The sequence below is a fragment of the Ruegeria sp. ABM4_193 genome (assembly GCF_056158705.1).
In genome coordinates, this window is the sequence record NZ_JBSWTT010000001.1 from 3,454,830 (window position 1) to 3,510,876 (window position 56,047).

Annotated in this window: 56 protein-coding genes and 1 pseudogene (2 of these 57 only partly in view); 21 read left to right on the plus strand and 36 right to left on the minus strand. The window is 56.5% G+C overall.

Translation table 11 applies throughout. The features are described from left to right. The 3 genes in view from ACXADZ_RS17305 to hslO are tightly spaced (each overlapping or abutting the next) and all read right to left on the minus strand, a layout consistent with a single transcriptional unit that may run on beyond the window. Window positions 1-876, minus strand: partial view of a CCA tRNA nucleotidyltransferase gene (locus ACXADZ_RS17305; RefSeq protein WP_475198239.1) — the 5' portion only. The gene continues 279 nt to the left of window position 1, outside the view; the window shows 876 of its 1,155 coding nt (coding positions 1-876); it begins with the start codon at window positions 874-876; its stop codon lies beyond the left edge, outside the window. After that, window positions 873-1,469 (minus strand): CoA pyrophosphatase, encoded by a 597-nt coding sequence (locus ACXADZ_RS17310; RefSeq protein ID WP_475198240.1) that lies wholly within the window; start codon window positions 1,467-1,469, stop codon window positions 873-875. Before ACXADZ_RS17310 ends, ACXADZ_RS17305 begins: the two co-directional genes overlap by 4 nt. Continuing rightward, on the minus strand, window positions 1,462-2,448 hold the full coding sequence (gene hslO, locus ACXADZ_RS17315) for an Hsp33 family molecular chaperone HslO (RefSeq protein WP_475198242.1): 987 nt from the start codon (window positions 2,446-2,448) through the stop codon (window positions 1,462-1,464). The genes ACXADZ_RS17310 and hslO overlap by 8 nt, the downstream gene beginning before the upstream one ends. 76 nt (window positions 2,449-2,524) lie before the next feature. Between hslO and ACXADZ_RS17320 the strand changes: the two genes are divergently transcribed. Then, window positions 2,525-2,971 (plus strand): NUDIX hydrolase, encoded by a 447-nt coding sequence (locus ACXADZ_RS17320; protein WP_475198243.1) that lies wholly within the window; start codon window positions 2,525-2,527, stop codon window positions 2,969-2,971. Here the strand turns inward: ACXADZ_RS17320 and ACXADZ_RS17325 are convergent. Next, window positions 2,968-4,242 carry a PP2C family protein-serine/threonine phosphatase gene (locus tag ACXADZ_RS17325; RefSeq protein ID WP_171092842.1) on the minus strand — a complete coding sequence of 425 codons (1,275 nt, stop codon included), beginning with the start codon at window positions 4,240-4,242 and terminating at the stop codon, window positions 2,968-2,970. The genes ACXADZ_RS17320 and ACXADZ_RS17325 overlap by 4 nt on opposite strands. A 163-nt stretch (window positions 4,243-4,405) precedes the next feature. Here ACXADZ_RS17325 and ACXADZ_RS17330 point away from each other — a divergent pair, with 163 nt between their 5' ends. Continuing rightward, window positions 4,406-4,735, plus strand: a complete 330-nt coding sequence (locus tag ACXADZ_RS17330; protein WP_171648187.1) for an Hpt domain-containing protein — start codon at window positions 4,406-4,408, stop codon at window positions 4,733-4,735. On the opposite strand, the gene ilvA is transcribed toward ACXADZ_RS17330, so the two are convergent. Next, window positions 4,732-5,958, minus strand: a complete 1,227-nt coding sequence (gene ilvA, locus ACXADZ_RS17335; RefSeq protein ID WP_475198246.1) for a threonine ammonia-lyase IlvA — start codon at window positions 5,956-5,958, stop codon at window positions 4,732-4,734. The two genes, ACXADZ_RS17330 and ilvA, sit on opposite strands and share 4 nt — an antisense overlap. Before the next feature lie 58 nt (window positions 5,959-6,016). Further along, complete coding sequence (locus ACXADZ_RS17340; RefSeq protein WP_475198247.1) at window positions 6,017-6,784, minus strand: hypothetical protein; 768 nt, start codon at window positions 6,782-6,784, stop codon at window positions 6,017-6,019. Between the two features lie 141 nt (window positions 6,785-6,925). Between ACXADZ_RS17340 and ACXADZ_RS17345 the strand changes: the two genes are divergently transcribed. The 3 genes from ACXADZ_RS17345 to ACXADZ_RS17355 all read left to right on the plus strand — a co-directional run bounded on the left by ACXADZ_RS17345 (window position 6,926) and on the right by ACXADZ_RS17355 (window position 8,950). Then, the gene (locus ACXADZ_RS17345; protein WP_475198249.1) at window positions 6,926-8,152 is read left to right on the plus strand and encodes an argininosuccinate synthase; all 1,227 of its coding nucleotides are present in this window, start codon (window positions 6,926-6,928) and stop codon (window positions 8,150-8,152) included. Window positions 8,153-8,184: 32 nt separating this feature from the next. After that, the gene (locus tag ACXADZ_RS17350; protein ID WP_171093348.1) at window positions 8,185-8,589 is read left to right on the plus strand and encodes a DUF1810 domain-containing protein; all 405 of its coding nucleotides are present in this window, start codon (window positions 8,185-8,187) and stop codon (window positions 8,587-8,589) included. 79 nt (window positions 8,590-8,668) lie between these two features. Next, the gene (locus ACXADZ_RS17355) at window positions 8,669-8,950 is read left to right on the plus strand and encodes an SCP2 sterol-binding domain-containing protein (protein ID WP_475198251.1); all 282 of its coding nucleotides are present in this window, start codon (window positions 8,669-8,671) and stop codon (window positions 8,948-8,950) included. Between the two features lie 2 nt (window positions 8,951-8,952). Here the strand turns inward: ACXADZ_RS17355 and ACXADZ_RS17360 are convergent, their stop codons facing one another. The 8 genes from ACXADZ_RS17360 to ACXADZ_RS17395 all read right to left on the minus strand — a co-directional run bounded on the left by ACXADZ_RS17360 (window position 8,953) and on the right by ACXADZ_RS17395 (window position 17,594). Then, window positions 8,953-9,879, minus strand: coding sequence for a 3-hydroxyacyl-CoA dehydrogenase NAD-binding domain-containing protein (locus ACXADZ_RS17360; protein ID WP_475198255.1), 927 nt, complete (start codon window positions 9,877-9,879; stop codon window positions 8,953-8,955). Beyond that, window positions 9,879-10,619, minus strand: coding sequence for an SDR family NAD(P)-dependent oxidoreductase (locus ACXADZ_RS17365; protein WP_475198258.1), 741 nt, complete (start codon window positions 10,617-10,619; stop codon window positions 9,879-9,881). Before ACXADZ_RS17365 ends, ACXADZ_RS17360 begins: the two co-directional genes overlap by 1 nt. Then, window positions 10,619-12,037, minus strand: coding sequence for a gamma-aminobutyraldehyde dehydrogenase (locus ACXADZ_RS17370; protein WP_475198262.1), 1,419 nt, complete (start codon window positions 12,035-12,037; stop codon window positions 10,619-10,621). The genes ACXADZ_RS17365 and ACXADZ_RS17370 overlap by 1 nt, the downstream gene beginning before the upstream one ends. An 11-nt stretch (window positions 12,038-12,048) precedes the next feature. Next, the gene (gene kce / locus ACXADZ_RS17375; RefSeq protein ID WP_475198265.1) at window positions 12,049-12,978 is read right to left on the minus strand and encodes a 3,5-dioxohexanoate:acetyl-CoA acetone transferase; all 930 of its coding nucleotides are present in this window, start codon (window positions 12,976-12,978) and stop codon (window positions 12,049-12,051) included. Next, entirely contained in the window at window positions 12,975-13,769 is a 795-nt protein-coding gene (locus ACXADZ_RS17380; protein ID WP_475198268.1) for an SDR family NAD(P)-dependent oxidoreductase, read from the minus strand. The genes kce and ACXADZ_RS17380 overlap by 4 nt, the downstream gene beginning before the upstream one ends. Further along, on the minus strand, window positions 13,766-15,301 hold the full coding sequence (betC, locus tag ACXADZ_RS17385) for a choline-sulfatase (RefSeq protein WP_475198271.1): 1,536 nt from the start codon (window positions 15,299-15,301) through the stop codon (window positions 13,766-13,768). The genes ACXADZ_RS17380 and betC overlap by 4 nt, the downstream gene beginning before the upstream one ends. Beyond that, window positions 15,298-16,437, minus strand: coding sequence for an aromatic ring-hydroxylating oxygenase subunit alpha (locus ACXADZ_RS17390; RefSeq protein ID WP_475198274.1), 1,140 nt, complete (start codon window positions 16,435-16,437; stop codon window positions 15,298-15,300). Before ACXADZ_RS17390 ends, betC begins: the two co-directional genes overlap by 4 nt. 140 nt (window positions 16,438-16,577) lie before the next feature. Continuing rightward, window positions 16,578-17,594 carry a GlxA family transcriptional regulator gene (locus tag ACXADZ_RS17395; RefSeq protein ID WP_475198278.1) on the minus strand — a complete coding sequence of 339 codons (1,017 nt, stop codon included), beginning with the start codon at window positions 17,592-17,594 and terminating at the stop codon, window positions 16,578-16,580. 181 nt (window positions 17,595-17,775) lie between these two features. On the opposite strand from ACXADZ_RS17395, the gene msrA reads away from it, so the two are divergent. Continuing rightward, window positions 17,776-18,447, plus strand: a complete 672-nt coding sequence (gene msrA, locus ACXADZ_RS17400; protein WP_475198282.1) for a peptide-methionine (S)-S-oxide reductase MsrA — start codon at window positions 17,776-17,778, stop codon at window positions 18,445-18,447. Here msrA and ACXADZ_RS17405 read toward each other — a convergent pair. Then, a complete protein-coding gene (locus ACXADZ_RS17405; protein ID WP_171092814.1) occupies window positions 18,444-19,316 on the minus strand; it encodes a ribokinase in 873 nt (290 codons plus the stop codon). The two genes, msrA and ACXADZ_RS17405, sit on opposite strands and share 4 nt — an antisense overlap. Before the next feature lie 3 nt (window positions 19,317-19,319). Next, window positions 19,320-21,575: an NADP-dependent malic enzyme gene (locus ACXADZ_RS17410; protein WP_171092812.1), complete on the minus strand. Its 2,256-nt coding sequence runs from the start codon at window positions 21,573-21,575 to the stop codon at window positions 19,320-19,322. A gap of 162 nt (window positions 21,576-21,737) precedes the next feature. Between ACXADZ_RS17410 and mutS the strand changes: the two genes are divergently transcribed. Then, a complete protein-coding gene (gene mutS / locus ACXADZ_RS17415; protein ID WP_475198604.1) occupies window positions 21,738-24,353 on the plus strand; it encodes a DNA mismatch repair protein MutS in 2,616 nt (871 codons plus the stop codon). Between the two features lie 58 nt (window positions 24,354-24,411). Here the strand turns inward: mutS and ACXADZ_RS17420 are convergent, their stop codons facing one another. After that, window positions 24,412-24,975 carry a nucleotide exchange factor GrpE gene (locus tag ACXADZ_RS17420; RefSeq protein ID WP_171092810.1) on the minus strand — a complete coding sequence of 188 codons (564 nt, stop codon included), beginning with the start codon at window positions 24,973-24,975 and terminating at the stop codon, window positions 24,412-24,414. Window positions 24,976-24,985: 10 nt separating this feature from the next. Next, on the minus strand, window positions 24,986-26,050 hold the full coding sequence (hrcA, locus tag ACXADZ_RS17425) for a heat-inducible transcriptional repressor HrcA (RefSeq protein ID WP_475198287.1): 1,065 nt from the start codon (window positions 26,048-26,050) through the stop codon (window positions 24,986-24,988). 112 nt (window positions 26,051-26,162) lie between these two features. Here hrcA and rph point away from each other — a divergent pair, with 112 nt between their 5' ends. From rph to ACXADZ_RS17445, 4 genes are read left to right on the plus strand one after another with little or no spacing between them, the layout of a single operon-like run. Further along, entirely contained in the window at window positions 26,163-26,876 is a 714-nt protein-coding gene (rph, locus tag ACXADZ_RS17430) for a ribonuclease PH (RefSeq protein ID WP_475198289.1), read from the plus strand. Beyond that, window positions 26,873-27,487, plus strand: coding sequence for an RdgB/HAM1 family non-canonical purine NTP pyrophosphatase (rdgB, locus tag ACXADZ_RS17435; protein WP_475198292.1), 615 nt, complete (start codon window positions 26,873-26,875; stop codon window positions 27,485-27,487). The genes rph and rdgB overlap by 4 nt, the downstream gene beginning before the upstream one ends. Then, a complete protein-coding gene (hemW, locus tag ACXADZ_RS17440; RefSeq protein ID WP_475198293.1) occupies window positions 27,477-28,631 on the plus strand; it encodes a radical SAM family heme chaperone HemW in 1,155 nt (384 codons plus the stop codon). Before rdgB ends, hemW begins: the two co-directional genes overlap by 11 nt. Window positions 28,632-28,633: 2 nt before the next feature. Continuing rightward, window positions 28,634-28,987, plus strand: a complete 354-nt coding sequence (locus ACXADZ_RS17445; RefSeq protein ID WP_475198295.1) for a YbaN family protein — start codon at window positions 28,634-28,636, stop codon at window positions 28,985-28,987. Here ACXADZ_RS17445 and ACXADZ_RS17450 read toward each other — a convergent pair. From ACXADZ_RS17450 to ACXADZ_RS17480, 7 genes are all read right to left on the minus strand, one after another. Beyond that, complete coding sequence (locus ACXADZ_RS17450; protein WP_475198297.1) at window positions 28,977-29,873, minus strand: ParB/RepB/Spo0J family partition protein; 897 nt, start codon at window positions 29,871-29,873, stop codon at window positions 28,977-28,979. The genes ACXADZ_RS17445 and ACXADZ_RS17450 overlap by 11 nt on opposite strands. Before the next feature lie 20 nt (window positions 29,874-29,893). After that, window positions 29,894-30,697, minus strand: coding sequence for a ParA family protein (locus ACXADZ_RS17455; RefSeq protein ID WP_171092798.1), 804 nt, complete (start codon window positions 30,695-30,697; stop codon window positions 29,894-29,896). Then, window positions 30,690-31,310: a 16S rRNA (guanine(527)-N(7))-methyltransferase RsmG gene (rsmG, locus tag ACXADZ_RS17460; RefSeq protein ID WP_475198301.1), complete on the minus strand. Its 621-nt coding sequence runs from the start codon at window positions 31,308-31,310 to the stop codon at window positions 30,690-30,692. The genes ACXADZ_RS17455 and rsmG overlap by 8 nt, the downstream gene beginning before the upstream one ends. Beyond that, on the minus strand, window positions 31,307-33,175 hold the full coding sequence (mnmG, locus tag ACXADZ_RS17465; RefSeq protein ID WP_475198304.1) for a tRNA uridine-5-carboxymethylaminomethyl(34) synthesis enzyme MnmG: 1,869 nt from the start codon (window positions 33,173-33,175) through the stop codon (window positions 31,307-31,309). Before mnmG ends, rsmG begins: the two co-directional genes overlap by 4 nt. Before the next feature lie 12 nt (window positions 33,176-33,187). Continuing rightward, the gene (gene mnmE, locus ACXADZ_RS17470; protein ID WP_475198305.1) at window positions 33,188-34,474 is read right to left on the minus strand and encodes a tRNA uridine-5-carboxymethylaminomethyl(34) synthesis GTPase MnmE; all 1,287 of its coding nucleotides are present in this window, start codon (window positions 34,472-34,474) and stop codon (window positions 33,188-33,190) included. 31 nt (window positions 34,475-34,505) lie between these two features. Then, window positions 34,506-35,777, minus strand: a complete 1,272-nt coding sequence (gene rho, locus ACXADZ_RS17475; RefSeq protein WP_171092791.1) for a transcription termination factor Rho — start codon at window positions 35,775-35,777, stop codon at window positions 34,506-34,508. A gap of 121 nt (window positions 35,778-35,898) precedes the next feature. After that, window positions 35,899-36,348 carry a CopD family protein gene (locus ACXADZ_RS17480; protein ID WP_475198307.1) on the minus strand — a complete coding sequence of 150 codons (450 nt, stop codon included), beginning with the start codon at window positions 36,346-36,348 and terminating at the stop codon, window positions 35,899-35,901. A gap of 407 nt (window positions 36,349-36,755) precedes the next feature. Between ACXADZ_RS17480 and ACXADZ_RS17485 the strand changes: the two genes are divergently transcribed. The 4 genes from ACXADZ_RS17485 to dnaQ are packed head-to-tail and all read left to right on the plus strand — an operon-like array spanning window position 36,756 to window position 39,490. Continuing rightward, window positions 36,756-37,355, plus strand: a complete 600-nt coding sequence (locus ACXADZ_RS17485; protein ID WP_475198309.1) for a Maf family protein — start codon at window positions 36,756-36,758, stop codon at window positions 37,353-37,355. Continuing rightward, window positions 37,352-38,185, plus strand: coding sequence for a shikimate dehydrogenase (locus tag ACXADZ_RS17490; RefSeq protein ID WP_171092785.1), 834 nt, complete (start codon window positions 37,352-37,354; stop codon window positions 38,183-38,185). The genes ACXADZ_RS17485 and ACXADZ_RS17490 overlap by 4 nt, the downstream gene beginning before the upstream one ends. Further along, window positions 38,182-38,775 carry a dephospho-CoA kinase gene (coaE, locus tag ACXADZ_RS17495; protein WP_475198312.1) on the plus strand — a complete coding sequence of 198 codons (594 nt, stop codon included), beginning with the start codon at window positions 38,182-38,184 and terminating at the stop codon, window positions 38,773-38,775. Before ACXADZ_RS17490 ends, coaE begins: the two co-directional genes overlap by 4 nt. Beyond that, on the plus strand, window positions 38,768-39,490 hold the full coding sequence (dnaQ, locus tag ACXADZ_RS17500; protein WP_475198314.1) for a DNA polymerase III subunit epsilon: 723 nt from the start codon (window positions 38,768-38,770) through the stop codon (window positions 39,488-39,490). The genes coaE and dnaQ overlap by 8 nt, the downstream gene beginning before the upstream one ends. Window positions 39,491-39,514: 24 nt before the next feature. Here the strand turns inward: dnaQ and secB are convergent, their stop codons facing one another. Together secB and ACXADZ_RS17510 are read right to left on the minus strand one after the other, a co-directional pair. After that, a complete protein-coding gene (secB, locus tag ACXADZ_RS17505) occupies window positions 39,515-40,015 on the minus strand; it encodes a protein-export chaperone SecB (protein WP_171092779.1) in 501 nt (166 codons plus the stop codon). A gap of 54 nt (window positions 40,016-40,069) precedes the next feature. Further along, a complete protein-coding gene (locus ACXADZ_RS17510; protein WP_171092777.1) occupies window positions 40,070-40,570 on the minus strand; it encodes an FxsA family protein in 501 nt (166 codons plus the stop codon). A gap of 108 nt (window positions 40,571-40,678) precedes the next feature. Here ACXADZ_RS17510 and ACXADZ_RS17515 point away from each other — a divergent pair, with 108 nt between their 5' ends. The 3 genes from ACXADZ_RS17515 to ACXADZ_RS17525 are packed head-to-tail and all read left to right on the plus strand — an operon-like array spanning window position 40,679 to window position 42,959. Then, complete coding sequence (locus ACXADZ_RS17515) at window positions 40,679-41,338, plus strand: Tim44/TimA family putative adaptor protein (protein ID WP_171092775.1); 660 nt, start codon at window positions 40,679-40,681, stop codon at window positions 41,336-41,338. Next, window positions 41,335-42,372: a murein transglycosylase A gene (gene mltA / locus ACXADZ_RS17520; protein ID WP_475198317.1), complete on the plus strand. Its 1,038-nt coding sequence runs from the start codon at window positions 41,335-41,337 to the stop codon at window positions 42,370-42,372. Before ACXADZ_RS17515 ends, mltA begins: the two co-directional genes overlap by 4 nt. After that, a complete protein-coding gene (locus ACXADZ_RS17525; protein WP_171092771.1) occupies window positions 42,372-42,959 on the plus strand; it encodes a Smr/MutS family protein in 588 nt (195 codons plus the stop codon). The genes mltA and ACXADZ_RS17525 overlap by 1 nt, the downstream gene beginning before the upstream one ends. Here ACXADZ_RS17525 and ACXADZ_RS17530 read toward each other — a convergent pair. The 3 genes from ACXADZ_RS17530 to hslU form a co-directional block, all read right to left on the minus strand. Then, on the minus strand, window positions 42,956-44,176 hold the full coding sequence (locus ACXADZ_RS17530; RefSeq protein ID WP_475198319.1) for an MFS transporter: 1,221 nt from the start codon (window positions 44,174-44,176) through the stop codon (window positions 42,956-42,958). The genes ACXADZ_RS17525 and ACXADZ_RS17530 overlap by 4 nt on opposite strands. Further along, window positions 44,173-45,273: an alpha/beta hydrolase gene (locus tag ACXADZ_RS17535; RefSeq protein WP_475198320.1), complete on the minus strand. Its 1,101-nt coding sequence runs from the start codon at window positions 45,271-45,273 to the stop codon at window positions 44,173-44,175. Before ACXADZ_RS17535 ends, ACXADZ_RS17530 begins: the two co-directional genes overlap by 4 nt. Before the next feature lie 98 nt (window positions 45,274-45,371). Continuing rightward, window positions 45,372-46,679 (minus strand): ATP-dependent protease ATPase subunit HslU, encoded by a 1,308-nt coding sequence (gene hslU, locus ACXADZ_RS17540; protein WP_475198322.1) that lies wholly within the window; start codon window positions 46,677-46,679, stop codon window positions 45,372-45,374. Between the two features lie 198 nt (window positions 46,680-46,877). Between hslU and ACXADZ_RS17545 the strand changes: the two genes are divergently transcribed. Both ACXADZ_RS17545 and ACXADZ_RS17550 read left to right on the plus strand, forming a co-directional pair. Beyond that, on the plus strand, window positions 46,878-47,279 hold the full coding sequence (locus ACXADZ_RS17545; protein ID WP_171092762.1) for a DM13 domain-containing protein: 402 nt from the start codon (window positions 46,878-46,880) through the stop codon (window positions 47,277-47,279). Window positions 47,280-47,489: 210 nt separating this feature from the next. Further along, entirely contained in the window at window positions 47,490-48,731 is a 1,242-nt protein-coding gene (locus ACXADZ_RS17550) for an MFS transporter (protein ID WP_475198323.1), read from the plus strand. Here ACXADZ_RS17550 and hslV read toward each other — a convergent pair. Further along, entirely contained in the window at window positions 48,723-49,280 is a 558-nt protein-coding gene (hslV, locus tag ACXADZ_RS17555; protein ID WP_475198324.1) for an ATP-dependent protease subunit HslV, read from the minus strand. The two genes, ACXADZ_RS17550 and hslV, sit on opposite strands and share 9 nt — an antisense overlap. A gap of 197 nt (window positions 49,281-49,477) precedes the next feature. Here hslV and ACXADZ_RS17560 point away from each other — a divergent pair, with 197 nt between their 5' ends. Further along, window positions 49,478-49,672, plus strand: coding sequence for a DUF1127 domain-containing protein (locus ACXADZ_RS17560; RefSeq protein WP_475198325.1), 195 nt, complete (start codon window positions 49,478-49,480; stop codon window positions 49,670-49,672). Window positions 49,673-49,733: 61 nt separating this feature from the next. On the opposite strand, the gene ACXADZ_RS17565 is transcribed toward ACXADZ_RS17560, so the two are convergent. The 5 genes and pseudogenes from ACXADZ_RS17565 to addB form a co-directional block, all read right to left on the minus strand. Beyond that, window positions 49,734-50,096, minus strand: coding sequence for a Lin0512 family protein (locus ACXADZ_RS17565; RefSeq protein ID WP_475198327.1), 363 nt, complete (start codon window positions 50,094-50,096; stop codon window positions 49,734-49,736). Then, window positions 50,093-50,443: a Lin0512 family protein gene (locus ACXADZ_RS17570; protein WP_475198329.1), complete on the minus strand. Its 351-nt coding sequence runs from the start codon at window positions 50,441-50,443 to the stop codon at window positions 50,093-50,095. Before ACXADZ_RS17570 ends, ACXADZ_RS17565 begins: the two co-directional genes overlap by 4 nt. A gap of 74 nt (window positions 50,444-50,517) precedes the next feature. Continuing rightward, a pseudogene (gene trxA, locus ACXADZ_RS17575) lies at window positions 50,518-50,856 on the minus strand (thioredoxin); the annotation flags it as partial. A 42-nt stretch (window positions 50,857-50,898) separates the two neighbouring features. Next, window positions 50,899-54,255, minus strand: a complete 3,357-nt coding sequence (gene addA / locus ACXADZ_RS17580; RefSeq protein WP_475198332.1) for a double-strand break repair helicase AddA — start codon at window positions 54,253-54,255, stop codon at window positions 50,899-50,901. Then, window positions 54,252-56,047, minus strand: partial view of a double-strand break repair protein AddB gene (gene addB, locus ACXADZ_RS17585; protein WP_475198334.1) — the 3' portion only. 1,129 nt of this gene lie beyond the right edge of the window; the window shows 1,796 of its 2,925 coding nt (coding positions 1,130-2,925); its start codon lies beyond the right edge, outside the window; its stop codon occupies window positions 54,252-54,254. The genes addA and addB overlap by 4 nt, the downstream gene beginning before the upstream one ends.

Sequence of the window (56,047 nt, forward strand, 5' to 3'; positions counted from 1 at the left end):
CTCCTCTCGCATCCGGGTCAGACGTTGCAGCTGCGAACGGCTCAACCGCAATGTCGCTGCGTCTTCGGGCATGGCAATGGCTGCCAGCCGTCGCACCGGATCGGGATCAGCACCTGCGGCTTGTTCGAGGGCGACAAGAGGCGAAAGGGATCGGTCATTTGCACCCGGCAACAACTGTGCCAAGACACCCGTGCTGCGCATTGTTGCAATGGCAGGGGCAGGATCGGGCGCTGCCAGTAGTTTCAGCAGTTCCGCCCCGACCCGTTCGCGCGACAGTGATTTCAACCCATCAAGATTGGCACCAATTGCGGCCAGAGCGTCGGGATCAAATCCAGCGTCCGCGTCACCATACCAGGCATGAAAGCGGAAGTAGCGAAGCGAGCGCAAATAATCTTCGCGGATACGATTCTCTGCCGTTCCAATGAACCGAACCCGACGTGCCTGTAGGTCGGGTAATCCACCAAGCGGGTCTAACACTGCGCCATCGGGCCGTGCGTAGATCGCGTTCATGGTGAAATCGCGCCGGGCCGCGTCTTCCTCGACGTGATCAGAGAACGCAACAACAGCGCGCCGCCCGTCGGTTTCCACGTCACGTCGGAAAGTAGTGATCTCGTGAGGGATACCGGCACTGACGACCGTGATCGTTCCGTGATCGATACCCGTTGGAATAGCCTTGAGCCCCGCCGCCTGCGCCATCTCAACAACCTGCTGGGGTCGCGCGTCGGTGGCAATATCGATATCCGAGACAGGTGCGCCCAAAAGCGCGTTGCGCACACAGCCACCCACAAAAAGTGCCTGCGCACCAGATGCAGTCAGGGCGGCGCACACCAGTTGGGTCGCTGGTTCACTGACCCAAGGCTCGTTTATCTGCATCATTCATTCACCCGTGCTGCAAGCCCGCGCAATATGCGGGCCGTCGCGCCCCAAATATAATAAGGGCCGTACGGAACTGCGTAGTATCTGCGTTTCTGACCGCGCCAGCGACGCGACTCAATCAGATAATTCTCGGGATTTAGAAGATGGGCAAGAGGGGTCGAGAAAACCTCGTCCACCTCGCCGGGCTCGGGCACAGGCTTGAATGTGTCTCGCACGATTGCGACCACAGGGGTGACGTTGAAAGAGGTGACCGTTTCATGCATGGGCAGAAACCCCAAAACCTCGGGCTGGTCAACGGGCAGCCCAATCTCTTCCTGCGCCTCGCGCAGGGCTGCCGCGGTTACGTCGGCGTCACTTTCATCCTGCTTACCGCCCGGAAATGCGATCTGACCGGGGTGATGCTTCAGGGCTGAGGACCGTTTGGTCAAAAGCACCCGAGGCGTTTCATAAGCCAGAGAGATTACCACCAGAACACCGGCAGGGCGCAGCCGCCGCCCGGGTGGCAAAACAGTGTCAGGGTTCAGGTCAAAGTCGCTGGACCCGTGACCGGGGCGGCGCAAGGCCGCCCGGATCTTTTCAACCGGATCATGCACCTTTGCTGTCTTCAGCTTCAAAGCCCACAGTTGCCGGATCCAGCACGTAATGCGCACCACAGAACTGGCAATCAGCGGTGACCAGACCTTCAGGCGTTGTCATCTTTTCGATGTCCTTCGCCGAATAGATCGACAAGCTTTGACGCACCCGGTCCTCGGAACAGGTGCACCCGAATTGTACCGATTGCGCGTCATAGACACGCGGCTGTTCCTCATGGAACAGGCGAACCAAAAGGTCGGTCGGCGCAACCGAAGGGCCGATCATTTCCAGATCCTCGACAGTATCCAGCAGGATATTGACGCGGCCCCAGTTCTCACCCTCTTCGCCGTCTACCAGATCGCTGGCGGTCAGGATCTCACCCGTACCTTCACCCGATGCAGCAAAGGGCGACGTTTTGGGCATGTGCTGCAACATGATGCCGCCGGCGCGCCAATGCTCGCCCACGCCGGGCTCGGTCGATTTACCAAAGCTCAGCGAAAACCGCGTCGGCAACTGCTCAGACTGGGCGAAATACGCCTCGGCACATGCGCTCAGCGATCCACCCGCCAGCGGCGTGATGCCCTGATACGGCTGCGTGCCTTCGCCCTGGTCGATCATGATGGCAAAATACCCCTCGCCCACCTGATCAAAAGGTGCCGCGTCGGTCAGCCGGTCTCGGTCAAAGCTGGCATATGCGCGGATTTGGGCGGCTTGGCCTTCTTCCTGCGGCGCGTAATAGTCGGTCGCGATCATGCGCACCGCCCCTTTGGACTGCACCTGCAACGACAGCTTCCAGCGCAACGCAACGGTCTGGCCGATCAACGCGGTCAGCAAAGCCATTTCAGCCACCAGCGCTTCGACTTGCGGCGGATAGTCGTGCTGCTTCAGGATGCCATCCAGCACGCCATCCAAACGGGCCACGCGGCCGCGCATGTCGGATGCATCAAGTTGAAAGGGCAGGACGGTATCGTCCCACGCGATTTTTGTTCCAAGAGACATGGGGTTTCCTTACACGCCACAGGTTGGCATACCGGCACCATATAGGTCGTACAGATTGGGTTTTAAGGGGCCATACATGATCAGACGGTTTGGCGAAACCCCTCAGGCAGGGCAGAAATACACGCAACGACCCGGCGTGTACGTGCTTTTGCCTCGTGGACGATCATTGCTGGTGACATGGTATGACGACGGTCTCAACCCAGAGCTGCAACTGCCGGGCGGAGGAATTGATCCGGGCGAATCGCCAATCACGGCCCTGCATCGCGAGGTTTACGAAGAAACCGGTTGGCTGGTTGCCAACCCACGTCGCGTTGGCGCCTTTCGCCGCTACGCGTATATGCCCGAATACGATCTGTGGGCGGAAAAGGTCTGCATGATCTATCGCGCGCGTCCCGTCCGCCGCATCGGACCACCAGCCGAGGCGTTTCACGAAGCACGATGGATAGATGCGTCAGATGCGGTGGTAAAGCTTGGCAATGACGGTGACCGACATTTTGCCAAGTTGCATCTTTGGTCGCTTTAAGGGCCGTTATATTCGAAGAACACGGCCGAAACGTCATCGCCGATTCCTTCTTTGGGCGACATGACCTGGGTCAGTCGCCAAAACATGTCATCCAGAAACTCGGACCCGCCATTTTCTGAAACACAGTTTTGCGCCATTTCTTGCAAACCGCCTTCATCCAACAGGCCGCCATCTGCCAGAGGGCATTCGGTAAACCCGTCAGAATACAACAACAGCTTGTCCCCGGGTTGCAGTTTCGTTTCGATCTGATGGAAGCCCGCATCCTCGATCAAGCCTATGGGCAAACCACCATCGCCCAGAAATTCACTGCTGCCATCTTTGCGTAACAAAAGGGGGTGCGGATGCCCGGCCTGCACCATCTTCATAAGCCCGTTGCGCAGGTCAACAATGGCATAGACCATCGTAAAATATTCTTCGATCCCCGTATCTGCCATCAGGCGGGAGTTGAGCGTTTTGGCGACATCCTCGGGCGGCAAGAGCGCGTAGAACTTGTTGAACCGCTGTTCCATCGCAACATTCTGGTCAAAGTGCTTGCTGGACAGATAGCCACCCAATCGGGCCGTCATCATGGCCGAAGTGATGCCGTGGCCGGACACATCAATGCTGTAGAACCCCAACCGATTCACACCGGGCGAGAACATGCCAACAAGATCGCCGCCAATATGGCCGCATGGCTTTAGCAAAAGGCTGACGCGCGAGTTGCCAAAATCTCGCGATAGCTCGGGCATCAGAGATTCCTGAATCTTACGCGCCTGCATCAGATCCTTGTCGATCGCGTCATGCGCCAGTTTCAGCTCTTCCAACGCGGATTCGATCAGGCGGTTTTTCTGCGAAAGCTCGCGCTGCATGTCCAGAATTCGCGCCCCGGCGGAAATGCGCGCCCGGAGTTCGTCGGCTTCCAGAGGTTTGATCAGAAAATCATCCGCCCCGGCATCCAGACCGCGTGCCACCTCTTGCTTTTCGCTTTTGGACGTCAGCAGGATGAAATAGCTGTATTGATCCGTTTCCAGAGCGCGAAATGCGCAGCAGAACTCCAGCCCGCTCATCCCCGGCATAACCCAGTCGCTGAGCACAAGGTCGGGCGGGTCTGTCCGACACAGCTCCAACGCGGCCTCGCCGGTATCAGCCTCGACTACGTCAAAGCCCCATTTTCTGAGCGAAGCCACAAGGATGCGCCGCTGCAAACGGCTGTCATCCACAACCAGCACCTTGCGGATCGCGCCGAAGTCCAGATCTGATCTGGTGTCCTCAAGACTCGCCCCTGGCACCATTTACCCTCTGCTCTCATGAGATTGACCGGTCAGGGCGACCCTAGCCTTCGCGGGTTTAACATCCGGTGAAGACATGACTCACGTTCAGACATTGCCGTTAACTGGGCTTTTACCAGCCGTGGCTTACCCAGAACCTTACAGATTGGTCGACGGGTAGCGCATCATGATCCACTGGGACAGAGTCAGGCAATTGCGGGACGAAGTTGGCCCGAATGAATTTGACGAGGTGGTCGAGATTTTTCTGGAAGAGGTGCAAGAGGTCATTGCGCGCCTGCATCACGACACCAACCGGATCGAATTGGAACAAAACCTGCATTTTCTGAAGGGAAGTGCGCTCAGCCTTGGCTTCGATCAGTTCTCGAAACTCTGCCAGGACGGCGAACGGCAGGCTGCCGCAGGACAGGGAGCGGAGGTTGATTTGCCAGCTTTGTTAGCCGTTTTTGAAAGCTCGAAACTCAAATTCGTATCAGAGCTGTGCGAAAACCTGAGTTAGATTACAAACTGCGCCAGTGTCTCATCTTCGGTGATGTCGGTATAGGTGAACCCGGCCTCGTCCAGATGCGCAAACAGGCGCATGAAGTTTTCAGGCTTACGGGTTTCAATCCCGATCAGGACCGAGCCGAAATTGCGCGCTGATTTTTTCATATACTCAAAGCGAGCGATGTCATCTTCGGGGCCAAGAATGCCCAGAAACTCTTTCAACGCACCCGGACGCTGTGGCAAGCGCAGGATGAAGTACTTTTTTACCCCGGAATAGCGCTGCGCGCGTTCTTTGACCTCGGGCAAACGTTCGAAATCGAAATTCCCGCCGGACGTCACACAGACAACCGTCTTGCCGCGCACAAAGCTTTGGACGTCACCCACCGCCTCAATCGCCAAAGCTCCAGCCGGTTCAAGCACGATGCCTTCAACATTCAACATTTCAATCATGGTGGCGCAGATACGGTCTTCGGACATGACAAGCACATCCGACAGATGCCGTGACTTGAGCAGTTCGAACGGCTTCTCACCAATTCGTCCGACCGCCGCGCCATCGACGAAGGTATCCACATGATCCAGCGCAACGGGATGCCCTGCCGCCAAGGCAGCACGCAGACACGCGCCTCCAGCGGGCTCGACAAACAAGCAATGACTGCGATCCCCGAACCACGTCGCCACGCCGGAGGACATTCCGCCACCACCAACCGGCAAAACGACATGATCCGGTACACCGCCCATTTGCTCTTCGATCTCAACCGCCAATGAGGCCTGACCTTCGATTACATCCGGGTCGTCAAACGGTGACAGGAAATGCCCGCCCTGCTGTGTGCACCAAGCTTGGGCAGCAGCCAGCGTGTCATCAAAATAATCGCCGGTCAGGTGAATCTCGATATTGTCGCCGCCAAAGATTCGGGTCTTTTGGATTTTCTGCTGTGGCGTCGTGACCGGCATGAAGATCACGCCTTTGACCCCCAGATGCTTGCACATGAACGCCACGCCCTGCGCGTGATTACCCGCACTGGCACAAACGAACAGATCCTGGCCCTGCTGCTTGCGCATCGCATTGAACGCGCCCCGGATCTTGTACGACCGCACCGGGCTGAGGTCTTCGCGTTTGAGCCAGATGTCCGCACCATAACGGTCGGACAAATGGGCGTTCCGCTGCAACGGCGTTGCTGGAAACACAGAGCGCATCGCCTGTTCGGCGGCGCGGGCGCGGGTCATGAAATCAGTCATGACCGTTTCACTGCCGCATCACCGCGTTAAGGGCAAGGAATACATATGTGTACGCGGGTCAGGAGAGTTCGCGTTTTTCGATGAACACGCCGTACATGGTTGTAAAAATGCTGACATTGATCATCGGAAGGATAAGCGTGCCGAAAAACACGGTCAGCAATATCCCCAGAACCGGAATGAAGGCCAGCAATGTAAAAACAAGCTGAACAGCAAACTGAAACAGAAAGGCTACGATGAGCAGGACTAGAATCGCACCGGCAGTTCCTGCTGTGTTTTTCCAAGCTTCGCCAAGTGTTATGGGGCTGCCAATAGCTGCTGCGGGCAAAATAATGGAAAGCCGATACAAGCAAACGGCCAGAAACAGCAGATATGCCACAAGCAATAGAATTCCGAGAACAGACGAACTTTGAACGAAAGTGCCGAGAACCACGCCACCCGGAAGCCACGCGATTGCCATCAATAGTACAAGCAATATAGCGCGCCCGAAATATGCGAGAATTCGGTCAGAACGGAATGTTGGCAATATACCGTTGGGATACTCTTCCAGCAGAATGAACCTGTGCCACGACACCGCAATCCAGAACATGGTTACAAAGATCACCGCAATCAGCCCAAAAACCAAAAGCAGGATAGAGCCAGGCGACGTGCCGGGCGGCAATTCTCCCGTTTCTGCTTCAAACGCTTCCAGCGGAACGCCTGACACCATGAACAATGCGACAATCAACGCGGTGGCAATCAACGCAGGACCAAATGTGATCTGTAGCACCTGCTTGAGATTTCCAAAAACCATCCGCACCGAATGCACAAAAATCTGCCATCCCCACATCCGAATACTGCCCCTTCAACCAAACATTGTTTTAATTGCGTATGTTTCACCTTAATTCCCGCTCTGCGTCAATCCACACAGCTTGCCCCCGCGTTCAAAACCCGCTAGGGGCCAATCGTTCTACGCATAAAGGGAAGTCAGATGTCCGCGCCCAAGAAAGTTGTTCTGGCCTATTCCGGTGGCCTTGATACCTCGATCATTCTGAAATGGCTGCAGACCGAGTATGGGTGTGAGGTCGTGACCTTCACCGCCGATCTGGGTCAGGGAGAAGAGCTAGAGCCCGCACGCCAGAAGGCCGAGCTGCTGGGGATCAAGCCCGAGAACATCTATATCGAGGACATCCGCGAAGAATTTGTACACGACTTCGTGTTCCCAATGTTCCGCGCCAACGCGCAGTATGAAGGGCTGTATCTGCTGGGTACGTCCATCGCGCGCCCGCTGATCTCGAAACGTCTGGTTGAGATCGCCGAAGCCACCGGCGCCGATGCCGTGGCCCACGGCGCGACCGGCAAGGGCAACGATCAAGTGCGGTTCGAACTGGCAGCATACGCGCTGAACCCCGAAATCAAGGTCATTGCCCCCTGGCGTGAATGGGACTTGACCAGCCGCACCAAGCTGCTGGAGTTCGCCGAACAAAACCAGATCCCGATTGCCAAGGACAAGCGCGGCGAGGCGCCCTTCTCGGTCGATGCGAACCTGCTGCACACCTCGTCCGAGGGTAAGGTTCTGGAAGACCCTGCCGATATGGCACCCGACTATGTCTATCAGCGCACCGTCCACCCCGAGGATGCGCCAAACGAGCCCGAGTTCATCGAGATCGGCTTTGAAAAAGGCGACGCGGTCAGCATCAATGGCGAGGCAATGAGCCCGGCCACCATCCTGACAAAGCTGAACGAATATGGCGGCAAGCACGGCATTGGCCGTCTGGATCTGGTCGAAGGCCGCTTCGTGGGCATGAAGTCGCGCGGCATCTATGAAACACCGGGCGGCACCATCCTGCTGGAAGCGCATCGCGGGATCGAATCCATCACCATGGACCGCGGCGCGATGCACCTGAAAGACCAGCTGATGCCGCAATATGCCGAGCTGATCTATAACGGCTTCTGGTATTCGCCCGAGCGTGAGATGCTGCAAGCCGCCATCGACAAATCGCAAGAGCACGTCACCGGCACCGTTCGTGTGAAACTGTACAAAGGTCTGGCCTCGACCGTGGGCCGCTGGTCGGATCACTCGCTGTACTCTGAGGCGCACGTGACCTTTGAGGAAGACGCTGGCGCATACGATCAGACAGACGCAGCCGGTTTCATCCAGCTGAACGCCCTGCGCCTGAAACTGTTGGCCGCACGCGACAAGCGTTTGTCCAAGTGATCGACGACGAAGATACCGACGACGAACTCGATATGTTCATCGAGGCGCAGGACACGGTTTGGGCCGATGTCCTGCGTGAATTGAAACAGGGGCAGAAAACCAGCCACTGGATGTGGTTTGTGTTTCCGCAACTGGCCGAGCTGGGCCAATCCCATATGGCGCAGCTTTACGGCATCGAAGATCTGGACGAGGCAACGAGCTATCTGGCCCACCCCGAACTGCGCCGTCGGCTGACAGAAGCGGCGTCGCTGATGCTATTGCACAAAGGGCGAGATGCGGCTGACGTCCTGGGTGGGGTTGATGCAAAGAAGTTGCGATCTTCGATGACGCTGTTTTCTTCTGTCGCGGATGCTCCGGTCGAATTTCAGGCCGTTCTCGACGCCTTTTACGATGGTCAAGCCTGTGATCGGACAACCCAGATACTTGGTGCGTCATAAAGCCAAGCTCCCGTTGGGTCAGCCTTGCCTGCGCGCCGTCTGACCCTTTACGCATTCGGAAACTGCGAAAGGAACCCGGATGCTTCAAGACATCGCTGATGGAATTCAAAAGGGCTTAGACGGCAAAACCTTTGATGGCTCGTTGAAATTCGACTGTGGCGCAGACGGGGTGATTGTTCTGGCCGACAATCAGGCCACGACGCAGGATCAGGACACGGATTGCACCATCCGTATCTCACAAGACAACCTGACCAAGCTGCTGACCGGGAAACTAAACCCGATGACGGGTGTCGCTATGGGCAAGCTCAAGATCTCGGGCAATATGGGCGTCGCGATGAAACTGGGTCAACTGTTGGGCTAAGTTCAGCGCAAATCTGCAATAGATTTCTGCATCGCCAGGATCAAAGCGTCCCGTTGCCCGGATAGCTCGGCTTGGGTTTTCCCTGCGGCCTCATCTTTCACACCATCAGCAAGTTGCTGAGCGACTTCATCTGTTAAATAGACCTGACCCAGATCGTCCCACCAGCCGTTGAACGTATCGGTAAAGTGGTCGCAGAACGCCTTCAACCCACCTTCCCCCGCGCCGAGATTGAACAACATGGTCGGCCCCATCGCCGCCCACCTGACACCCGGTCCTGCCCAGACGGCTTTGTCCACATCTTCGACCGACGCAACACCCGACACCACAAGATGAATGGCTTCACGCCACAACGCGGCTTGCAGCCGGTTCGCAACATGGCCGGGCACCTCTTTATTGACCCGGATCGTGGTCTTGCCCACGCTTTCAAAAAACGCCTGCGCCGCGTCAACGACGCCATCGGCGGTTTTTTCATTCCCCATCACCTCAACCAGCGGTATCAGGTGCGGTGGATTGAAGGGATGCCCTAACACAAAATGCGACGGGTCAGACCAGCCGGGCTGCATTTGCCCCAGAGTTAGACCCGATGCAGAGCTGGCGACGATCGCGCCCGTGGACAAAGCTGGCTCAATCTCGGCAAAGGTTGCATGTTTGATCTGCAAACGCTCAGGCACGTTTTCCTGAACAAATCCCGCATCAGCCACTGCGGCAGCAGCGCTGGAATGAAACGTGATGGCGTCCGGGTTTCCGTTGCCCGTCAGACCTAAGGCATCCAGTGTCGGCCATGCATTTTCTACATACTGGCGTACTTTCTTTTCGACGTCCGGGTCAGGATCAAAAAGGGCAACAGAACGCCCGGATGCAAGAAAAAGCGCCGCCCAACTGGCACCAATGACGCCTCCGCCCAAGCAGGCCGTGTGTTGTATTTCCATCAGAACAATCCCGGGTTCAAAGGTGAAGCTGCCGTCATGCCGCCATCCACGGTGAAAAGCTGACCTGTCGCAAAGCTTGCCTCATCTGACGCCAGCCAGACCGCCATACTCGCGATATCCTCGGGCTTGCCAAAGCGGCGCGCCGCATGGCGGGCGATTGCATCCCTTCGCGCGGCGTCGGGGTCGTTAGCCAGCTCGAACCCGGCGTCCAGCATTCCTGTTTCAATCCATCCGGGGCAAATTGCGTTGCAGCGGATCTTTGGCCCGTGATCGACCGCAATAGAACGGGTCAAGCCATGCACAAATGCCTTGGACGCGTTGTAAAGCGCCATGGACGGATCGGCGATATTCCCCGAAATAGAACCTATATTAATGATCGCAGCGCCCTCATCCATCCGAGGTATGTAAGCCCGGCACATATTGAAGACGCCCTTGCAATTGGTGCCTATCACAGCGTCCCAATCCGCATCCGAGCTGTCTGGAACAGTCTTTTCAACCTGCACACCAGCATTATTCACCAGAATGTCGGTGCCATCTGTGGCTTCGGCCAACGCTTCGACGGCGTCCGTGTCCGTGACATCCAGCGGATACCAGATGATGTCGTCAGCCAGCCCATCGGGCCGCGCCCCGCGCCCGCATGTCGTCACTGTTGCGCCTTCACGGCAAAAGGCTTCGACTATTCCGCGACCAATGCCTTGCCGCCCACCTGTCACAAGCGCTCTTTTCCCAGCCAACCGCATCAGTGTGCCACCATCACATGGCGCACAGACGTGTACGCATCCAGCGCATAAACCGACATGTCACAACCCGTGCCAGACCCTTTCATCGCAGCCCAGGGCATTTCCGCCGCTGGCATTCCGTGCGTATTCACCCAGGTCATGCCGTACCGCAGCTGCGCCGTCATTTTCATCGCGGTCGAGATATCCTTGGTCCAGACAGACGACGCCAACCCGTACCGCCCCGCGTTTGCAATCCGAAGGGCTTCGTCCGCCTCGGTAAATCGCGACAGAGTCACGACCGGGCCGAACACCTCGCTACACGCGATCTCAGCGTTATTATCCACATTTGCGACGACGGTCGGCTGATAGAAGAACCCTTCCCCTTCACCAACCTTGCCGCCTACGGCGATTTCAGCGCTGCTGCGGGCGCGATCGACAAATCCGGCGACCCGGTCGCGTTGGGCTGTTGATACGATAGGCCCCATTTCTGTGCCTTCGGCCTTTGGCGCACCGATCCTGATCTGACCAACCTGATCAGCGACGGCAGCAACCACTTTGTCGTATACATCATCCTGCACCATCACCCGACAGGGCTGAGCGCAATCCTGACCTGCGTTGAAGAACGAACCGTATCGGATCGTCTCGGCCACGGCGTCGATATCAGCGTCATTGAACACGATAACCGGCGCCTTGCCCCCAAGTTCCAGATGCACATGGCGGATCTGGTTGGATGCCGCCCGCATCGCGGCCATTCCGGTCGCAGGTGAGCCGGTGATTGAAATGCCCTCAATCCGTGGGTCATTGATCAGGCTGTCACCAACCGACATGCCCCGACCATGGACCACGTTCAACACACCTTTGGGCAATACATCTGCCAGCAACTCTGCCAGCCGTAGCGTGGCCAGCGGCGTGATTTCGGACGGTTTCATAACAATGGTGCAACCTGCCGCCAGGGGCGCAGCGATCTTCCATGCCGCCATCATAAGCGGATAGTTCCATGGCGCGATGGAAGCCACTGGGCCAATCGGATCCTTGCGGATCATTGACGTGTGGCCCGCTGCGTATTCTCCGGCCACCGACCCGCTCATCGTGCGTGAGGCACCGGCCATGAAGCGGAAAGTGTCGATGGTCAGAGGCATCTCTTCATCGCGGGCCATCGGCCATGGCTTGCCAACATCAAGCGTCTCTAACTCGGCCAATTCATCGATGTTTTCTTCCATTACATCCGCAATCGCGTGCAGATATCCCGACCGTTCGGAAGGCGAAACAAGCCGATAGGCGTCAAAGGCTTCATGGGCAGCACGCGTTGCAGCTTCGATCTGCTCAGGCGTCGCTTCGGGCACATGGGCCACGGTTTCACCGGTAGATGGATCCAGAACGGGCAGAGCATCGCCCTGACCTTCTACCATCTCTCCGTTAATCAGCATCTTTGTCTGCATGTCGTCCCCCGTCAAAAAGCTGTCTGGTCGTTGCCCTTCAGACCCAGCCGTTGGCGGGCCTCGTCCGGCGTTGCGACCGTCAGGCCAAGATTTTCGATGATTGAGCGAATCTTGCGGACCTGATCAGCGTTGGACTTCGCCTTTTCGCCGGGCCCGATGTAAAGGCTGTCTTCCAGCCCAACCCGTACATTGCCACCAAGGATCGCAGCCTGTGTCGTGAAGGCCATCTGGTGGCGACCTGCGGCCAGCACCGACCATTCATAGCCGTTTCCAAACAACTTTTCGGCAATTGTGTGCATGTGCATCAGGTTGTCGGGATCAGCCCCCACGCCACCCAGAATGCCAAACACCATCTGGATGAAAAACGGCGGTTTCACCCAGCCTTGATCTACCACCCAAGCCAGGTTGTAGAGGTGCCCCAGATCGTAGCATTCAAACTCGAACTTCGTGCCGTGACCTTCACCCAGTTCCTTCATCGCATATTCGATATCGGCAAACGTGTTGCGGAAAATGAAGTCGCGAGTCATGTCCAGAAACTCGGGTTCCCAGTCATGTTTCCAGCCTGAATATTTCTGCATCATCGGGAAGATGCCGAAGTTCATCGAGCCCATGTTCATGCTGGCCATTTCGGGGCTGGCCCGTAGTGCCGCACGCAGGCGTTCTTCGCGGGTCATGCCCAACCCGCCACCGGTTGAGACATTCATCACAGCACCGGTTGCTTGCTTGATGCGGGGCAGGAACTGCATGAAAAGGTCAGGGTCCTGATCTGGTCGACCGTTTTCCGGATTGCGGGCATGAAGATGGATGATCGAAGCCCCGGCCTCGACGGCACCGATGCTGGCCTCGGTGATTTCGTTTGGCGTGATGGGCAAGTGCTCCGACATGGTCGGTGTATGAATCCCACCGGTTGGAGCACATGTAATGATAACCGGTTTGCTCATAGCTTCATCTGCTGGACTTGCGCGCTCAGCCCTCCGTCCAGAACCCAAAGTTGACCGCTTGCATAGCGCGCCTCGTCAGAAGCCAGCCAATTCACCAGATTGGCGATGTCGTCGGGCGTGCCATATGTGCGCATCGGGTGCACTTCGCGCACGGCCTGCTGCAACTGGTCGATGGTCTTGCCGCCGCCACCCGAGCCATCGCCGGTGAAAAAGCTCTGCAACATGGGTGTGTCGACATAGCCGGGGCATATGGCATTCACGCGAATACCCTCCGGCCCGTGATCACACGCCATCGCACGCGTCAAGGCATGAACCGCACCTTTGGTCGCGCAATAGGCGGCAAGGCCAGGGTCCGCAATGTACCCATCGTAACTCCCGAAATTGATGATCGAGGCTGACGTTCCCGACGCGGCCCCTTTGCGCAACAGCGGCAATGCATGTTTTGAGGTCAAAAACGTACCCGTGACATTCACAGCGAAGGACAGGTTCCATTCCTCTAGCGTTGTCTGTTCAATCGTCTTTTCAATCTCGATGCCAGCGGCGTTAACCAAAACATCCAATTGGCCAGCTTCCGCACCAACCTGTTCCATCGCGGCAATCGCATCAGCTTCTTGCGTGACGTCCAGTTTCACAAAGATGCTGCCGTCGTCATCATGGGCTGACAAGGATCCTTCGGGCGTCAGATCAGCCGCATAAACCCGTGCGCCCTCGCGCAGAAAACGTGCCACGATCGCGCGCCCGATCCCGCCGCGCCCACCGGTTACAAGCGCTGTTTTGCCGTCCAGCATCATTCTTTGGTCTCCTTCAATGGCGGATAGCGATAGCGAGTCGCTGCAACCATCCAATCCATGTGATTGCGCACATATTCCTGCGTTGCATCTCGTGGCGGGGTGTAATCCCAGGCCTCTCCGGCACCCGCCTCCATCGCGGCGTGCAAGGTGCGCCGGGACTTTTGCGTTGCAATGACATCCGCACGCAGGCTTTCGCTGTTCCAACGTCGCGCCACGTCTTCAGCAAACTGTGCGGACTGTTCAGCGTAAGCCGGGTCATCGGCCACATTCACCTTTTCCAACGGATCCCTGAACAGGTCATAAAGCTGAGGTGGGTCCGGGTCGCAGTGAATATACTTCAACGGCCCGCGCCGGATCATGAACACCGGATAAGGCGTCATCTCGGCGCAATACTCGCCGACGGCTTCATCCACAGGGTCAGATTCTCCGCGCGCAAGAGGCATCAAGGATCGGCCATCAATCGGTTCCCCGAAGATCGCGTCAGAACCGCCGGCGATATCCACGAATGTCGGCAGAAGATCGAGCAGGGAACAGGCGTTGGCAGCACAGCCTTTGGCAACACCGGGACCCGCCATGATCAGCGGCACACGAGCCGAGTGTTCAAAGAAATTCATCTTGTACCACAACCCACGCTCACCCAGCATATCGCCGTGGTCTGCGGTGATGATGACGATGGTATTGTCTAACGCACCGATGTCTTCCAAGGCTTTGACCATCGCGCCGACCTTGCTGTCAAAGTAACTGACATTGGCCAGATAAGCGCGACGCGCGCGGCGGATTTCTTCCTCGGTCAGAGGGACATAGCTTGCCTCGATCCCATCCATCACACGGCGTGAGAACGGGTCTTGTTCCTCGGGCGTTAGTGTAAATTCCGGCATCGGGACGTCTGCGTCGGAATACAGGTTCCACCACTCGGGCTTGGCGACATAGGGGTCATGCGGATGGATAAAGCTGGCCACCATACAGAACGGAGCATTGTCCCCAGCCGCCCGATCGCGGCCCCTGTCGATCAACCAGCGGCGCGCGGCAAATTCGACCTCGTCATCATAGTCTGTCTGGAAGGTGGCGACCGCCTCACCGCTTTCCTTTACGGTTTGCATGTTGTGATACCACTTATCGATCCGCTCGTCCGGGGCTTCCCAGTCCGGGGTCCAGGCAAAATCGGCGGGGTAGATGTCGGTGGTCACACGGTCCTGAAACCCGTGTTTCTGGTCCGGCCCAACAAAATGCATCTTGCCCGACAGGCAGGTGCGGTAGCCCAGCGCCTTGAGGTAATGCGCAAAGGTCGGGACCGAGGCGCGAAACTCGCTGGCGTTGTCAAAAGCAGCGATCCGGCTGATCAGCTGCCCGGACATGAACGCAAATCGGGACGGCGCGCAGAGGGGTGAGTTGCAATAGGCTGCGTCAAATCGCATCCCGCGCGCGGCAAGCGCGTCGATGTTTGGGGTCCTGACCGTTGGATGGCCGTACGCGCCGCAAAAATGCGGCGCCAGTTGATCGGCCATAATCACAACGATGTTCGGCCGTGTCACGGTGCGGCCTTTGCATATGCATCCAGTACAAGCCCGTGGAAATGATGCACCGCATGTTCTGATTTGCCCGAACCATTAGGATCATGCACGATCCGACCTTGCGTAAAGGCCGGGGTGCTCATCCCGCGTTGTACGCTTTCGACAATGTCGATGTCTTCGCGTTGCAGAACCTCATCAAGATACCGGATTGCTTCCAGCTCGGCCTCATCAGGCTCCGGGGTTTCAAGGAAGAAATCATAGGTTTCGAGCGTTCGGTCAGGACCCATCGGGATGATATTCAGCACGATCATCGAAGACCGCCCCGGGTAGCGCATCAGACATGTCGTGGGCCACAACCACCAAACTGCATGGGTTCGTACTGTGGCATTGGACACGTCATAAGCGGTGTTAGCACCCTTACCCGCCTCGGCCATATGGCTGGAGTAGATGCCGTATGTGGTCACCTTGTAGGTGTCCATATCGACCAGATCACAGAAATCCTTATGCGCTGTCGGGCAGTGATAGCATTCAAGGAAGTTGTCGACGACGTTCTTCCAGTTCGACTTGATGTCATAGGTCAGGCGGTGACCAAATGTCAGCTGCTCGATATCGGGTGCCCAATGGCAGATTTCGGTTTCCAGATTCCCGGAAACTTCGCGCAAAGGTGCTGCGTTAGGGTCTACGTTGACGTATATAAACCCCGCAAACTCTTCGACCTGTACTTGGTCCAGGCAGATATCCGATGTTTTAAAATTAGCCAGGTTCTCGGTCTCGGGCGCGCGCACCAATTGGCCGTCCAGTTTGTAAACCCATGCGTGATACGGGCACATGATGCGTGTGGTTTCGCCCTCGCCCGATAGCAAATGATGGGCGCGGTGTTTGCAGACATTATAGAACGCACGCAATGTGCCCTCGCGGTCGCGCACGACAGCAATCGGACGTCCGGCGATTTCGACGGTTGTGTATGACCCCGGAGCGCGCAGCTTTTCAACGTGGCACACCCATTGCCATGTCTTGGCTAGCACTTCGTTTTGATCGACCTGATACCAGGACGGATCGACATAGGCTTCGGCCTTCAGGGAACTGGTATTGAAGGGATCGGTGCTAAAACCATCGGAAATCCGCTCGAACTGGGTTTTGGACGGCAGCTGACTCATGGGTGGCTCCACAGCTCAGGGGCAGGCTTTGCCCCAAGGATTGACGTGTGGTGCGTATGATCTTCTGAGTCTTTGTCGGCTACTTAACTTTTTCCGCCTGATTATTTTCTATTTTAGCCAAATTGATGATCGTGATGCCGCTAGTCTTTAGGTTTGCGATGCATCGGCCAGGCGCGGAACTCGAATGGAACCCTACCCTCGACCCGGTCGCGCGTCGGGGGCAGGCCAAATCTTTCCTTATAAGCCCGGCTGAAATGCACGGGGCTGGAAAAACCTGACGCCAGGGCGACCTCTGCAATGGGAAGCTCGGTCTGCGTGACCAGGCCGCGCGCCCGATCCAAGCGAATGTCACGATAGTAAAGCGCGGGCGTTTTCTTGATGTAAGTCGCGAACAGCCGATCCAGTTGGCGATGAGAGATTCCCGCGCGTTTGCAAATCTCGGGAACCGGTACAGGTTCCTCCAGATTGGCCTCCATTACTTGAATCGCCATCTTTAGCTTGGCAGGAACCGTTATTCCCAAAGGTTCATTACCTTGTGGCTGCTGTTGCTCTGCCGGGCCGCGTAAACGGTCGTGAAACACGTATCTGGCCGCTGCATTGGCAAGGGCGCTGCCATGTATCCCCTGAAGGATTTGTAGCCCAAAGTCGGTCGCTGCAGACCCACCGCAACACGTAAGCCGATTGCCGTCCATAACATAGAGATTCTCAACGACCTCAATCCCTGGATAAAGCTCCTGCAGGGCATCGATATGCTCATAATGAACGGTGGCGCGCCGCCCATTTAACAGCCCTGCCTGCGCCAGTATGAAGGCACCCGTATCCAAAGCGCCCAAAGTCGCGCCGCTGCGGGCAAGTTGGCGCAAAGTTGTTCCCAGTTTAGACGTCAGGTGCCGTTCCGGTGTCCAACTGGAAGATACAATGACAATGTCGGCCTCGGTGAACGAAAGCGCGTCAAGCGGTTGAGTTTCGATGCCAGCACCGTTGCTGGACACACAGAAACCACCTGCTTCTGATACGAAGTCCCATTTGAAATAAGGCTTTCCATCCAGATAGTTGGCGGCGCGAAACGGATCTATGAACGCCATGGTGGCCGCCATATTGAAGCTGGGCGCAACTATGACCAGCACGCGCGTCGAAACCTGCATCTCCTGTGTCATCGATCCTGAATCCAACCTTGCATCACCACATCTCAGAAAAGGTCTTTTGACTGCGATACACAAGGTTTCTTCGGACTTGGCTGAATTTGATAAACTCGCCTCACCAGCGCGTGACATGGGATGTCAGGCAATTGCATGTTGATCCATGTCGGGTCACCTTGGTCGTGAAAGGAGACCTGACATGACACGGACTGCTTACCTCGACACGCTTAAACCAGCCCTTCTGTTCACGCTGATCGCACTGGCGGCGATGTTGCGCGCTTTGCCCGCGCCGGCGGCAGGAACAGAAACTCTGACAGTAGCCGGAGGATGTTTCTGGTGCGTTGAATTTGATTTTGAGTTTGTCCCCGGCGTCATCGAGGCTGTTTCAGGCTATACCGGCGGCAAATCAGCAAATCCCACTTATGATCAGGTCTCAAAAGGAGGAACCGGCCATTATGAGGCGGTTCAGATCACGTTCAATCCGGCTCAAGTCTCACGTGAAACGCTTCTGAACATGTTCTTCCGCTCGGTCGACCCCACAGATGCCGGGGGTCAATTCTGCGATCGCGGTGATAGCTACCGCACTGCAATATTCGTCTCTAACACAGGGGAAAAAGCTTTGGCCGAGAAGGCAAAAGCAGATGCGCAGCGGGCCTTGGGCCGGACAGTGGTAACACCAATCCTCAGCGAAGGAACTTTTTACCCAGCCGAGGCGTATCATCAGGATTACTACAAGGGGAACAAACTGATCTTGACCCGCTTTGGGCCCAAGCGACAGCACAGCGCGTACAAAGCTTACCGCAAAGCCTGCGGCCGTGACGCGCGCGTCAAACAGCTTTGGGGTTCTGACGCACCGTTTGTCGGATCTTAGTCAAAGGACGCGTCGCGCACCTCTTTCAAATCGGGGATAACATCAGCCGTTCCGTGCCGCGTGACCATCAGGGCCGCGGCGCGGTTTGCTTGCAGAATAGCCTGTTCCATCGGCATCCCACGATCCATGCCTGCCAGTACATAGCCGGTGAAGGTATCGCCCGCCCCCGTGGTGTCGACGGCCTGCACCTTGTGCGCTTCGAACTCGACCGGATCACTGCCATTCTGCAAATACCGCGCGCCTTTTGAACCCAGCGTGACAATCACGTGCCGCACTGGCAGGTCAGCGGCATTTAACCCGGTTTCCTGACGTAGCTGGTCAGCCTCGACCTCGTTGAGGATCAGAAAATCCAGATAAGGCAGAACCGCCTTTACCGCCTGGGCCTGAAACGGAGCAGCGGCATAGCACACGGTCAATCCCATCCGGTGCCCCAACTGCGCGGCTTCAACCTGTGCGTTGGTTTCATTCTGCAGGATCAGCAGGTCACCCGTGCTTGCCGACGACAGAGCTTGTCCCAGATCGCTGACCTCTAACGCATGATTGGCACCGGGATACAGGATGATCAGGTTTTCGCCCTCAGCATCCACGGCAATAATCGCGTGCCCGGTTGGTACATCTGCCTCTGAAATATAACGCGTATCCACGCCATATTCAGTCAATCGGTCTTTCGCCCAGCGCCCATCATGGCCGACAGCGCCAATATGGCTGACACGCGCACCCGCCCGTGCCGCTGCAACCGACATATTGGCCCCCTTGCCGCCCAGAAACCGGTCCAGTCCAAGGGCGGCCAGAGTTTCCCCCGGCGCAGGCAAATGCGGCAGGTCATAAACCATATCCGCGTTGATCGAGCCGAGGTTCCAGATCGTCATGACTTATCCAATATCGCATGAGGCCAGAATGGCCATGTTGAGAATGTCATTCGCAGTCGAGACGGTGGAACAGATCTGAATTGGCTTATCCACGCCCGACAGGATAGGGCCAATCACGGTCGCGCCACCCATTTCCTGCATCAGCTTGGTTGAGATCGAGGCTGAGTGCCGCGCCGGAACGATCAAGATGTTCGCCGGACCTGTCAGACGCTGGAAAGGATAAGCTGCTTGCTGATCCACGTTCAGGGCCACATCAACCGTCATTTCGCCTTCATACTCGAAATCCACGCCGCGCTGGTCCAAAACTGCGGGCGCGCGGTGCATCTTCTCGGCGCGTTCCGAGACCGGGTAACCAAAGGTCGAGAAACTGACAAACGCAACCCGTGGCTCCAGACCCATGTGTCGGGCGACGGCTGCGGAACGCTCGGCGATATTGGCCAGATCGTTTTCGTCCGGCCATTCATGCACTAGGGTGTCCCCAATCAAGACAATCCGACCTTTATGCAAGAGGGCCGTCACACCAGCAGCCCCGTGCGCAGCATCGGCATCAAAGACGTGGTTGATCCGGTCCAGCACGTGGGCCGACTTACGCGTCGCGCCCGTGACCAGCCCATCCCCGTGACCATGTGCCAGCATCAACGAAGAAAACACATGCCGATCCCGTGCGGCAAGGCGGTGAATGTCCTTGCGGTCAAAACCCTTACGCTGCAGGCGCTCATAGAGGAAATTGGAATAGGTTTCGAGATGGCTGGTATTTGCGGCGTTCACAACCTCGATTTCTCGTACCGCATCCCCAAGGCCTGTGGCTTCCAGCTTGTCTTTGACGTCATCCGCGCGTCCGACCACAAGCGCTTTACCAAAGCCTGAACGCTGATACATGACCGCAGCGCGCAGCACCCGTGGATCGTCGCCCTCGGCAAAGATCATTCGGCTTTGGGCCTGACGCGCACGGGCGTTCAAACCGCGCAGGATGCTTGCGGTCGGATCCATGCGGGATTTCAGGCTTAGTTCATACGCGTCCATATCAATGATCGGACGCCGCGCTGCACCAGTATCCATTCCGGCCTTGGCAACGGCTGGAGGGATACGGTGGATCAGCCGCGGGTCAAACGGCGTCGGGATGATATAATCGCGCCCGAACGTCAGCGATTTGCCATAGGCCATCGCAACCTCATCCGGTACATCCTCGCGCGCCAGATTGGCGAGCGCGTGGGCGCAGGCAATCTTCATCTCATCATTGATGGCACGGGCATGGATGTCCAATGCGCCCCGGAACAGATAGGGGAAGCCAAGCACGTTATTGACCTGATTGGGATAATCGCTGCGCCCGGTGGCAACGATGGCATCCACGCGAACCTCGTGCGCTTCTTCCGGCGTGATCTCGGGGTCAGGGTTCGCCATCGCGAAAATCACCGGGTTGTCAGCCATGCTGGCGACCATTTCTTGTGTGACCGCACCCTTGACCGAAACTCCCAGGAACACATCCGCGTCCTTCATCGCATCTTCCAGCGTACGCAAATCCGTGGTGATGGCGTGGGCGGACTTCCACTGGTTCATACCTTCGGTCCGGCCCTGATAAATAACGCCTTTGGTGTCACAGACGATGCAATTCTCGTGCCGTGCGCCCATTGCTTTCAGCAATTCGATACAGGCGATCCCTGCCGCGCCCGCACCGTTCAAAACAATCTTTACATCCTCGATTTTCTTGCCCGAAATATGTAGCGCGTTCAGCAAACCCGCGGCACAGATCACCGCCGTGCCATGCTGGTCATCATGGAAGACAGGAATATCCATCTCTTCCTTCAGGCGCTGTTCGATGATGAAACACTCGGGCGCTTTGATGTCTTCCAGATTAATGCCACCAAAAGTCGGCCCCATCAGGCGTACGGCGCGACAAAACTCATCCGGGTCTTCGGTGTCCAGCTCGATGTCGATCGAGTTCACATCGGCGAACCGCTTGAACAGAACGGATTTCCCTTCCATCACCGGTTTTGAGCCCAGCGCGCCAAGGTTTCCCAGACCAAGTACCGCCGTCCCATTCGAGATCACAGCCACCAGATTGCCCTTGTTTGTATAGTCATAGGCAGTCTCGGGCGCTTCGGCGATAGCTTCACAGGGAACAGCCACACCGGGGCTGTAAGCCAGTGACAGGTCTCGCTGCGTGGTCATGGGAACGGTGGCTTGCACTTCCCATTTTCCGGGGGTGGGGTCCAGGTGAAAGGCCAGCGCCTCTTCTTTGGTGATCTTCGCTTTGGGCATCGGAAATGTCGTTTCTTTGCATCTGTTGGGCTGTTGCCTCATAGCGCAGGCAGGGGCGCGCCTCAACGACAATACGTTTTCGCCTTTCGTCGCAGGGGCCGGGTTTGTAAGGTCACGCCCGGAAACGCCAAAAGGGGGCCGCCTTTGTCCACAGTCACGCCGATGATGGCGCAATATCTCGAAATCAAAGAGGCCCACGCCGATGCATTGCTGTTCTATCGCATGGGCGATTTCTACGAAATGTTCTTCGAAGATGCCGTCAATGCCGCCGAAGCGCTGGACATCGCTCTGACCAAGCGCGGCAAGCACAATGGTAACGATATCCCCATGTGTGGTGTGCCGGTGCATTCAGCCGAAGGGTATTTGTTGACTCTGATCCGCAAAGGCTTTCGCGTTGCTGTCTGCGAACAAATGGAGAGCCCTGCCGAAGCGAAGAAAAGAGGCTCTAAATCAGTCGTAAAGCGCGACGTTGTGCGTCTGGTGACGCCCGGCACGCTGACCGAGGACGCCCTGCTGGAGGCCCGCCGCCACAACTTTCTGGCCTCCTATGCCGAAGTCCGTGACGAGGCCGCTCTTGCCTGGACCGACATCTCGACCGGTGCATTTCACGTGATGCCTTTGACCGGCGCGCGCCTCAGCCCGGAACTGGCACGGCTGGCCCCGTCCGAGTTGATCGTGGCAGAAGGGGCGCAAGACAAGTTGCAGGAACCCGTTCGCGATCTCGGGATTTCTCTGACACCTGTAGGACGTGCCAGTTTTGACAGCACAGCGGCGGAAAAACGTATATGCGGTTTGTTTCACGTCGGTGCATTGGATGCATTCGGGAACTTCGGTCGCGCCGAAGTCTCGGCAATGGGTGCACTGATCGACTATCTTGAGATCACGCAAAAAGGCAAATTGCCCCTGCTGCAAACTCCTCTCAAGGAATCAGAAGACCGTGTTGTCCAAATTGATGCTGCAACACGCCGCAATCTGGAACTGACGCGGTCGCTCTCAGGTGGTCGCGCCGGATCGTTGTTATCTGTGGTCGACCGTACCGTCACACCCGGTGGCGCACGGTTGCTGGAACAACGCCTGTCCAGCCCATCGCGCAATCTGGATGTCATCCATGCGCGCCTGGATGCGGTAAGCTTCGCAGTTGAGGACAGCCTGATTGCGTCAGACCTGCGTGAAGCGCTGCGCAAAACACCGGATCTGGACCGCGCCCTCTCGCGGCTGTCGCTGGACCGAGGCGGTCCACGCGATCTGGCCGCCATTCGTAACGGGTTGGCGCAGGCAGCTAGTATTGCGGAAATGTGCGAAGCCCAAGATTTGCCAGTGCTGTTATCGACCGCCGTCCAAAACCTGACCGGGTTTGACGACCTTCTCGGCCTGCTCGACGAGGCACTTGTCGCCGAGCCGCCCCTGCTGGCGCGCGATGGTGGTTTCATCGCCCCTGACTTTGACACCGAATTGGATGAGGCCCGCACCCTACGCGACGAAGGTCGCTCGGTCATTGCCGGATTTCAGCAAAAATACGCGGAACATACGGGCATCACCTCGCTGAAGATCAAGCACAACAATGTGCTGGGGTATTTCATCGAAACCACCGCGACCCACGCCGAGAAGATGCTAAACCCGCCGTTCAGCGAAACCTATATCCACCGTCAGACCACCGCCAATCAGGTACGGTTTACAACTGTCGAACTGTCAGAGATCGAAACCCGCATCCTGAACGCGGGTAATCTGGCGCTTGAGATCGAAAAGCGGCTCTATCAAAAGCTTTCTGATGAAATTTTAGCCCTTGCCGCCCGACTCAACCAAGCCGCCCGAGGGCTGGCTGAACTGGATTTAACAACGGCATTGGCCGATCTGGCGCATGGTGAAAACTGGTGTCGGCCACAGGTCGACAGCTCTCGCACCTTCGACATTCAAGGCGGCCGCCATCCGGTTGTAGAGCACGCCTTGCGTCAGCAAAGTGGCGATGCCTTTGTCGCCAACGACTGCGATCTTAGCGCTGAACAGGGTGCCGCCATCTGGTTGCTGACCGGCCCCAATATGGCCGGTAAATCGACTTTCCTGCGCCAGAACGCCCTGATCGCGCTTCTGGCTCAGATGGGAAGCTTTGTACCCGCCGAACACGCCCATATCGGCGTTGTCAGCCAACTGTTCAGCCGCGTTGGTGCATCGGATGATCTGGCCCGAGGCCGCTCGACCTTCATGGTCGAAATGGTCGAAACTGCCGCGATTCTGAACCAGGCCGATGACCGCGCGCTGGTTATTCTGGACGAAATCGGACGCGGCACCGCCACCTATGACGGCCTCTCAATCGCATGGGCCACACTGGAACATCTACACGCCTCCAACAAATGCCGCGCTCTGTTCGCAACGCATTACCACGAACTCACCGCATTGGCCGGTAAACTGGAGGGCGTGGACAATGCAACGGTTGCAGTCAAAGAATGGGAAGGCGATGTGATCTTCCTGCACGAGGTTCACAAGGGCGCTGCAGACCGGTCCTATGGTGTGCAAGTCGCCCAACTTGCCGGCCTGCCAGCCTCGGTTGTCGAACGCGCCCGTGTCGTTCTGGATCAACTCGAGAAAACGGAACGCGAAGGTGGAAAGCAAAAAGCTCTGATCGATGATCTGCCGCTGTTTTCAGCCGCGCCGCCACCCCCGCCACCTGCCCCTAGGGCCTCGCCTGTCACGGATATGTTGGATGATATCTTACCGGACGAGCTCACTCCTCGTGAAGCACTCGATCTGATCTACAAGCTGAAAGAGGCGGCCAGATCCTGACCGCCCCTTCATCTTTTCCAAAATACTCTCGCCGAAGGCTTGGCCTCGCAGGGGCCAATCAGCTTGCAGGCGTCGACGACACGCCAACCTGCGCCGGACGCAGCAGGCGGTCATGCAACATGAACCCTTCGGCAGACACCTGAATGATGTCCCCCGCCCTGGTGCCGGGCACCGGCGCTTCGAACATCGCCTCATGCACGTTTGGATCGAACCGGTCTCCGACCTCAGGCGTGATCACTTCAATCCCGTGCTTCTGGAACACGTCCTTCAGCGCACGCATGGTCAGTTCGACACCTTCCAGCAACCCAGCGGCCACTTCTTTCTGCTCATCCGTCGCAGCTTCAAGCGCACGCTTCATGTTGTCATAAACCGGCAGCATGTCTCGGGCCAGCTTCGACCCGCCATACTGTTCCGCATCCCGGCGCGCCTTGTCGCCGCGCTTACGCGCATTCTCAGCATCCGCCAGCGCGCGCATGAACTTGTCTTTATAGTCATCCCGCTCGGCGCGCAGCTCATCGAGCTCCAGCGCTTCCTCGCTGATCTCTGCAAACTCTTCGGCCAGCTCTTCCGCTTCCGCAGCCATGATGTCGTCCAGAAAATCTTCGTTCTTGGGCTCTGCCATCTCTTACCCTCTAGCTCCGGTCGGATATCAACTTACCGACCAGTTGCGCCGTATAATCCACGATCGGCACGATCCGTCCATAATTCAGACGCGTGGGCCCGATGACCCCGACCGCACCGATTATCTTACGATCAGCGTTCATATATGGAGACACCACCAAAGAGGAACCCGAAAGTGAGAAAAGTTTGTTCTCAGACCCAATAAAAATGCGCACACCTTCGCCATCCTCGGTCAATTCAAGGAATTCCGCGATGTCACGTTTGCGTTCCAGATCGTCAAACAGGGTCCGAATCCGGTCAAGCTCCTCGGCCTGACCCGGTTCGTTCAACAGATTCGCCCGCCCACGCACGATCAATCGGGCCGAGTCGCCGCCGTCTCCGTCCCAGGCAGCCATTCCGCTTTCCACCATCTCACGCGCCAGAACGTCGATCTCTTGCTTGCGTGCATCGATCTGCGTCTGCATCTGCCGACGCACTTCGCCAAGGGTCCGCCCCTCGATCAGCGCATTGAGGAAATTCGCCGCCTCGCGCATTGAACTGGGGGTTTGCCCCGGTGGCGGGGTAAACAGTCGGTTTTCCACATGACCATCCGAGAAAACCAGAACCACCAAAGCCCGATCATGACCCAGAGAAACAAACTCAATATGCTTGATTTCCGATTCATGCTTGGGCGTCAAAACCAGCGAGGCGCCTTGTGTCACGTGTGACAAAGCAGAGCCCACTCGGTCGAGCATCCCACCCACATCGCCCGTGTTAGAGCCTAATGTCTGTTCCAGTTTCTGCCGATCATCGGCACCCAGATCGCCAACTTCAAGCAACCCGTCCACAAACATCCGCAAGCCCTGCTGCGTTGGAATTCGACCTGCACTGACATGTGGGCTGTCCAGAAGGCCCAAAAATTCCAGATCCTGCATCACATTGCGAACGGTCGCGGCGCTGACTTTTTCGGACAAGGTACGCGTCAAGGTGCGGCTGCCAACCGGCTCACCGCTTTCCAGATAACTCTCGACAATCAACCGAAACACTTCGCGCGACCGGTCGTTCATCTCATCCAGAATCTTGCTCGCTTCGCTCATGCGTCGTCCCCTGCTCGTTCGTCATTAAATAGCAGGCAAATGAAAGGTCAATCGGGGTTGCATCGTAACGCTGCGGGGCGTTATCCCCAACCCAGCAAACAAAGGAATTCCGATGCGACCCTCTGGAAGAGATTTAAGCGAAATGCGCACCGTTTCAATCGAAACGGGGTTCACCAAACATGCCGAAGGTTCCTGCCTGATCAAAATGGGCGACACTCATGTGCTTTGCACCGCAACGATCGAAGATCGCGTGCCGCCCTTTATAAAAGGCTCGGGCCTGGGCTGGGTCACGGCAGAATACGGTATGCTGCCCCGCGCCACCAACACCCGAATGCGGCGCGAAGCTGCCAGCGGCAAGCAAGGTGGTCGCACCGTGGAAATCCAGCGCCTGATCGGCCGCGCCCTACGCGCTGGTGTGGATCGGGTCGCGTTGGGTGAGCGTCAGATCACTGTGGACTGCGACGTGATCCAAGCCGATGGCGGCACCCGATGCGCGTCGATCACCGGCGGCTGGGTGGCCCTGCGTCTGGCCGTGAACAAGCTGATGAAAGCGGGCGACGTCATCTCTGATCCCCTGGTGGATCCAGTTGCGGCTGTGTCCTGCGGTATTTATGCTGGTCAGTCAGTTCTGGATCTGGATTACCCGGAAGACAGCGAAGCGGGTGTTGATGGCAACTTCATCATGACCGGATCCGGCAAGCTGATCGAAGTGCAGATGAGCGCCGAAGGCTCGGTCTTTAGCCGCGCGCAAATGGATCAGCTGATGGATCTGGCCGAAAAAGGCGTCGGCGAATTGGCTGCCGCGCAAAAGGCCGCAACCGCATGACCCGTAAGTTCGATGGGGACAGGCTGCTGGTTGCCACCCACAACAAAGGCAAGCTTGAGGAGATGGCGCATCTCCTCGAACCTTTTGGCGTCACTGTCGTCGGCGCGGGCGAGATGAACCTGCCCGAGCCGGAAGAGACCGAAGACACATTTGTCGGCAACGCGCAGATCAAAGCCCATGCCGCCGCCAAAGCCACTGGCCTGCCTGCCCTGTCGGACGATTCCGGGATCACCATCGACGCGCTGGATGGCGCGCCGGGGGTTTACACTGCCGATTGGGCGGAAACGGCAAATGGTCGTGATTTCCTGATGGCCATGACCCGCGCACATAATGAGCTGGAGGCTAAAAACGCCCCTCACCCACGCACAGCGCAATTCCGTTGTACATTGGTTCTGGCCTGGCCCGACGGACATGATGAAGTATTCGAAGGCATCGCACCGGGCCACCTGGTCTGGCCGATCCGCGGCAAGGACGGATTCGGGTATGACCCGATGTTTGTTCCGGACGGGCACGACATTACCTTTGCCGAAATGGATCGCTGGGAAAAGAACAAGATCAGCCACCGCGGCCGCGCGGTTGAGAAGTTCGTGAAAGGCTGCTTTGGCGGATGATTGGCGCAACGGGGGCTTTGGCCTTTATATCCATTGGCCTTTTTGCGAGGCCAAATGCCCCTATTGTGACTTCAACAGCCATGTTTCAAAGAAAATAGATCAGAAACAATGGCTTACTGCTTATCTGAGCGAGCTGCGCCGCGCTGCCTCTGAAACGCCGGGTCGGGTACTGAACACGATTTTTTTTGGGGGTGGCACCCCGTCTCTGATGGACCCGGAAACCGTTTCTGACGTGATTGATGAGGCGCGCGCGCTCTGGCACCCGTCCAATGACATGGAAATCACGCTCGAGGCCAATCCCGGATCGGTCGAGGCTGGTCGGTTTGCAGCCTATCGGGACGCAGGCGTTAACCGAATTTCGATGGGCGTTCAGGCCCTGAATGACGAAGATTTGCGTCGGCTGGGCCGGATCCACACAGTCACCGAGGCCCGAGCGGCATTTGACATTGCTCGTGCCTGCTTTGATCGTGTGAGTTTTGACCTGATCTATGCCAGACAGCACCAAACACCCGAAGCTTGGCGCACGGAGCTGAACGAGGCCCTGTCAATGGCCGTGGACCACCTGTCGCTGTACCAATTGACGATCGAGGACGGAACGGCTTTTGGTGATCGCTATGCCGTTGGAAAACTGCGTGGCTTGCCCGAGGATGACAGCGCCGCCGACATGTATCTGATCACGCAGGACATTTGCGAAGCCCACGGTTTGCCCGCCTATGAAGTATCCAATCATGCGCGCGCAGGCGCGGAATCCCAACACAACCTGACCTATTGGCGTTACGGAGACTATGTCGGCATCGGACCCGGTGCTCATGGACGGTTCACCCTGAACGCCCAAAAATACGCAACCGAAACATACCTGAATCCGCAACGTTGGCTTGATGCGGCCGAGCGCGGCAACGGGGAAAAAGATAGAACGTTACTGTCCTACGAAGATCAGGCAAACGAATACCTTATGATGGGTATGAGAATTTCAGAGGGGCTAGATATAGACAGATGGGAAACCCTATCCGGTCGAAAACTTCCAAAGAACACTATTGATCATCTCTCTGAAATAAAAATGATTGAACATAGTAACGACAGGCTTCGGGCGACTGCGGACGGCCGGGCCGTTCTGAATGCCGTCATCCGGGAACTATTGAGCTAACCATGCACTATCTGTGGGCAGGACTGGGACTATTTTGCGTTGCTCTGGCGATGGTTGGGGTTGTTCTTCCCCTTCTGCCAACCGTGCCATTCCTGCTTTTGGCAGCGTTTTTCTTTGCCAGATCATCTTCGCGTCTTCACACTTGGCTGCTGACTCACCAACTGTTCGGACCGTTGATACAAGATTGGCAAAGCTCTGGTGCTATACGGCCTGCGGCAAAAAAGGCGGCAACTGTTTCCGTCGCCGCCGTTTTTGGTCTCTCAATTTGGATGTCCGCCCCGGTTTTCGTTTTGGCCATTCAAGCCGTTGTCCTGGGCGGTGTATTGGTCTTTATCTGGACGCGGCCTAACGGCTGAGTTTGGCGCACAAATCGTCAAGCTGGTCCAGGTTCTCATACGTCAGAACAACCTGACCCGTTTCTGTTCCAGCCTTGTGATTGATCGAGACCTTCATCGCCAGAATTGCCGACAGGTCTTTTTCCAACGCCCTCGTATCGGCATCCTTACCCGCATCCAAGTTTCTGGACCGAGGCGCAGGGCGTTCGGCGTCACCTTGTTGTTGTTTTTTGACCAAAGTTTCGGTTGCACGCACCGAAAGCCCCTCTTTGACGATCTGCTTCGCCAATTCCGAAGGGTTTTCGGCAGTAATCAGAGCTCGCGCATGTCCAGCAGATATTTTTCCTTCAATAACAAGGGCTTGAACATCCATTGGCAAGGACAAAAGACGTAGAAGATTTGCAATATGGCTACGGCTCTTACCCAAAGCTTCAGCCAGCTTTTCCTGCGTGTGGCCAAAACGATCCATCAGCTGCTTGTAGCCAGCGGCCTCTTCCACAGCGTTCAGGTCCGCACGCTGGATGTTTTCGATGATCGCAACTTCCAGAACTTCGGTGTCGTCAAAATCGCGCACAATGACCGGGATATCATGCAGCTGCGCCATTTGCGCCGCCCGCCAACGACGTTCCCCCGCAACGATTTCGTATTCATCAGCTCCGGTCGACCGGACAATCAAAGGCTGAATAATACCCTTTTCCTTGACCGAGGCAGCCAATTCTTCCAACTGCTCGGGCAGGAACGTGCGGCGCGGCTGATTAGGGTTCGCTTTCAGCTTTTCGATTGGAACTTTCAGATCAGGCCGGCGCGCTTCGGTTGGCACCCGCCCTCCTTCTTCGGGGTTCACATCCGCCATTAGGGCTGACAGTCCGCGCCCCAAACCTCGGGATTTTGCTTTCTTGGCGCTCATGTCGCCCTCCTCACTTCCGCCTACGCAGCGGTTTTATTGTTCTTGTGCATGATCTCTCGGGCCAGATGCCGATAAGCCATCGCGCCAAGCGAACCCGAGTCGTATTGCAGGACCGGCAACGCATATGACGGAGCCTCACTGACCCGCACGTTTCTGGGTATCTTTGTCTTAAAGACCATCTCACCCAGATTGTCACGCGCATCCTTTTCAACCTGACGGGACAAGTTGTTGCGGTTGTCATACATGGTCAACACAACACCTTCGATTCTCAGGTCAGGATTTGCGGTTTGCCGAACTTCTCTGATCGTCAGCATTAGTTGCGACAAACCTTCCAGGGCAAAGAACTCACTTTGCAGCGGTACAAGAACGGAATGTGCCGCCACCATTGCGTTGACGGTCAGCAGATTCAAAGAAGGTGGGCAATCAATAAGGATGAAATCCAGATTAAAGACATCGACCGCAGTTTGCCGCAACGCATCGTGCAACAAATAGCTGCGCTTCTCATTGGATATCAATTCAATGTCGGCAGAACTCAGATCAACGGTTGCCGGAACAACCAGAAGGTTTTCGATCTCTGTCTCTTGAACAACGGCCTCCAACGGCGCGTCGTCAAGGATGAGATCATAGGTTGTCCAATCCCGATCCTCTACACCCAATCCGGTGGACGCATTCCCTTGAGGGTCAAGATCAACCACCAGAACCCGGCAACCGGATTCCGCCAGCCCTGCTGCCAGGTTGATTGCCGTTGTTGTCTTCCCCACTCCGCCCTTCTGATTGGCGACCGCAATAATCCGAGGTCCTGAAGGTCGGGACAGATCAACCACGTGATACTCCTTTAATTTTAAGGATAACGGCCTGAGGTTCAGTTAAACTTGTAATCGGCTCGGCGTGGAAATTCCATTCCTCTTGCGCATCTGACAGTTCTTTTTTCCAGTTTGCGCCTTTGGGCAACAAGGCCGTACCATTTTCACTTAAATGCCTGTCACAGAACGACAATAACACCCGCAACTCTGCCAATGCGCGCGCTGAAAGAACATCGGCACCCAATGGATCGACACTTTCGATACGTTTGGAAATCACGCGGCACTTAATTCCACACTCCCGAGCAACACTACGTAGGAAGGCAGACTTCCGTTGATCGCTTTCAACAAAAGTAAATTGCGATTTTGGTGACTGATCTGCCGCGATCAACGCACAAACCATACCCGGAAACCCGCCCCCACTGCCTAAATCCACCCAGCTTACGAACTGTTCCGTGCAGCCAAAAACTTGCACGGAGTCCAAAATGTGGCGCTCCCAAATGTGTTCAAGACTGTTGCGAGACACAAGATTGATCTTGGGATTCCAACGCCTCACCAGTTCAACGTAGGCCTCCAGGCGCTCGAATGTTTCACGTGAAACATTCAACCGTTCAAATGCAGAATAGTCGGGCGTCATGCCTGTCGAACCCTCTGGTCCCGGCGGAGTTTTGCAAGAACAAGGGTTAGCGCAGCAGGCGTAACCCCTTCTACACGACACGCCTGCGCAATGTTTTCGGGCTTAGCTTGCGAGAGCTTTTGTTTCATCTCGGACGATAGACCATCCAACGCGAAATAATCGAAATTCCGGGGAATTACGTAGGATTCATCCCGCTTCATTGCTTCCACATCACGCTTCTGGCGCGCTATGTAATTTGCGTAAAGCGCGTCGCGCTCAATCTGAAGTCTGATTTTTTTATCTACGCCTTGGAGGTCCGGAATCAAAGGCAAGAGATTATCGAAAGATACATCTGGAAAAGCCAAGATCGCCATTCCATCCCTGCGATTTCCATCCTGGTTAACGTTTATTCCGGCGGACAACACTTCTTTTGGGGTATAGGTGCGTTCTGCCAATTTAGTTTTTACTGCATCAAGCTGAGCCAATTTTTCTTCGAAATGCAGCTGACGGCTGAATCCGACGCATCCAAGATCAATACCAATCGGTGTCAAACGCTGATCTGCGTTGTCCGCGCGCAAGGACAGACGGAATTCAGCTCGTGAGGTAAACATACGATATGGTTCAGCCACGCCACGCGTCGTCAGATCATCTATCATAACGCCAATATAGCTGTCAGATCTGGTGAAATGCACAGGATCACGGCCTTGAACCTCCAGCGCGGCATTAAGGCCAGCGACCATCCCCTGAGCAGCTGCCTCCTCATAACCCGTTGTTCCATTGATCTGGCCCGCCAAATACAACCCGGGAACTTCGGGCAGCGACAGAGTCGCGGTCAAGACACGAGGGTCGACGTAGTCATACTCAATTGCGTATCCGGGCTGTAGGATCTCTGCGTTTTCAAGGCCTTTGATGGATCGGACATACTGCAACTGCACATCTTGCGGCAATGACGTTGAGATACCATTGGGGTAAATCGTATGATCATTCACGCCTTCGGGTTCCAGGAAAATCTGATGCGATTCCTTGTCAGAAAACCGCAAAATTTTATCCTCAATAGAGGGGCAATACCGAGGACCTATGCCATCAATATGACCGCCGTACATTGCGGATTTCGAAAGATTGGCCTCAATAATCTCGTGCGTTTTCGCGTTGGTATGCGTGATTCCACAAGAAATCTGAGGTGCCACCACGTCTGTCGACAGAAATGAAAACAGTGTTGGCTCTTCGTCCCCGTCTTGACGCTCGAGATCAGACCAGTCGATTGTCCGCCCATCCAAACGCGGCGGCGTGCCTGTTTTCAACCGACCCAGTGGCAGATCATAACTATCCAAACGTTCCGCAAGCTTGATGGAAGGGCGATCACCCATGCGGCCACCGGGGCGAGATACATCTCCGATATGAATAACACCGCGTAAAAACGTGCCAGAGGTCAGAATGACGGCGCGCGCGGAAATCTCTGAGCCATCCGCAAGCGAAACTCCGGAAACGCGCGAGCCGTCCATGATAAAATCAACGACCTCACCGACAATAACAGACAGGTTGGATTGAACTTGTGTTTCTTTTTGCATTGCTGCCCGGTAAAGGGCGCGGTCCGCTTGCGTCCTGGGGCCCTGCACCGCAGGACCCTTTCGGCGATTCAGCAGACGGAACTGAATACCAGCTTGGTCTGCAACACGTCCCATAACGCCGTCCAGGGCGTCAATCTCGCGTACCAGATGACCTTTCCCTAAACCACCAATCGCCGGATTGCAGGACATAACTCCGATATCTGATGCAGACAGCGTTACCAGCGCGGTACTTGCCCCCATCCTGGCAGACGCATGCGCAGCCTCGGTACCGGCGTGCCCGGCCCCAATAACGATCACATCGAACCTTGAATGTTTCACGTGAAACACTCCTTACTTTCCCAAACAGAAGCTAGAGAAGATTTCATCCAGCAGTGTTTCGACATCTATTCTACCAACCAGAGATTCAAGAGCTCGAATGGCAGTTCTCAGCTCTTCTGCAGCGATATCATACAGGTCCGGACCTGATTCCAGAACCGCGATTGCAGATTGAAGCGAATCCAGCGCCCGACCAATTGCAACGCGATGGCGTTCCCGCGTAGCGATACCATGGGTAGTAGTTCGTTCACTCAAAACGCGCGAAATCTGGTTAACGAGCGCATCAATCCCCTGCCCAGTCTTGCCAGATACACCCAGACCTTCATCACCTCGAAGATCAGCTTTGGGCAGAACATGAATGTCACCAGCTTGCATCCCAACACCCAATTCTTCCGGCTTTTCCGATAGAAAAACACGAAGGTCGGCCGCCTCCGCTCTTCCGCGTGCCAACTCGATGCCCAGGTTTTCGACGTGATCTTCGGTTTCTCTCAACCCGGCCGTGTCCAACAAGGTCACTGGCAATCCTGCCAGATCCATTCGCACTTCGATCACATCCCGCGTGGTTCCAGCGTATTCCGAGGTAATCGCCGCCTTCCGACCGGCCAGCGCATTTAGAAGAGTGGACTTTCCTGCATTCGGAAGACCAACAATTGCGACTTCAAACCCTGTCCGGATACGCTCAGCGATCTTCACACCGTCGGCCTCACGTCTGAGGTCTGACATCACACCATAGATCAGTTCTCGCACCTCAGGTGTCACATCTGTTGGCACCTCTTCATCGGCAAAGTCGATGACAGCTTCCAACAAGGACGCTGCTCGTATCAAATCCCGGCGCCACCGTTCTGCCAGTGTACCTAGTTCGCCAGCCAGAATGGTTTGGGCCTGCTTACGCTGAGCTTCAGTTTCCGCGTCTATCAGATCCGCCAGACCTTCAACTTGAGTCAGGTCCATCTTACCATTTTCAAGTGCCCGGCGCGTGAACTCACCCGGTTCGGCGATGCGCAAGCCGTCAATGTCTGACAAACACCGCAGCACGGCGTTAACAGATGCGGTGCTGCCATGGATCTGCAGCTCCGCCACATCCTCTCCGGTGAAACTGGCCGGGGCTTGAAATGTCAGAACCAACCCGTCATCCAGACGCGCACCTTTCTCGTCCCGCAACGTGCGCAGGACCATGCCACGTTTTGGAAGCGCATCCCCTGTAAGGCGTGCCGCTGCAAAATGAGAGTCAGGGCCGGAGAGTCGGATCACAGCCACTCCAGCTTTACCTTGCGCGCTGGCCAAGGCGAATATCGTATCCATTCGAAGGCCTCGCTTGGGTCTAAGACCTGTGTCAGGTGTTCATCGAATCGAAGAACTCGCCGTTTGTCTTCGTCTGTTTCAACTTCGACAGCAGGAACTCGATTGCGTCGGTGGTACCCATCGGGTTGAGGATACGGCGCAGAACGAAGGTCTTGGCCAGATCGCCCTTGTCGACCAGCAGGTCCTCTTTCCGGGTACCGGACTTGAGGATGTCGATGGCCGGGAACACGCGTTTGTCTGCGATTTTACGATCCAGAACGATTTCCGAGTTACCGGTGCCTTTGAATTCTTCAAAGATCACCTCGTCCATCCGGCTGCCGGTGTCGATCAGCGCGGTGGCGATGATGGTCAGCGATCCACCCTCTTCAATGTTCCGTGCCGCACCAAAGAACCGCTTTGGCCGTTGCAGAGCGTTTGCATCCACACCACCGGTCAGAACTTTACCCGAGGATGGGACCACAGTGTTAAAGGCCCTACCAAGTCTTGTGATCGAATCGAGAAGAATAACAACATCTCGTTTATGCTCGACCAAACGCTTGGCTTTTTCGATCACCATTTCCGACACCGCGACGTGGCGTGTTGCCGGTTCATCGAAGGTCGAGGATACAACCTCACCCTTCACCGAGCGCTGCATGTCGGTCACCTCTTCCGGGCGTTCGTCGATCAGAAGGACGATCAGGTAACACTCCGGGTGGTTCTGTTCGATCGAATGCGCGATGTTCTGCAGGATCACCGTCTTACCGGTCCGCGGCGGCGCCACGATCAGCGAGCGCTGGCCTTTACCGATCGGCGACACAAGGTCGATCACACGCGCCGACTTGTCCTTGATGGTCGGATCTTCGATCTCCATCTTCAGACGTTCATCCGGGTACAGAGGCGTCAGGTTGTCGAACAGGATCTTGTGCTTGGCCTTTTCAGGATCTTCAAAGTTGATCTTGGTGACCTTGGTCAGCGCAAAGTAACGCTCATTATCATCAGGTGCCTTAATCTCACCCTCAACAGTATCTCCGGTGCGCAGCGAGTGCTGGCGGATCATGTCGGGTGAAACGTAGATGTCGTCCGGACCCGGCAGATAGTTCGCCTCGGGCGAGCGTAGGAAGCCGAAGCCGTCTTGCAGCACCTCAAGTACACCATCGCCTCCAACGGTCCAGCCCTCATCCGCGCGTTCGCGCAGAATCTGGAACATCATCTCGCCTTTCCGCATGGTCGAGGCGTTTTCGATCTCCAGCTCTTCGGCCATCGCCAGAAGGTCTTTAGGGCTTTTGGCTTTCAGGTCGGCCAGATTCAGGGCGTCAGTTGTCATGATATATACCTTCACCGCGATCAGAGCGGCACGAAGTGGATTTCAGTACGGAAGATACGCCGCCCGGACGGGCGTGTTGATCCCTACATAAGCGCGACAGCTTTCGGAGTCAAACGTGCCTTCAGAACTTCAGAATGACCGCCAGAACGATGATAACCATCAAAACGGTCGGAACCTCGTTCATCATGCGATACTGCCGCCCAGTGAGCTTATTTTGGCCTTCCAAGAAATCCTTGCGCCGGGCCATTAGCCAGTGATGGAACCAGGTCATGCCGATCACGGCCGCACCTTTGACCCAAGGCCAGGACCAATCCCATCCAACAATACCCGGTGTGAACACCATGATCAGGCCACACACCCACGCCACGATCATCGCAGGGCGCATAATCACACGCAGCAGCTTTTCTTCCATTTCAAAGAAAATTTCTTGTGCCCCGTCGACAGCCTGAGCTTTCTCAACGTGATAGACGAACAAGCGTGGTAGATAGAATAGACCTGCCATCCACGAGATTACGGCCATGATATGAAATGACTTCACCCACGGGTACAGCGTGAAAAGAAGATCAGTCATTTTGGCTCCGAGCGTTGTTCGGAACTCTCCCTAATAAAAAAATAAGAAAAGAAAAAGGAAGATGGTTTTGTAGGGCGTTCAAAAACCGTGGATTACTGTTTTACCCATGTGTTTTCCCCAAAGTGGATAGAACAATCTCACTTTCCGATGATTCTGTTGAAATTATCTTTTTTATATTTAAAAACAATGTACTAGTATAAAACAACAGGCGGATGATCTGGGGATAAATCTTTGGCTATCATGGGATGGTTCAGTTATCCCAGTGATCAGACTTATCCTTGTCCCGGTTGGATGGGATTTGAGCGACTCGGGGATCTTTGACTCGATTTTCCCGGGGTTGCGTGTCAACCGGAAAACCATACAAAGCACCCCAGAACTCTCATCGACTTGCACACGGGGTTTTCCACATGTCTGTCCCCATTATTCTGGCATCGGGATCTGCGATACGGGCGCAGCTGCTTGAGAATGCAGGTGTACCATTCACCGTTCAAACCGCACGCGTAGATGAAGACACAGCCAAGCGCGCCTTGCTGGCTGAAAACGCGTCACCACGGGATATTGCCGACACGCTTGCTGAAATGAAAGCGCGCAAGGTCAGTGACAAAAACCCTGGCGCTATGGTGCTGGGGTGTGATCAGGTTCTGGATTTTGACGGTCAGTTGCTGTCAAAACCTGAAACCCCGGAACAGGCAGTCGCTCAGCTAAAAGAGATGCGCGGCAAACGGCACATGCTTTTGTCTGCGGCCGTGATCTATCAGGACGGCGAACCGATTTGGCGGCATGTAGGACAGGTACGGTTGCGGATGCGGGCCAGCTCTGATGCCTATTTGAAGGATTATGTTTCACGGAACTGGGACAGTATCCGCCATGCCGTTGGAGCATATAAGCTGGAAGAAGAAGGTGTCCGGCTGTTCGCCACCATTGACGGCGACTATTTTAACGTTTTGGGTATGCCCCTGTTGGAGCTTCTCAACTTTTTGGCTGTCAAAGGGGTGATCGATCAATGACGGACTACCGGGTTCCTCTGGCCGGGGTGATCGGACATCCCATTGGGCATTCGCGTTCACCGAAATTGCATGGTCATTGGCTAAAGACGTATGGCCTCGCCGGGCATTACATCCCAATGGATGTTGCCCCTGCCGATCTGGAAACCGTGCTCCGCACCCTGCCCAAGGCGGGCTTTGTTGGGGCCAATGTGACCGTTCCTCACAAGGAAGCAGCGTTGAAAATTGCGGATCACGTATCCGACCGCGCAACGGTGATCGGTGCTGCGAATACACTGGTGTTCCGCGAAGATGGCTCAATCCATGCAGATAACACTGATGGGTATGGGTTCATGGAAAACCTGCGCAACGGTGCCCCCGACTGGAATGCCAAAGACGGCCCGGCCGTAGTGTTTGGAGCCGGCGGGGCGGCGCGCGCTGTTCTGCAAGCCTTGTCCGATGCAGGTGTGCCGGAAATCCTGTTGACCAATCGAACGCGTGCCCGTGCCGATCATCTGAAAGAGGAATTTGGCCAGCGTATTCGTGTTGTTGATTGGGTTCAGGCGGGAAACGTCATCGAAAATGCGGAACTGGTGGTCAACACGACCTCATTGGGGATGCAGGGCCAGCCGGAATTGCGGGTTCCTCTGGATGGGTTGCAGCCCGGCGCCGTTGTCACGGATCTGGTTTATGCCCCGTTAAAGACAAACCTGCTGAAAACTGCGGAAGATGCAGGCTGCACGACGGTTGATGGTTTGGGCATGTTGTTGCATCAGGCGGTTCCGGGGTTTGAGCGGTGGTTTGGCGTGCGTCCCGAAGTGGATGCAGAGACGCGCGCGGCGGCTTTGGCATGAGTTTTGCCCTTGGCCTGACCGGTTCCATCGGCATGGGGAAAAGCACCACAGCACAGATGTTTCTCGAAGAAGGCTGTGCTTTGTGGGATGCTGACGCAGCAGTGCACCGGTTGTACACGTCCGGAGGTGCTGCGGTTGAACCAATGCGAGCAGCCTTCCCTGCCGCGATTGTCGACGGAGCTGTAAGCCGGGACGCGTTAAAGCGGATCATTGCTGCCGACCCCGAAGCATTGAAAGCAATCGAAGCGATTGTGCATCCTCTGGTCGCGAAAGATCGCGCGGTATTTCGTGAAAACACAACAAGCGATATTTTGGTGTTCGATATACCTCTTCTTTTCGAAACAGGTGGAGACGCAGCCATGGACGCCGTCGCCTGCGTTTCGATCCCGGCTGACGAACAAAAGCGCCGAGTTATGGAACGGGGAACCATGTCCGAGGCGCAGTTCGAACAGATCCGCGCCAAGCAGATGCCGAATGCAGAGAAATGCGCGCGGTCGGATTTTGTAATCGTAACAGACACGCTGGACCATGCCCGTCAGCAGGTGCAGGATGTGGTCAGGCAGATACGGGCGGGGATGAAAGATGCGTGAGATCGTACTCGATACCGAAACCACCGGGTTCGATCCCGAAAGCGGGGACCGGATTGTTGAGATTGGTGCCGTTGAGCTGTGGAACCACGTCGCGACGGGTGAAACCTATCACGTCTATATCAATCCTGAACGCGGTATGCCGGATGAGGCGTTTGGCGTGCATGGCATCGGCCCGGATCTGTTGGAAAACCCGCGTCCACCGGAAAAGGGTGAGGTAACGCTGAAAGACAAACCGGTGTTTGCCAAGGTGGGTCACGGGTTTCGTGAATTTGTTGGGGATGCGCGGTTGGTGATCCACAACGCATCGTTCGACATGAAGTTCCTGAACGCTGAACTGAAGTGGATGGGCGAGCCGTTGATCCCGATGGAACAAGCGCTGGATACGCTGGCAATCGCCCGCAAACGGTTTCCTGGATCCCCAGCATCTTTGGATGCGCTTTGCCGTCGATTTAATATCGACAACTCGAACCGTGTTCTGCACGGTGCTTTGCTCGACTCTGAAATACTGGCCGAGGTTTATCTTGAGCTGATCGGAGGGCGGCAGCCTGATTTTGGCCTGTCCACATCCGCATCATCTGCATCCGGTGGCGGTGAAGACTGGCGACCAACGCCGCGCAGCGCACCGCTGCCATCCCGGATCACCGAAGATGAACGCGCAGCACATGAAGCGTTTGTAGAGAAGTTGGGCGAAAACGCCCTGTGGACCCGCGCCTGATCCGGTCAGGCACGGGTCAAAGCCTTAGGCGTCGGTCTTTTCGGCCTGAGCGGCCTGACGACGCATCAATTCGTTGCGATACAGCGCCACGAAATCGATATTGTCCAGATTCACCGGCGGGAAGCCGCCATCACGGGTGATGTCGCTGACGATGCGGCGCAGGAACGGGAACAGCATCCGCGGGCATTCGATCATCAGGAACGGGTGCATCTGATCTTCTGGCACGCCTTCCACGTGGAACAGCCCACAATAGTCCAGTTCGCACAGGAACAGCACATCATCCATGCCTTTGGCTTTGGATGTCAGGTTCAGCTTGATGGACACTTCGAACTGATGTTCAGCGCTGCGCTTTTTCGCGTCCAGGTTCACCTGAACAGCGATTTCCGGCTGCACGTCGCCTGACACACCCTTTTGCGCCATCACGTTTTCAAAAGACATGTCACGGATGAACTGCCCCAGAACCCGCATTTGAACCTGCGGGGCGGCTTGGGCCGCAGTGTTTTCTGCAGCGTTTTCTTCGGCCATGGATCTACTCCAAAATTAAATTTCGCCACTGCTTAGCAAGTTGGGCGCGGCACCTCAATGCTGGTGGGGCCCTTCCACCCATTTCGATGGCTTAGAAGGGTCTTTTTTCGGGCGAACTTCGCTGAATTCACCGTCAATGATGTCCCCCTGCTCGAAAGGGTTTTGTCGCGATTGAAATCCTGTGCCCGGTCCCATCTGAAACTGTGCCACGGTGACTTTAGACTTCAGGTAGCGGAAAACAGCGACACGAACGCCCGGTACCAGCAAGGCAAATCCTATGGCATCGGTGAAAAAACCCGGTGTCAGCAGCAATGCACCGGACAAAAGGATCATAGCACCGTGGGCCAAAGGTTCGGTTGGGTCATCCAGTTCAGCGAACGATCGCTGCAAATTTACCAATGCCATGCGACCTTGTGTCCGCACCAGAACCGTGCCCAGAACGGCGGTCAGTACAACGATGGCAAGGGTTGGCCAAAGTCCAATCAGACCACCCACCTGAATAAACAGAGCGATCTCGATTATGGGCACCAACAAAAATGCCAAGAACAGATACATTTGCGTTATCCTTTCCCTAAGGCCGGGCTGTGGACTTGCCACCCACGCTCACCTACATAGTAGCATGAGGCCGCGTATACAAAGTCGCGGTTTTGAAAAGAGGATGAAATGAACGAACCCATGATCCAGCTACTGGTCCTGGCCGGAATTGCCGTTTTCCTGATCCTGCGCCTCAAAAGCGTGTTGGGTACGCGTGAAGGTTTTGAGAAACCACCTTTGCAGCAACAGCCTGAAGCGCATAAATCGCGTCGCGATTTCGAGGTGATCGAAGGCGGCCCGGATCATGACATCACTGACCATGTCGCCGAAGACAGCGAACAGGCGCAAACCCTGGCCGCGATGAAACGGGTTGAGCCCGCCTTTTCTGTCAATGAATTTGTTCAGGGCGCACGCGGTGCTTATGAGATGATTGTGATGGGGTTCGAAAAAGGCAACCTGGACGAAATCCAGCCGTTCCTGTCGGAAGAGGTATTTGAAACATTCGTCTCGGTCGTCGCTGCCCGCGAAGATCAGGGCCTGACCATCGAGGCCGAGTTTATCGGCGTGCGGGAAACCACCCTGTCGGATGTCAAATTCGACAAAGACACCAATGAGGCCGAGATCACCATGAAGTTTGTGGGTGAACTGACCTCGGTCGTGCGGGATCGCGGCGGTGATATTGTCGAGGGCAACCCCAACACCGTGAAACGTCAAAAGGACAGCTGGACCTTTGCCCGTGTGATGGGCAAGGACGATCCGAACTGGCTGCTTGTTGCCACGGACGCATGATTGCAACGCTCCGGTCGCTTTTTCTGGTGGGTGCAATGACCGCCGCCAGCGCTGCCGGAGCCGAGGCAACGCGATCCATTCTGTCGTTTGACGATCTGCAGGGCTGGGCCGAAGATGACCACGGCGCGGCCCTTTCCGTTTTTCTGAACACTTGCGGCGATCTGAAGGACCCGGACTGGCGTGCGTTATGCGGAGTTGCGGGAACGTATGAAGCGGATGCGGCACGGGCGTTTTTTGAACTCTTTTTCCGCCCCGTCTTGGTCGAGGATGGCAAAGACGCCCTGTTCACGGGGTATTTTGAGCCAGAGCTTGATGGTGCGCGCAGCCGGACTGATCGTTTCAAGTACCCCATTTACCAGATGCCCCCCGAAGCGCGAGACGGGCCATGGCTCAGCCGTCGGGAAATCCTGACTGGTGATGTGATGCAGGGTCGCGGGCTTGAAATTGCTTGGGTCGATGACCCGGTCGAGCTGTTTTTCCTGCAAATTCAGGGTTCGGGACGTGTGCGGCTGCCCGATGGTGGTGCCTTGCGTGTGGGATACGGGGGCGCAAACGGTCATCCGTACAGATCCATCGGTGTCGAACTGGTTCGGCGCGGGATTTTAGGCGCGCATGAGGTCAGTGCTCAGATGATCCGGGCGTGGGTGCGCAAGAACCCTGAGGCCGGTGCCGAGCTGCTGTTCCACAATCCTTCCTATGTTTTCTTTCGTGAAGTCTCGCGCGTTGCGCCCGAACTTGGGCCATTGGGGGCCATGAACCGATCGATTACAACGATGCGCAGCATTGCGGCGGATCCGGCCTATACGCCATTGGGGGCGCCGGTCTGGGTTGAGAAGGACGGCAAAAACCCGATGCGTCGCCTGATGATCGCGCAGGACACTGGGGCCGCCATCAAGGGTGCCCAGCGGGCAGACATCTTTTTCGGAACGGGTGACGAAGCCGGGCAAGCTGCGGGCAGGTTAAAAGATCCGGGTCGGATGGTCGTTTTGTTGCCGATTCAGCGGGCCTATGCCCTGCTGCCGGACGAATTCTGATGACCCGGCGCAAACTGACGACTGAAGAGATCGAGCTTTGGCGCAAGGTCGCCAAACAAGCCGAACGGATGCATCCGGAAATTCCACAGACGGTGCATCCGACCTCATTGCCGAAACCCAAGCCGAAAAAAACGCCGAGACCTCGGTTCGAAGCGTTTGAAATTGGTGAGACTCATCAGACAAAACCAAAGCCAAATGATTTGAAGCCATCGGTCACAGATGCGCTGCGCAGAACGCCGGTTCAGATGGACAACAAAGCTTTTGGCCGAATGAAGCGCGGTAAGCTCAAACCGGAAAGCAAACTGGACTTGCACGGCATGCGGGTCGACACGGCGCATCCCGCGCTGATCCGTTTTGTCCTGACAGCGCAGGCACAAGGCAAACGGTTGGTTTTGGTTGTGACCGGCAAAGGAAAGGATCGGGACGAACCGGGCCCGATTCCGACCCCACGCGGAGTACTCCGAAATCAGGTGCCGCATTGGCTGACCATTCCGCCACTGGCGCAGGCGGTGATGCAGGTTACGCCCGCCCACATAAGCCATGGTGGGGATGGAGCTTATTACGTTTACTTGCGGCGTCTTCGCTAAAGGGATCGTGCCGCACGGGTTACACCAACACGGACCAGCGTGCAGACCAGAACAAAAAATCCTCCGGTCCACAGGAACTGAGTATCCAACGAAACGCCCCAATCGATCAGCACTCCGGTCAGACCCGGACCGATCGCCGAACCCAGAACCATGACCGCTGTTGCCATCGCTTTGATCGCACCGATGTGTCGGGTGCCGTAGAACTCGGCCCAGAAGGCGCTAGGTAACGTGCTGTTTGCCCCGGCGGTGAGCGCCAGAAGAACCAGCCCAAGCGTCGCCCCGGCAATCGAGGTAGTCAGGGCAAGAGTCACAAAACCCAGCGCAATCGGCAGCTGGTAATAAGGCATCATCCGTGCTGTGCCCCATTTGTCCAATGCCCAGCCGGCCGCAAACATCGAAAGCAGCGATACCCCGGTGTAAACGGGAAACAAGGCGACCAATTGGATGTGAGCCCATCCTTTCACTTCGGCCAAATGGACCTGATGAAAAAAGAAGGCCGTGACAAAAGCCGAAGGCCCAAGGACAGCGGGTGCCATAAACCAGAACAACGGGTGTTTTAGCGCATCACTCCGAGTCCAGTGACGGCCTTGCATACCGGTGGCTGAATACTCGCTGGCAAGGCTTTGCGGTGTGCGTTCTTCCCTGAGAAGGCGCATCAGAATTGGAATACCCAGCAAAACGATAATGGCTGCAAGCCCCCACAGCCACCGCCAGTCCAGAAACACCATGGCGGTGACAAATGCCAGCGGCAGCAGCGCCTCTCCGATCGCGTATCCGACCGAGGCAATGGACAAGGCCTTGCCCCGTGTTGCGGTGAACCAACGGGCCATTGCAACCATCGCAAGATGGGTGCTCATGCCTTGTCCAAACAGGCGCAAAAGAAAGATCACCGCGGGCAGCAGCAATACCCAGCTGTTCATCGACATGGCCAGTGCCGCCAACGCCAACCCGGCCAGAACCACAGGTCCCAACATGCGGACGCGGAAAACATCTGTCAGCCCGCCCGCCCAGATCATCACCAGTGCCGCTACGAGCGTGCCCAGAGAATACAACCCACCCCAGGCCCCGTGGCTGAGGCCGTAAGCAGTGCGAATTTCACCGGCAAAGACCGAGATAAAGAAGGTCTGCCCAAAACTGGACAGGAAGGTCAGCAGGACTCCGGCTCCCAACCACGCCGCATTGTCAGTTAGAAACCGACGCAGATTAAACTGCGTCACGGTGTGGTCACCTCGGCCTGTCCGGTTTCGGTCAATACAATTTCAGTGGCGCCATCGGGGTTGCGTTCGCTGGGCGGCACGAGAATATCGATGGCCTGCCGATCTTCGCGCCCGAACGTACTGTTGATACGCCGCAACGAGCTGAGGATCGACAGCAGTGCAGGAGAGGTTGCGGCGACGAAATGCGAGGACGCTGCATCGCTGTTGAATGCGGTGGTATCGATTACGCTGATCGGGAATTCTTCAAGCGAGGCGATCGAGCTGATGTTTCCAAGCCTTTCACCCTCATCCGTGCCGCGCAGACGAGCCGAGATATTCAGGATTTTGTCCTTTTGGGATACCATAACAAGAAACGGGTCGGGTGGATTGTCGATGCGTTTCATTTGCGAGCGAAACAGATCCAGATCCAGATCCGGTGAGATCAGCACGACACCTTCGAGGTTTCTTTTCGCCCACCCGGGTTCCTGCAGCTCAGCTTGTCGCATCATTTCCATCGACAAGGCGCCGCCCATGGAATGTGCAACCAGAATAACGCGCTTTACGCCCATGGCCTTGAGTTCGCGGATGGTCTGCTCTAGCCCGTCGCGGGCGAACAGCATGCTGTCCAGGTCATAGGCATACCCATAGCCGGTTGCTCGGCTTGGCCATGAATACACCAGCGTAGATCCCGGAAGACCAATGTCATGGGTCAGCTGAGCGGCGCGGAAGATGGTTTCGGTCTGAGTCGAGTTATAGCCGTGTACAAAAATCGTAACGTCATCCTGACCGCGCAGGTGTTCGCGCAGACCTTGCGGGCCGTCCAGCTCGGTCACGCCTGTCAGTACGAATTCCTTCTGCGGGTTGGGGTTTGCATATGAGAATTTGAGCGTACCCGGAGTATGTGTTGGCGGAATTGAAACCGTCGTTTCCAGAAACTGGAGCGTCTCGCCACGCCGGAAACCATAAGATCCATCGACTTCGCGCGCTCGGGTCGTACTGGCAAAAATCGTTTCAGGTGTACCAACAGCCACAGCCGATGGAACAATTTCGGACACAGTCCGATCAACACAGGCGCTCAGCGAAAGGGACAAGAGTAAAACGATGAAATAGCGCAGCACGTGCCAGCCCTCGGGTTGAATCGTGCTTACGCTATCTTATTCTCACTCCGCGTCCAGCGTCGAACGTCTGAAAGAGCGGCAAAAAACGGCTGGCCCTGTTACAAAACGTAACGGCTCAGGTCTGCGGACTTGGTCAATTCACCAAGATTGTCACTGACGAATTGCGCATCGACAGTGATCTCTGTTCCGGCCTTATCCGGTGCAGCAAATGAGAGGTCTTCGAACACCCGCTCCATCACTGTGTAAAGCCGGCGCGCGCCGATATTTTCAACGCTCTGGTTCACGTCTGCAGCAATCCTAGCCAGTGCGGCAATGCCGTCTTCAGTAAAGCTGACCGTGACCTCTTCGGTCCCCATCAGGGCGGTGTACTGTCTGGTCAGGGCGTTGTCGGTTTCGGTTAGAATGCGCACGAAGTCCTCTTCGGTGAGCGCACGCAGTTCAACGCGGATGGGCAGACGGCCCTGCAGTTCTGGCAGAAGGTCCGAAGGTTTGGCGATGTGGAACGCGCCTGAGGCGATGAACAGGATATGGTCGGTTTTTACCGGGCCGTGTTTGGTGCTGACGGTGGTGCCTTCGATCAGAGGTAGCAGGTCGCGCTGCACCCCTTCGCGGCTGACATCGCCACCGCGCGCTTCCGAACGGGCGCAGACCTTGTCGATCTCATCCAGGAAAACGATCCCGTTTTGCTCGACCGCTTCGAGGGCAACCCGATTGACGGTTTCGTCATCCAGCAGCTTGTCGGCCTCTTCTCCGATCAGAGCGTCATAGCTTTCAGCGACCGTCATGCGTTTCTTAACGGTTCGTCCGCCAAACGCTTTACCGAAAATGTCACCCAGATTCATCATGCCCATCTGACTGCCCGGCTGACCGGGAATGTCGAACATCGGCATTGGGTTTGAAGTGTCGGAGAGCTCCAGCTCGATCACCGTGTCATCCAGTTCTCCGGCTTTCAGTTTCTGGCGAAACATCTCGCGAGTACCTTCGCGGGCGTCTTCGCCTGCTATTGCGGCAATCACGCGATCTTCGGCGGCCTGATGCGCGCGCGCCTTAACATCCTCGCGCATGTATTCGCGGGTCTGAACAATGGCTGCATCCGCCAGATCACGAATGATTTGCTCGACATCTCGACCGACATAACCAACCTCAGTGAACTTGGTGGCCTCGACCTTGATAAAGGGCGCACGGGCCAGTTTGGCCAGACGTCGGCTGATCTCGGTCTTGCCGACACCGGTCGGGCCGATCATCAGAATATTCTTGGGGTAGACTTCGTCCCGAATGTCGTCGGCCAGCTGTTTGCGCCGCCAACGATTGCGCAAGGCAACGGCCACCGCTCGTTTGGCATCCTTCTGGCCAATAATAAAGCGGTCTAGTTCCGAGACAATCTCGCGCGGGGTCAGGTCGGTCATGTGTTTTCAATCCGGTTGTTTCGAAACGGAACCTAATCATAAGACGGGAAAACACAAGCTGATCACGGAAAACTCACGCCAACTCACGGGGTGCACACGGAAATTCGTGCCGATGTGAATCGCCATGGGTGCAGCACGTACGGCATAGTTTTTGCGACGGGCAAACCTGCCTGCATCTATCAATGGAGATATCAAATCATGATGACTCGTCGTTCGCTTTTTGTGAAAGCTGCTGCCACGGGCGCAGCGCTCACCCTGGCCGGTACCACCACTGCCCTGGCCGGCGGCGCCAAAAAGAAAGGCTCGTTCGAGGGTCGCTCGAACCACATCACCACCGGTTCGGTGAAACTGGTCAAGGATGGTGACCGTTATATCGTTGAACTGGGCGAGGATTTCTCGCTGGACAACGGCCCCGACCCGCGTGTCGCATTTGGTAAGGATGGCAAATATGCCCCCGACAGCAAACTGGGCGCGTTGCTGCACCTGACCGGCAAGCAATCTTATGCCGTGCCGCCGACCATGGATGTGTCGGGTTACAACGAAGTGTACATCTGGTGCGAAGTCGCTGGTGTGCCGCTGGGCGTTGCATCACTGAAGTAACCACTCAGGTCAGAGGCCGACCCCCCCGGCCTCTGACACGGCTAAACAGCGTTTCGACATTAACTTGCGACGTGAATACCCTGCCACGCTTCCGGCGTTCTCGGGACTTTCGCGTCGCAGTTTGATTCAGATAAAACCCGAAACGCTTTAGGTAACAGAGCAACTGTCTGTTACACTCGTCCCAAGGTATTGGAACCGGGGGCGTTTTTTATGACCAAGATTGCCAAGATCACCTTGTTGTTCGTGGTATTTGTCGACCTGATCGGGCAAGGTCTGGTCTTTCCGATCATCAACTCGCTCATCATGGAAACGAAGTCCGGGTTCCTGCCAGACAGCACACCAGTGGGGCGACGCCACTTTTATTATGGCCTCGTGATCGGCTGTTTCTTCCTGTCCTGGTTTCTTGGGGTTGTTTACGTCTCGAAGGTTTCAGATTCCATCGGGCGAAAGAACGCGCTGCTGGTCTGTCTGGGTGGAGCACTGGTCGGTTATGCACTGACCATCGCGGCGCTTTACATGAATAGCCTGTTGCTGCTGATCGTCGGGCGCTCGATCACCGGGTTCACGGCTGGCAACCAGCCCATCGCGCAGGCGGCGATGATTGATGGCAGCACCGATGCGGCCGACCGCGACCGCAACATGGGCTATATCGTGACCGGCGTCAGCTTTGGTCTGGTGGGCGGCCCGATTATCGGAGCGGTCCTGTCCGACGCGGCCTTGTTGGGCAGTTACGCAACCCTGAAAACCCCGTTCTACGGCGCATTTGTTCTGGTTCTGATTGCCATCTTCCTGGTCACAACCTTCTTCAAGGACACCCGGACCGAGCGCGAACCCTTTGTATTCCGCCCACGTGATATCACCGACAGCCTGATCGCCGTGCGTGGGCATCCGATGGTTCTGAAAATCCTGCCGGTTTACGCATTCTTCATGATCGCCAACGTCACTTTCTATGTTTTCGTCGACAACTTTCTGACGAGCGCATTTGGATACGGTGTGATCGGTGGCAGCATGGCCATGGTGGTGATCGGCTTTGCGCTGGCGTTCTCGAGCACTTTCCTCGTCAAGCCCGCGCAAGAACGTTTCAGCAAACACCAGATCATCTATACGTCTCTCATCGTGATGGTGATTTGCGGCCTGGCCTTTGCCTTCAGCCCCAGCGGTGTGCTCAGTTATGTGCCGGTCTTCTTCTTCTACTTCCTGTTCGGTGTCGCATATCCAACCATGCTGGGCCTGTTCTCGTCCAGCGTCAGTGAGACGGACCAAGGCTGGGTCATGGGCGTGACCACGGCGGTCTTCTGTCTGGCGGGTGGGATTATGTCCCTGATCGGCGGCGGGTTGATGAGCATCGACATCCGCGTGCCTTACTACATCGTGGTCATCGCCGCGGTCTTCGGGTTGATCGGAATGCACCGTCGCTGGAAAGGGAAAGAGATCAAGGCATTGTTAGCCTGAAATGGTTTCAACCGTCAGATTGCCGTTGGTATAAACGCAAATATCTGCGGCAATCGCCATGGCTGCGCGCGCGACCTGCTCGGCTTCTTTGTCGCTGTCCATCATTGCGCGGGCCGCGGCCAGTGCAAAGTTTCCGCCCGATCCGATGGCCGCCACGTTGTGTTCAGGCTCTAGCACGTCCCCTGCCCCGGTGATGACCAGCAAATCCTTGCCATCAGTGACAATCAGCATCGCCTCAAGCTTTTGCAGGTATTTGTCGGTGCGCCAGTCCTTGGCCAGTTCGACCGAGGCGCGCGCCAATTGGCCGGGTGTGGCCTCAAGCTTGGCTTCCAAACGTTCCAGCAGTGTGAAAGCATCTGCGGTCGATCCGGCAAAACCTGCCACAACCTCGAATCCGCCGGGCGACAAACGGCGCACTTTGCGGGCCGTTCCCTTGATCACGGTCTGACCGAGGCTGACCTGACCATCACCGGCTATGACAACCTGACCGTTCTTTTTGACGCCAATGATCGTCGTGCCGTGCCAACCGGGAAAGTCGTTATCTGCCATGATCGTCTCCGTTTTCGCTGGCGGTATATATGGGCCGGGTAAGGTGTTGGCGCAACCCGTTCTTAAAGTGCCCAAAAGATATGCAGAAAATGCAATCCGGGGTTACCAGACCAGCAATTGTGAGTCCAAGCGCGCGGGACTACATGAGGCTTACAACCGACAACGGGTCGGCTGTTTCACATCTAAGGACTGCGCACATGGCAACCACAGCTAACATTCATGCGCCGCTCGGAGCAGCTACCATCCTGCACGTGGCGGACGCGTTCTCAAACGTCGTCAAATCTGTTGCGAAATGGAACGACGCACGTAAAACACGGAACCTTCTGTTGGAGCTCAGCGACGCACAGCTGGAAGACATCGGTCTGACCCGCGAAAGCATCGCAAATATCTGATCCTTCGTCTGGATTACCGAATTGGAACAGCCGCCCGGAACCCCGAGCGGCTTTTTCTTTGTCAGCTTTGTACGTATTTCCCCGACAAGTCGGGTAGAAATGCTTCGATTGCTGCGGTTGCAACCACGTGTTTAGTGCCGGCCTCGTTATCCATCACGTCCAGACCGCCTTTGACCGCGCGTACTTCGGCGCGGCCCCGCGGCAGATCGGCAGCAACCAGATCACAATCCACCTGATCAGGGTTTTGGACACCGATGGTCACGCTGACACGCATTTGGGAATGACCAATGCCCAGCTTGGAAAACAATGTGATAGACGAATGATGCAACGCATCCTGCACCGCGCGCCGCGCCGCTTTGGTATAATCCTGACCGTATAGGTCGTTGCCTGTTCCCATCTCCAGAATGATGCGTTTTTCACTCATTGCGCAGGCTCCATGTCAAAGGAAACGATCAGGGCGGCGTTTGCAATGACCGTGCACCCGTCCCCATGTGGCTTTTCGATATCCAGCCCACCTTTGGTGACGGTGATATTCGGCTGGCCATAAGGAAAGATTGGCTTCAACGCGTCAGTGTCCACCTGATCTGGTTTCTGCACCCCGATTTCGGCATCGATGATCATTGCCTCTTTAGGAAACCCGAACAGTTCGGCCATGTTGACCGAGTTGTGCCACAGCGCGTCCTTGATCGCCCGCAACGACGCCTCGGTATAGTCCATTCGACGCAGGGATGTGCCCATCCCGAATTCTACAAGCACCCGCGTTTTTGCCATTGGTTTCTCCGACATATCCAACAAAAAAGGCGCCCCGATCTGAGGCGCCTTTGAAACGTTCTGCTAGGACCAGATCAAATGGATTCGTCGATCCAGCTTTGCAGCGCGGCCTTGGGTGCTGCGCCTGCGCGGTTGGAAACAACCTGACCGTCCTTGAAGATGAACAGCGCAGGGATACCGCGTACGCCCATCGCAGCGGCAGAGTTCGGGTTGCTATCCACATCCACCTTGGCGATTTTCACCTTGTCGCCATACTCGGCGGCCAGCTCTTCCAGTGCGGGGCCGATTTGCTTGCAGGGGCCGCACCATTCTGCCCAGAAGTCCACGACCACGGGAACGGTCGAGTTCTTGACTTCGGCGTCAAAGGTGTCGTCGGTAACGGCTACGGTCGACATATTCTGTCTCCTGAATGGGGTAAACTCGGGAACAGAACGTAGGTGCCGCGTGGGGTAAGGTCAAGGTATCCGAGCGCGGGTCAGGGCATCCGTCACAAGATCGTGTGGCAACCACATGAGGTTCGCGGTTCGGGTCCAAAGAATGGCGGTTCGAATGCTGCGGTCAGGATAGATCTGAGCAAGCGCCTGCGCATAAGCCCCCATTTGGCGTAACAGGCCCTCAGGGCAGTCTTCAACGCGAATTGGAACAGTTGCATTTGTTTTGAAATCAACCACTTGCACGTCCGTGTTCGAAACGACCAGCCGGTCGATGACCCCATGCATGCGCTGCCCATTCAAATCTGCGGTTACTGGAACTTCTGCCAGAGTTTCAGGTGCAAAAATATTCCTCAGCGGTTCAGCCGTCAGAACCCGGGTGGCCGCGGTCAAAAGCTCTTGCCGGTCTGTGTCCTGCATGTCCGGTAGCAGCCGCGCGCAAAGTTCGGGCCAAATCTCCGGTTCAGCTATCGGCAAGTGTTCCAGCAGCAGATGCAGACGTGTTCCACGCAGTTTCGCAGCGTCTTCATCCAAACCGGCATCACCGGGTAACGCTTTGGCCCCCCCCAGATCCGAAGGGCTGAGCGCGCTTACAGGCTCAATCGGCTCAGGTGCCGGGTGACGATACATGTCCGGCAAATCGACCTGCTCGGCGACCGTTTGAGGCTGTTCGACCAAAGGCAGCGCATCCCAATCCCCGTGAGACAGGCGGCGAATGTTGGAACCCGGCAGCTGCACGGCTCCGGCCCTCTCCATCGCTGCCTCGACCATTTGATACCAGCTGTTGCCGTCTTTACCCAATTCGCCGGCTGCGGCCACGATTAACCACTTTTCGGCCCGTGTTAGAGCCACATATAGCAACCGGAGCCGTTCATTTTCCTCACGCGTACGCGCCTCTTCCCGCGCCTGAACGATCAGTTTGGGCGAGACATCTGTCGACACTTTCCACAGCGGAATGCCTTCGGTCACCATGATCTCGGCATCGCGCGGTGCTTGGCGTTTGCCGGTATCCGGCAGGATCACGATCGGGGCCTCAAGACCCTTTGATCCATGCACGGTCATCACCCGGATCATGTTGCCGACACCGCTCATCTGCCGTTTGATTTCCAGATCGTCGGTCTGCATCCAGACCAAAAACCCAGTCAAGCTGGGGATATCGGTGCGCTCATAGGCCAGTGCCTGAGACAAGAGTGCGTTGATGCCGTCTTCCGCTTCGGCCCCCAGACGGCCCAGCAATTTGCGCCGCCCGTCATGGCGGGTCAGAATGCGTTCAATCAGGTCATAGGGGCGTAGAAAGTCGATCTGACTGCGTAGATCGTTCAAAATGGCGAGCGTTTCGGGAAACTCTTCAGCCCGGTTGCGCAGCGCGGCCCAAAGAAATTGCTCCTTTCGCCGGTGCGCCAGATCGAAAAGCTGCTGTTCAGACCATCCGAACAAAGGGGATTTCAAAACCGTTGCCAGCGACAGGCTGTCTTCGGGCGTGGCCAGAAAGCTCAGCAGCGCGGCCAGGTCTTTGACCGCCAGTTCAGCGCCCACCTTAAGCCGGTCGGCCCCGGCGATGGGCAGCCCGGCAGATTTGCAGGCGCGGATGATTTCGGCAAACAGGTCTGACCGCCGCTGCACAAGGATCAGGAAATCCCCCGGCTTTACCTTTCGTCTTACAAACGTGCCGTTCTTGTCATCCTCAGGGATCGTTTCGCCCCGTTCGATCGTGGCCTTGATCGATTGTGCAACCTGCTCGGCCAGAATGACGGTATGGTGCCGCGCACCGGGGCGATCCACCGGATCGGTCCAGTCGCCCTCCTCGGCCTCTTCGACCTTTTCCACGACAGGCCAAAGATCAACCCGGCCCGGCAGGTCAGCTTTGAAAGCGCGGTGCAGGCTGTCCTTGTGAAACCCAGCTTCGATCCGGTTTTCAAAAAGAATATCGACCAAAGACAGGATCGCGCTGGAGGAGCGGAACGAATATTCCAGCGTCATATCCCACAATTTAGAGTCTGATTCAGCCAGTTTCCGGCCAAACTCTTCCTGCATTCTGTCAAACGCCTGCGGGTCCGCGCCCTGAAAGGAATAAATCGACTGTTTCTTGTCGCCGACCACAAAAATAGTGCGCTCAACCCCGGATCGGGCCCCTTCCCCGCTGGTGAATTCCTGCGCCAGCTTCTCGACCACGTCCCATTGGTCCGGACTGGTGTCCTGTGCCTCGTCCACCAGAATATGGTCGATGCCGCCGTCCAACCGATACAGCACCCATTCGGCCACCGCCGGGTCATTCAGAACTTGCCGCGCGCGCAGGATCAGGTCGTCGAAATCCAGCCATCCGCGCAATTGCTTGCGTCGCTCGTACTCTGGCAGGAAAGCTGCGGCAAAGCGGTGCAGGACGGCGGTTTTCTGTGCCGCGACCAGGGCAAGGCGCTGTTCGCGCGCGGCCTCGACCCGTAGCATGAAAGATTCCAATTGCGGCATCCGGTCGGCCAGCTCGCCCTCACGCAGGGGTTTGGTCGGAAACCCGTTGATCTTGGCGGTGAAAGGCTCTTTTGCGCCTTTCCCGGTCAGCAGCACGCTTTCCAACATAGGCAGATATGCCAATCGGGCCTCAGTGAACCCGGCCAGCTTCATCGCTGCTTTCGCATTGTTGCCGCCGCTTTCTATCAATGCGGGCAGCATGGACTGGATCAGTTCGACTTCGCCGCCCATAAACACCTGCCCGGCCAGGGCCGTTTCGTCAAAGCCTTCAGGAAGTTCGAACCGTTTCAAAAGGTCGGACCAGCCCAATGGCTGTTCAAACAGGTTGCGCCTGTGCGTGATCGCAGCCGTCAGCTTGTCAAAGCCCGTATCAGTCACGAACCGCGCCACATCTTCTACCAGCCCGGCTTGCGGACCATCGGCGAAATCCTCGGCGATCTCTTCCCGCAAAAGGGCGGCTGCACGGTCTTCCATTTCGGAGAACTGAGGGCTGACCCCGGCCTCCAGCGGGAACCGCCGCAGCAACGAGGCGCAGAACGAGTGAATGGTCTGGATTTTCAGACCACCCGGCGTTTCGATGGCGCGGGCAAACAAAGTGCGGGCTTGCGCCAATCTGTCCGAGTCGATGTCGCCGGGCACGCCCAGATCGGTCAATTGCTCCAAAAGAGCAGCATTTTCCAGCATTGCCCACTCACCAAGGCGCTTGAACAATCTGTTCTGCATCTCGCTGGCAGCCGCTTTGGTATAGGTCAGGCACAAGATGTGCTGAGGTTGGACCCCGCCCAACAGCAGGCGCGCCACGCGGTCGGTCAGAACCCGCGTTTTGCCGGACCCTGCGTTGGCCGCCAGCCATGTCGAGGCATCCGGTCGCGCCGCCTGCACTTGCCGTTCGGTTGCGTCGTTTCGCGGGCTCATTTCAGGTCCTCAGGGCAAGTTTCAGCGGTTCGGTCCCATTCGCCGAACCGTGCCAGATGATCATAGTCGCCGATATCTGTGTCTTTGTGCAGCATCCGACGGGATGAAAACCCCTGATCAGGCTCTAAATAAGCTGAAATCAGCTCTTTCAGCTCAGCAATAACTTTATCGGTCGGCTCTTTGATCAAGGGTGCGGCAACCTCTTTGTAACTGCCGCCCATGCCGATGAAGACGGCTTCGGCTACGTCTATCGGGTCAATTCCTTCGATACCGCCCTGCTCGGCCATGGCCGCCTCGATCAGCAGCTGTTTGTCGAACTTGGATTGCTGACTTTCTGTGGGCGGCGCGCCGGTTTTGTAATCGATGATCCGCAGCGCGCCCCGGCTGTTGCGATCAATCCGGTCCGCACGTCCGACGATGGTAAAATCCAGAGGATTCAGCACCAGTTTCATAGCTGCTTCAAACGCTATTGGCCCGCCGTCACCCCGGCGCGAGAGTTCAGCGCTCAGGAAGTCGTCTGCGATCCGTTCCAACCGGGCCAGCCAGAGTTTGCGGGCGGTGGGCCAGGCCACATGCTGGTCCAGAAGGCTGTGCGCCCGCTTGAGGAAATTCTCACGTGTCAGCAAAGCGCTGTCGAGAACGCTGTCTTTAACGAAATGTTCAAGGATTTCATGGATCACGATGCCCCGCAGCAAGGCATCGGGAGCCTGCACCAAGGGGTCAAGCGGTTTCAGGCGCAACACGTGTTTGGCATAGATCGCATAAGGATCGCGGATCAGCCGCTTGATTTCGGTCACTGACAAGCGACGTGGTTTTGCAGCGACCGGCGGGCGTGGCGACGGGCGAGGCGCGGGTTCAATGCACGGCGCTTCTTCCAAAGCTTCTGACCAGTCCAGCCAGCGCTGACCACGCGCACCCATTTCTTCCAGAGCGTTGCGACCGCCCTGCTCCGGCAACCCTAGCAACAAGTTTGTCAGCCGGTTGAGCCAGCGCGACGGCACCGTTTCCGCGTCATCCGAGCGGGTCGCGCGGGTCAGCCAAACCTCGGGCGCGCCGATGGCTTGCTGGAAATCATGTGCCGACAGGCCGATCCGGCGTTCAGGCAGCAGCAATCCGGCTTTGTCCCGCATCTGGCGGTTCAGCCACGGATCTGGCGTCGGGGCCTCGGGCCAGCTTCCTTCATTCAAACCGCCCAGAATCAGCAGGTCGGCACCCTGCACTCGCGCCTCAAGGGTACCCCAGATCATGATATGTGGATGCGGGGCATCGCGATCACGAACCTCTTCGCTGGCCAAAAGCGCGCCCAAAAGGTCGGCAAAATCATGGGCCGTCATCGGGCCACCATGCTGCGCTTCATCTCTGAGAGAGTTCACGACCGCCAGCGCCTTTTGACCTGCGTTTTTGTCCCAAAGCGTGCCGGTTTCACCTGTGCTGCCAGCCGAGATCGCTTCGGCCAGTGTAGTCAGCCGGTCTACCCAGTCGGACAGGTGCAGCTCGCCGCTGATTTGCTGGTCGCAAAAGTGATGTACGACCCATTTGACCCAGCTTTCAGGTGCTTCTTTGCGGATCGCAAATGCCGTCAGGCTGATACTGTCGGGGAATGGCGGGCCATGGCGGCGAAGGTCCAGCTCCAGATCACGCGTATGCAACAGATGAGTGCCACGCTCACCGCCGTCATGGCACAGCGGGTGTTTCAGCAGCGTCAGCAACGCCTCGCCTTCAAGGCGGCGCGTGAACAGGTTGGCCACATGGCGCAGAAAACGACCGGGCGGTGAGAGTTGCAGAGGCAAGC

What these genes read in the sequence shown, in the direction of transcription:
- ACXADZ_RS17510 (WP_171092777.1), bottom strand. Translation starts at nt 40,570, where the DNA reads ATGTATCTGTTCTTGGCATTTTTGTTGGTGCCCATAATCGAGATCGCT.
- addA (WP_475198332.1), bottom strand. Translation starts at nt 54,255, where the DNA reads ATGAGCCCGCGAAACGACGCAACCGAACGGCAAGTGCAGGCGGCGCGA.
- ACXADZ_RS17350 (WP_171093348.1), top strand. Translation starts at nt 8,185, where the DNA reads ATGTTCATCGAGGCGCAGGACACGGTTTGGGCCGATGTCCTGCGTGAA.
- ACXADZ_RS17480 (WP_475198307.1), bottom strand. Translation starts at nt 36,348, where the DNA reads ATGACTGATCTTCTTTTCACGCTGTACCCGTGGGTGAAGTCATTTCAT.
- ACXADZ_RS17370 (WP_475198262.1), bottom strand. Translation starts at nt 12,037, where the DNA reads ATGCAGACAAAGATGCTGATTAACGGAGAGATGGTAGAAGGTCAGGGC.
- ACXADZ_RS17490 (WP_171092785.1), top strand. Translation starts at nt 37,352, where the DNA reads ATGACGGACTACCGGGTTCCTCTGGCCGGGGTGATCGGACATCCCATT.
- ACXADZ_RS17450 (WP_475198297.1), bottom strand. Translation starts at nt 29,873, where the DNA reads ATGAGCGCCAAGAAAGCAAAATCCCGAGGTTTGGGGCGCGGACTGTCA.
- ACXADZ_RS17570 (WP_475198329.1), bottom strand. Translation starts at nt 50,443, where the DNA reads ATGGCAAAAACGCGGGTGCTTGTAGAATTCGGGATGGGCACATCCCTG.
- ACXADZ_RS17515 (WP_171092775.1), top strand. Translation starts at nt 40,679, where the DNA reads ATGAACGAACCCATGATCCAGCTACTGGTCCTGGCCGGAATTGCCGTT.
- hslU (WP_475198322.1), bottom strand. Translation starts at nt 46,679, where the DNA reads ATGACCGACCTGACCCCGCGCGAGATTGTCTCGGAACTAGACCGCTTT.
- ACXADZ_RS17445 (WP_475198295.1), top strand. Translation starts at nt 28,634, where the DNA reads ATGCACTATCTGTGGGCAGGACTGGGACTATTTTGCGTTGCTCTGGCG.
- kce (WP_475198265.1), bottom strand. Translation starts at nt 12,978, where the DNA reads ATGAGCAAACCGGTTATCATTACATGTGCTCCAACCGGTGGGATTCAT.
- ACXADZ_RS17395 (WP_475198278.1), bottom strand. Translation starts at nt 17,594, where the DNA reads ATGACACAGGAGATGCAGGTTTCGACGCGCGTGCTGGTCATAGTTGCG.
- ilvA (WP_475198246.1), bottom strand. Translation starts at nt 5,958, where the DNA reads ATGACTGATTTCATGACCCGCGCCCGCGCCGCCGAACAGGCGATGCGC.
- coaE (WP_475198312.1), top strand. Translation starts at nt 38,182, where the DNA reads ATGAGTTTTGCCCTTGGCCTGACCGGTTCCATCGGCATGGGGAAAAGC.
- msrA (WP_475198282.1), top strand. Translation starts at nt 17,776, where the DNA reads ATGACACGGACTGCTTACCTCGACACGCTTAAACCAGCCCTTCTGTTC.
- ACXADZ_RS17420 (WP_171092810.1), bottom strand. Translation starts at nt 24,975, where the DNA reads ATGGCAGAGCCCAAGAACGAAGATTTTCTGGACGACATCATGGCTGCG.
- rho (WP_171092791.1), bottom strand. Translation starts at nt 35,777, where the DNA reads ATGACAACTGACGCCCTGAATCTGGCCGACCTGAAAGCCAAAAGCCCT.
- ACXADZ_RS17365 (WP_475198258.1), bottom strand. Translation starts at nt 10,619, where the DNA reads ATGCGGTTGGCTGGGAAAAGAGCGCTTGTGACAGGTGGGCGGCAAGGC.
- ACXADZ_RS17355 (WP_475198251.1), top strand. Translation starts at nt 8,669, where the DNA reads ATGCTTCAAGACATCGCTGATGGAATTCAAAAGGGCTTAGACGGCAAA.
- ACXADZ_RS17525 (WP_171092771.1), top strand. Translation starts at nt 42,372, where the DNA reads ATGACCCGGCGCAAACTGACGACTGAAGAGATCGAGCTTTGGCGCAAG.
- ACXADZ_RS17380 (WP_475198268.1), bottom strand. Translation starts at nt 13,769, where the DNA reads ATGATGCTGGACGGCAAAACAGCGCTTGTAACCGGTGGGCGCGGCGGG.
- hslO (WP_475198242.1), bottom strand. Translation starts at nt 2,448, where the DNA reads ATGTCTCTTGGAACAAAAATCGCGTGGGACGATACCGTCCTGCCCTTT.
- ACXADZ_RS17560 (WP_475198325.1), top strand. Translation starts at nt 49,478, where the DNA reads ATGGCAACCACAGCTAACATTCATGCGCCGCTCGGAGCAGCTACCATC.
- ACXADZ_RS17320 (WP_475198243.1), top strand. Translation starts at nt 2,525, where the DNA reads ATGATCAGACGGTTTGGCGAAACCCCTCAGGCAGGGCAGAAATACACG.
- ACXADZ_RS17360 (WP_475198255.1), bottom strand. Translation starts at nt 9,879, where the DNA reads ATGGAAATACAACACACGGCCTGCTTGGGCGGAGGCGTCATTGGTGCC.
- secB (WP_171092779.1), bottom strand. Translation starts at nt 40,015, where the DNA reads ATGGCCGAAGAAAACGCTGCAGAAAACACTGCGGCCCAAGCCGCCCCG.
- mutS (WP_475198604.1), top strand. Translation starts at nt 21,738, where the DNA reads ATGATGGCGCAATATCTCGAAATCAAAGAGGCCCACGCCGATGCATTG.
- hslV (WP_475198324.1), bottom strand. Translation starts at nt 49,280, where the DNA reads ATGGCAGATAACGACTTTCCCGGTTGGCACGGCACGACGATCATTGGC.
- ACXADZ_RS17330 (WP_171648187.1), top strand. Translation starts at nt 4,406, where the DNA reads ATGATCCACTGGGACAGAGTCAGGCAATTGCGGGACGAAGTTGGCCCG.
- ACXADZ_RS17545 (WP_171092762.1), top strand. Translation starts at nt 46,878, where the DNA reads ATGATGACTCGTCGTTCGCTTTTTGTGAAAGCTGCTGCCACGGGCGCA.
- rsmG (WP_475198301.1), bottom strand. Translation starts at nt 31,310, where the DNA reads ATGACGCCCGACTATTCTGCATTTGAACGGTTGAATGTTTCACGTGAA.
- ACXADZ_RS17345 (WP_475198249.1), top strand. Translation starts at nt 6,926, where the DNA reads ATGTCCGCGCCCAAGAAAGTTGTTCTGGCCTATTCCGGTGGCCTTGAT.
- hrcA (WP_475198287.1), bottom strand. Translation starts at nt 26,050, where the DNA reads ATGAGCGAAGCGAGCAAGATTCTGGATGAGATGAACGACCGGTCGCGC.
- mltA (WP_475198317.1), top strand. Translation starts at nt 41,335, where the DNA reads ATGATTGCAACGCTCCGGTCGCTTTTTCTGGTGGGTGCAATGACCGCC.
- ACXADZ_RS17325 (WP_171092842.1), bottom strand. Translation starts at nt 4,242, where the DNA reads ATGGTGCCAGGGGCGAGTCTTGAGGACACCAGATCAGATCTGGACTTC.
- rdgB (WP_475198292.1), top strand. Translation starts at nt 26,873, where the DNA reads ATGACCCGTAAGTTCGATGGGGACAGGCTGCTGGTTGCCACCCACAAC.
- ACXADZ_RS17485 (WP_475198309.1), top strand. Translation starts at nt 36,756, where the DNA reads ATGTCTGTCCCCATTATTCTGGCATCGGGATCTGCGATACGGGCGCAG.
- rph (WP_475198289.1), top strand. Translation starts at nt 26,163, where the DNA reads ATGCGACCCTCTGGAAGAGATTTAAGCGAAATGCGCACCGTTTCAATC.
- ACXADZ_RS17390 (WP_475198274.1), bottom strand. Translation starts at nt 16,437, where the DNA reads ATGAGTCAGCTGCCGTCCAAAACCCAGTTCGAGCGGATTTCCGATGGT.
- ACXADZ_RS17550 (WP_475198323.1), top strand. Translation starts at nt 47,490, where the DNA reads ATGACCAAGATTGCCAAGATCACCTTGTTGTTCGTGGTATTTGTCGAC.
- ACXADZ_RS17340 (WP_475198247.1), bottom strand. Translation starts at nt 6,784, where the DNA reads ATGTGGGGATGGCAGATTTTTGTGCATTCGGTGCGGATGGTTTTTGGA.
- ACXADZ_RS17405 (WP_171092814.1), bottom strand. Translation starts at nt 19,316, where the DNA reads ATGACGATCTGGAACCTCGGCTCGATCAACGCGGATATGGTTTATGAC.
- ACXADZ_RS17410 (WP_171092812.1), bottom strand. Translation starts at nt 21,575, where the DNA reads ATGCCCAAAGCGAAGATCACCAAAGAAGAGGCGCTGGCCTTTCACCTG.
- ACXADZ_RS17565 (WP_475198327.1), bottom strand. Translation starts at nt 50,096, where the DNA reads ATGAGTGAAAAACGCATCATTCTGGAGATGGGAACAGGCAACGACCTA.
- mnmE (WP_475198305.1), bottom strand. Translation starts at nt 34,474, where the DNA reads ATGGATACGATATTCGCCTTGGCCAGCGCGCAAGGTAAAGCTGGAGTG.
- dnaQ (WP_475198314.1), top strand. Translation starts at nt 38,768, where the DNA reads ATGCGTGAGATCGTACTCGATACCGAAACCACCGGGTTCGATCCCGAA.